Below are 56,328 nucleotides of genomic sequence, written 5' to 3' on the forward strand. Positions count from 1 at the left end.
ATCAACGACGGCACCCGCGTTATTTCCACCGTATCGACGGCAATCGTCGGCATGGTCTGCACGGCGGAGGATGCCGACGCGTCGGTTTTCCCGCTCGATACCCCGGTACTTATCACCGACGTGCTGGCCGCTTCCGGCAAGGCCGGTAAAAAAGGCACGCTGGCGGCGTCGCTGCGGGCGATCGCCGAACAGGCGAAGCCAGTCACGGTGGTTGTTCGCGTTGCCACCGGCAAAGACGCGGCGGAAACCACCTCCAACATTATCGGCGGCGCGAATGCGGAAGGCCGCTATACCGGCATGAAAGCGCTGTTATCTGCACAGGCTGAGCTGGGCGTTAAGCCGCGCATCCTCGGCGTGCCGGGGCTGGATAATCAGGAGGTCGCGACGGCGCTCGCCGGTATTTGCCAGCAGTTGCGCGCGTTCGGCTATATCAGCGCCCACGGCTGTAAAACCGTGCAGGAGGCTACCAAGTACCGCGACAATTTCAGCCAGCGCGAGCTGATGCTGATCTGGCCGGATTTTGTCAGCTGGAACACTACCGCCAACCAGAGCGACATCGCCTACGCCACCGCCCGCGCGCTGGGCCTGCGTGCCAAAATCGACACGGAAACCGGCTGGCATAAGACGCTTTCAAACGTCGGTGTTAACGGTGTGACCGGCATCACCGCCAGCGTGTTCTGGGATTTGCAGGCGCCCGGCACCGATGCCGACCTGTTAAACCAAGCGTGCGTCACCACCCTTATTCGCAAAGACGGCTTTAAATTCTGGGGTTCCCGCACCTGTTCCGATGATCCGTTGTTCCTGTTCGAGAACTACACCCGCACCGCGCAGGTGCTGGCCGATACCATGGCCGAGGCGCACCTATGGGCCGTTGACCGCCCGGTAACGCCTACGCTGGTGCGCGACATGATTGACGGCATCAACGCGAAATTCCGCGAGCTGAAATCCGCCGGGCTGATTATTGACGGTAATTGCTGGTACGACGAAAGCGCCAACACCAAGGAAACCCTGAAGGCGGGCAAGCTGTTTATCGATTACGACTACACGCCGGTGCCGCCGCTGGAAGATTTAACCCTGCGCCAGCGTATCACCGATCGCTATCTGGCGACGTTTGCGGCATCCGTGAACCGCTAAAGGAGACGTTAGAACATGGCACTGCCGAAAAAACTGAAATACCTGAACCTGTTTAACGACGGCTACAGCTATATGGGCGTGGTGTCCTCGCTGACGCTGCCGAAGCTCACCCGCAAGCTGGAGAAATACCGGGGCGGCGGCATGAACGGCGCGGCCTCCATCGATATGGGGCTGGACGATGACGCGCTGGCCGTTGAGTGGTCGATGGGCGGCATTGATGAGCTGGTGCTGAAGCAGTGGGGCGCCGTCGATGCCGTGCCGCTGCGCTTTGCCGGTTCCTTCCAGCGTGACGACACCGGCGAGGTGTCCGCTGTGGAAGTGGTGATGCGTGGCCGCCACAAAGAAATTGACTTTGGCGAGTACAAGCAGGGCGAGGATACCGAAACCAAGGTTTCCACCGAGTGTACTTACTTCAAGCTGACCGTGGACGGCAAAGAGCTGATCGAAGTCGATACCGTGAACATGGTCGAAAAGGTCAACGGCGTTGACCGGCTGGCCGAGCATCGCAAGGCGATCGGCCTGTAATTTTTGCGCCAGCCTGCCGGGCTGGCCCTTTTCCCCCTGATTTGAGAGAACACCATGAAAGACGCAAAAGAAAATACCGTTACCCTCGACACCCCGATCCAGCGTGGTGAAACCACCATCACCGATGTGCAGGTGATTAAACCGAACGCGGGCGCGCTGCGCGGCGTCGGGCTGGCGGCAATCGCCAACGCCGACGTTGACGCGCTGCTGGTTGTGCTGCCGCGTGTGACCGTGCCGAACCTGACCAAAGAAGAATGCGCGCGCCTTGAGCTGCCGGATTTGGTGGCGCTGGCCGGGAAAGTGGTCGGTTTTTTGTCGCCGAACTCGGCGGCGTAATCCCTGACGCCCGGCTGGGCGTTGATGACCTGATGGCGGACATCGCGGTGATCTTCCACTGGCCGCCGTCTGAAATGGCCGGAATGACGCTCACGGAGCTGTTGAACTGGCGCCATATGGCACTGCAACGCAGCGGAGTTAATCACGATGAGTAAAAGCCTGCAGCTACAGGTGCTGCTGAAGGCCGTAGACCAAGCCACCCGCCCGCTAAAGAGTATCCAACAGGCCAGTAAATCACTGGCCGCTGACATCAAAACCACGCAGCAAACCCTCAAGGCTCTGGACGCGCAAAGCGCCCGGATTGACGGGTTTCGCAAGGCGCAGGGGCAGCTTGCCGTTACCGGCAAGGCACTGAAGAAAGCCAAGGAAGAGGCGGCCGCGCTGGCCGTCCAGTTCAAGGCGACGGAAAAACCCACGGCGCAGCAAGCGCGCTTACTGGAGGCATCAAGGCGCGCCGCCGCCGAGCTGCAGACGAAATACAACGGCCTGCGCCAGTCGGTGCAGCGCCAGCGTGACGCGCTCAACGCTGACGGCATCGCTACCCGGAACCTGAGCGCAGAACAGCGCCGGTTGAAGGCCAGCGCCAGCGAAGCCACGACAGCGCTGGGCCGCCAGCGCGGCGAGCTGGATCGCCTGAGCAAGAAACAAGATCAGGTTAACCGCGTCGGCGCGCGTTACCGTGCCGGGCAATCGGCAACCGCGGCTGTCCGTAATACCAGCGCGGCCGGGCTGGGTATCGCTACCGCCGGGCTGGTCGCTGAAGGGGCGTTTATTGCGCCGGGGGTGCAGTTCGACAGGCAGATGTCAGACACACAAGCCACGTTAGGGCTGGCGAAAAATGACCAGCAACTGGCCGCCATTCGCCAGCAGGCGCGGGATATTGGCGCCACCACTGCGTTTTCGCCGACGGACGTCGCCCGCACGCAATCGGTGCTCGCCAAGTCCGGCTTTAACGGCGATGCCATTCTGAAATCGACCGAGTCAACGGTAAATCTGGCGCTGGCCTCCGATCTGGACATCGCCGACGCGGCCGACATCATCACCAACATGCAATCGGCGTTTAACATGCCGATAGACGAGATCCAGCGCGTCGCGGACGTGATGACCAAAGGTTTCACCAGCTCGAACAGCAACCTGATGGATTTTGGCGAGGCGATGAAGTACGTCGCGCCGATCGCCGAGGCGGCCGGGGCCAGTATCGAGGACACCACCGCCTTGCTGGGTGTGTTGGCCGATAACGGCATCAAGGGGTCTATGGCCGGTACGGCGGCCAGTGCGATGTTTACGCGGTTACAGGCGCCCGTCGGGCAGGCGGCTGATGCGTTGTCAGAATTGGGCGTAAAAACAAAGGACGGCAAAGGGAACATGCTGCCGATCGCGAACATCCTCAAGAAAATTAACGGCTCGTTTAAAACCAACAAGCTCGGCACCGCGCAGCAGGCCGAATACCTGAAAGTCATTTTCGGCGAAGAGGCGATGAAAGGCGCTATCAAGCTGATTGATGCCGCCGGTAACGGCAAGCTGAGCGAAAAACACAGCACCGTCACCCAGTCAAAAGGGGCTACGGCCCAGATTGCCCGAGTGAAGGTGGACAACCTCGACGGCGACCTGAAAAACCTGTTTTCTGCGTGGGAAGATGTTCGCATTGAGGTGTTCGACGGCCAGAATTCAGCGCTGCGCAAACTCACGGTTTCCGCCACCGAATGGCTCACCAAGGCCGGGGCATGGGTGAAGGCTAATCCTGAGCTGGTCGGCACGCTGGTGAAAGTCACGGCGGGCGTTACGGCCCTGATCGGTGGCCTCGCTGCGCTGGGCCTTATTGCATGGCCGGTGATGGCCGGGGTCAATATGTTGATCGCCGGGGCCGGGCTGCTGGGAACGGTCTTTACCACCGTCGGCGCCGGGATTGCGGCCGCATTCAGTGTGATCACCTTGCCGGTGGTTGCGGCGGCGGCGGTGATTGCCGGTGTGGCGTTGACTATCCGTAAATACTGGGAGCCTATCAGCGCCTTTTTGACGGGCATCGGCGAAGGCTTCAGCGCCGCTTTCGCGCCGATGCGCGCCGCGCTTGTCCCGCTGGCAGGCGCATTTACGCCGCTGCTTAGCATGGTGCGCAACGTGTGGCAGTGGTTCTGCAAGCTGATCGAGCCGGTGAAATCCTCACAGGCCGAACTCCAGACCGCCGCGCGCTATGGCCGCATGTTTGGTGAGTGGATCGCGGCCGGATTGAGCCTGCCGCTGCAGCTGTTGGGCGGATTGCCCGGCCTGCTGACCGGCATCTGGGGCGTTGCGAGCGGTATCGCGGAGCGTGCCGCCGCCGTCTGGGACACCATCGGCGAGCGTGTTAACGCGGCATGGCTGGCGCTGAGCGCCGCCACGGTTCAGGCATGGGATCGGCTGACTGGCTGGCTTAATGGCAAATGGGAGGGGCTGGTAAACGGGGCTAAAGCGCTGCCGGGGCAGTTCAAAGAAGCCGGGATGAACATGATTAACGGGGTCATTGACGGCATTAGCGAGCGCTGGCAGGCGCTGAAAGACAAGTTTTCCAGCCTCACGGATATGCTGCCGGACTGGATGAAATTTGGCGACGATGAGGCGGAGGTTAACCCGGCGATTTCATACAATCGCCCGGCGCCTGAGCTGATGCCGGGGCCGGGCTATGCGGGGGCATTCGACAAGGGCGGCATCATCCCGCGCGGCCAGTTCGGCATCGTCGGCGAGCGTGGCCCGGAGATTGTCAACGGCCCGGCCAACGTCACCGGGCGCCGGAAAACGGCGGCGCTGTCGGCGGCGATGTTATCGCTGTCAACGCCGGTGATGGCGTCGGCCCCGGCTGCCGCATCCGCTACGGCGCCAGCCCCGATCACGATTCAGGTGTACGGCGCCCCCGGTCAAGACGCGGCATCTATTGCGCGCGAAGTCTCGCGCCAGCTTGAGGCCGAACGACGCAAACACGCGGCTGCCGCGCGCAGCCGCATGAACTACGAAGGGTAAAACCATGATGTTAACGCTGGGCCTGTTTGTTTTTATGCTGCAGACGCTGCCGTATCAGTCCATGAGCCGCAACGCGGAATATCGCTGGCCGAGCAACGCCCGCGTTGGCCTGCGCCCGGCGGCGCAATTTCTGGGGATGGATGAGGAAAAAATCACGCTGTCCGGGGTGCTGCTGCCGGAGATCACCGGCGGCCGCTGGTCACTGCTGACGCTGCAACTGATGGCCGAGCAGGGCCGGGCGTGGCCGCTGATTGAAGGCACCGGCACGATTTACGGCATGTTTGTGATCGAGTCGATTTCTGAAACGCATTCCGAGTTTTTCGCCGACGGCAGCCCGCGCCGCACAGAGTTCACGCTCAACCTGAAGCGGGTCGATGAGTCCCTGTCTGCGATGTTTGGCGATCTGCGCCAGCAGGCCGGGGAACTGTACGATAAAGCCGGAGAGATGGCCGGGAAGGCCGCCGGTGCTATGGGAGGATTGTTTTCATGATCACCGGCGTAAGCCTGCCAGCGGGGGCGCGAGTTGCCCCGGATTTCTCGCTGTTGCTGCAGGATAGCGACATCACGCAGAACATCCGCAAGCGGCTGATTTCTCTGTCGCTGACGGATAACCGGGGCTTTGAAGCCGACCAGCTCGACATCGAGCTGGACGACAGCGACGGACTGATGGCGATGCCTCAGCGCAATGCGGTGCTGTCGCTGTCGCTCGGCTGGCAAGGCTCGCCATTGACGCCAAAAGGTCAGTTTACTGTCGATGAGGTCGAACACCGGGGCGCGCCGAACACGTTGACTATTCGCGCGCGTAGTGCGGATTTTCGCGGCTCGCTGAACACCCGGCGCGACGAGTCCTACCACGATACTACCCTGGGTGGCATTGTGCAGAAGGTGGCTGCACGCAATAAGCTGAAAGCCTCGCTGGCCGCCGGTCTGGGCACCATCAAAATCAGCCATATTGACCAGACACAGGAGACGGACGCGGCATTTATTACCCGACTTGCAACGCTCAACGGCGCGGTGGCGGCGGTGAAAAATGGCGCTCTGCTGTTGTTGCGACCGGGGAACGGCGCCACGGTAGGCGGGAAGGCGTTGCCGGTGTATACAATCACCCGGCAGGATGGCGATCAGCACAGTTTCAGCATTGCCGATCGGGATGCCTACACAGGCGTAACGGCGAGCTGGCTCAATACAAAACAGCCGAAGCCGAAGAAAGTGAAGCTGCAGCGCAAGCCAAAAGAGCAGCATTTGCGCGCGCTGCAACACCCGAAGGCGAAGCCGGGCAGCAGTAAAAAACCGGGGAAACCGGCGGAGGTAGCGAAAGGCGATTATCTGGTGGGGGCTGACGATAACGTGTTTGCGATCACCAAAATTTACGCCACCAAGGCCGCCGCGATGCGGGCAGCACAGGCGAAGTGGGAAAAGCTTCAGCGCGGTGTGGCTGAGTTCTCACTGTCGCTGGCGATGGGCCGGGCCAACATCACCCCGGAAACGCCGGTACGCGTCAGCGGGTTTAAAGCGGCGATCGATGCGCAAGACTGGATAGTGAGCAAAGTTACGCACAATTTGAGTAACGGCGGTTTTACGACGGCGCTGGAGTTTGAGGTTTTGCTGTCGAATGTGATTTATGAAGTCTCGTAATGTGAATTGATGTTTTGTAAATTCACTTAAAGGTAGTTTTGTTCTCGATCGGGCGGAGTATTATCGCGACAAATGAGAGATTGAGAAGGGAATATCAACATGATGCATTGCCCGCTTTGCCGAACTGCCGCCCATGCCCGCACAAGCCGCTATCTAAGTGAGAACACTAAAGAGCGTTATCATCAATGCCAAAACATAAATTGCAGTTGTACTTTTGTGACGTTGGAATCTATTCAGCGGCAGATCGTATCACCGGGCAAAGTTGATATCGCTCCGCCACACCCAACCCGCAGCAATCAGGGAACACTTTGGATTTAACAAGAAGCCTGCGAAAGCAGGTTTTTTTATGTCCGTAAAATGGCTGTCGCCACTTTGTCGCCACAGGGTAGTTATGTGTTTTGCGACGCATTGTTTTATAAGGATATTTTTTCAAGGCAACAAAAAACCCGATAATCTTGAACCTAAAAGGCGGGATTATCGGGCTCCACAAAATGGGGACATCAAAGAAAAGCAGTGGCACTAATTCAGACTGCGGCCCCCAACGAAAGTTCTGGCCAGCGACAAAAAAATCAAAATATTTTTATCGCCGATCCATCTCTCTTGCTAATCGATCAGCCGAGTATGCCCGGCCATAGCACCACGATGAGTGAACCCGCCAGCGTTAACAGCACGTTAGCGATGGCGTAGGTGCCGGCGTAACCCAGCGCCGGGATGTTGCTACGCGCGGTATCGCTGATGATCTCCATCGCCGGTGCGCAGGTGCGGGCGCCCATAATCGCGCCGAACAGCAGGGCGCGGTTCATGCGCAGTACGTAGGCGCCGAACAGGAAGCAGATAATCACCGGCACCAGGCTGACGATCAGCCCGGCGATCAGCATCTGGCCGCCGACCGCGCCCAGGCTGTGGCCGATGCCGGCGCCGGCGCTCAGGCCTACGCCCGCCATAAACACCATCAAGCCGAACTCTTTCACCATGTTCAGCGCGCCCTGAGGAATGTAGCCGAAGGTCGGGTGGTTGGCGCGCAGGAAGCCGAGCATAATGCCGGACATCAGCAGGCCGGCGGCGTTGCCGATGCCGAACGAGAAGTTGCTGAACTGTATGGTGATCTGGCCGATCAAAAGGCCGATGATGAAGAAGGCGCAGAACGCCAGCAGATCGGTCACCTGGCTGTGAATCGAGATAAAGCCAATTTTCTCCGCCACGCTCTTCACCCGGCGCGCGTCGCCGCTCACCTGCAGCACGTCGCCTTTGTTGAGCACGATGCTGTCGTCGATCGGCATTTCGATCTGGCTGCGGATCACGCGGTTGAGGAAGCAGCCGTGGTCGGTCAGCTTCAGCTGGCTCAGGCGTTTGTTCACCGCGTTGCTGTTCTTCACCACGATCTCTTCGGTCACGATGCGCATGTCGAGCAGATCGCGGTCAAACACTTCCTTACCGTTGCGGAAGCTCGGATCCAGCCGCGCGTGGGCGTCCGGGTAGCCGACCAGCGAAATCTCATCGCCCACCTGCAGCACCGCGTCACCGTCCGGGTTGGCCAGAATGCCGTTGCGGCGGATGCGTTCGATGTAGCAGCCGGTCTGGCGGTAGATGCCCAGCTCGCGCAGGTTCTTGCCGTCAGCCCAGGCCACCAGCTCGGGGCCGACGCGGTAGGCGCGGATCACCGGCAGGTAGACCTTGCGCTGGCTGTCGGTGTCCAGGCCGCGTTCACGAGCGATTTGCTGGGCGGAGGTGGACAGATCCTGGTGCTGCAGCTTCGGCAGGTAGCGCGCGCCAAAAATCAGGCTGACCAGACCGATCAGGTAGGTGAGGGCATAGCCGAGGCTCAGATGATCCTGCGCCGCCAGCAGCGCCGGGCCGTTGACGATGGTGTTGCGCAGCGTATCGCCGGCCCCCACCAGCACCGGCGTGGAGGTCATCGAGCCGGCCAGCATGCCGGCGGTCAGGCCGATGTCCCAGTGGAACAGCTTGCCGAGACCGATGGCGATCACCATCGCCGAACCGACCATCACCAGCGCCAGCATCAGGTAATTTTTGCCGTCGCGGAAGAAAATCGAGAAAAAGTTAGGCCCGGCTTCCACCCCGACGCAGAAAATAAACAGCATGAAGCCGAGATTCAGCGCCTCGGTGTTAATGGCGAAGTGTTGCTGGCCGAGCAACAAGGAAACCACTAAAACGCCAATGGAATTACCGAGTTGGACGGAGCCCAGACGGAGTTTACCGAGGCACAGCCCCAGCGCGAGTACCACGAACAGTAACAGAATGTAGTTACCGTTTAACAAACTAGCGACGTTTATGTTCACGGAGGATAACTTATTGTTTACCAGTAAGTGCTTGATATAGATAACTATAAGAGATAAATTCAGCCTTAAAACGACGTCATAAATCACCACCAGCAGAAAGCGAAGCGAACCATCGTTCGGCGGCGTTCATTCTAGACGCTATGACCGATGACAGCCAGCACAGAAAGCTGATTTCCTGCGCCGCCGTGCGCATTTAACTCTCTTTTGGCCAAGGAAAAAATTCGGTTCAGCGTCACCTCACGGGTGGCTGGGCTGATTTCTATTGATGCGGTAATTGGGCGGGGGAGAATTCGCATGACGAGTTATCGATATTGGCTGGGCATTCTCAGCTGTTTTCTGTTGTTCAACCTGGTGTTTCTCGGCCAGCAAACCGGCCTGTTCGGCAGCACGGATCATGAGCACCACGGGGAAACCGGCCTGCTGCTGTTTGTGATCCCCGGCGCGATCGCCAGCTATCTGTCGAGCCGCAAGCGGCTGCTGTGTCCGCTGCTGGGGGCGCTTTATGCCTTGCCGCTCTGCCTGCTGATCCGTCACTTCTGGCTGACGCCGTCCTATTCGTTCTGGCAGGAGCTGGCTTACGCCACCAGCGCGGTGTTCTGGTGCGTGTTCGGCGCGATGCTGATGCTGTTCGCCCTCGGTCTGTTGCACACGCTCCAGCAGCTGCATCGGCGGCAGCGGCAATAAAAAAAGGCGCGTTAAGCGCCTTTTATGTCGTTCAAAAACTTACTGGAACAGGTTCAGGTGTTCTTTAGCGTAAGCTTCGAAATCGGTGCAACCGCCGATGTGCTTCTCGTCCAGGAAAATCTGCGGAACGGTTTCAACCGGTTTACCGACGGTTTTTTCCAGATCGGCCTTGGTGATGCCTTCCGCGTGGATGTCAACGTAACGGAAGTTGAAATCGTCGCGTTCTTCAGTCAGTTTTTCCGCCAGTTCTTTAGCGCGGACACAATAAGGACAGCCAGGACGCCCGAAGATTACTGCAAACATGCAACGCTCCTTAATTGGATTTTCAAAAAATTGTTCGCTACCGCAACGACATCCCGTCACCGAAAAAGTCATTACCTGCGTCAGATGGCGCCTACTATGCCCGTTGAGGCGGTGAAAAAAAAGCAGGAATTACCTGTTAATCTGATTCATGTAACCAATTAGTCTGCCGGGGCTGTCGTCGTCGACGGGAATTCACTACACTGGGGGCAGACCTTCTGGAGAAGAAAAATATGCGTTCATTCGGTGACTTACCGCGCCCAGTGCTGGTGTTGGAAGGGCTGGGCATCGTGATGCTGGTATTGGCCTACCTCAGCATTCACGGGCACCTGCAGCTGCCGGGCTGGCTGGCGTCGCAGCAGGCGGCGGTCGGCATGATTTTCCTCGGCGTGGCGCTGATGGTGCCGGCGGCGGCGTTTCTGGTATGGCGCGTGGTGCAGGGGTTCGGGCCGCTGATGCGCGGCGGCCTGCCGCCGGAAAACGATCGCCGCAAGCCGCAAGATACGGACGTATCGAAAAATCATCAGGACAGCGATCCGCGCGCCTGAGCGCCGCGGCCGCTAACCCGCCTGCGGGGCAGGCGTTGGCCTTTTTGGGGTGACGAGTGAAAATTGCCATTCTTTCTCGCGACGGATCGCTCTATTCGTGCAAGCGGCTGCGTGAAGCGGCGGAAGATCGCGGGCACAGCATCGATATCATCGATCCGCTTTCCTGTTATATGAACATCAACCCGGCGGCGCCGACCATTCACTATCGCGGCCGTCAGTTGGAGCGTTATGACGCGGTGATCCCGCGCATCGGTTCCGCCATCACCTTTTACGGCACCGCGGTGCTGCGCCAATTCGAGCTGCTTGGCAGCTACCCGCTCAACGAATCCGTGGCCATTACCCGCGCCCGCGACAAGCTGCGTTCGCTGCAACTGTTGGCCCGGCAGGGTATCGATCTGCCGATCACCGGTTTCGCCCATTCACCGGACGATACCGGCGATCTGATCGAACTGGTCGGCGGCGCGCCGCTGGTGGTCAAGCTGGTGGAAGGCACGCAGGGCATCGGGGTGGTGCTGGCGGAAACTCGCCAGGCGGCGGAAAGCGTGATCGACGCCTTTCGCGGCCTGAACGCCCATATTCTGGTGCAGGAGTACGTGCGCGAAGCGCAGGGCCGCGACGTGCGCTGCCTGGTGGTGGGCGGCCGGGTGGTGGCCGCCATCGAGCGGCAGGCGAAGCCCGGCGAGTTTCGTTCCAACCTGCACCGTGGCGGCAGCGCCCGCAAAGTGACCATCACCGCCAGGGAGCGGGCGATTGCGGTCAAAGCGGCGAACACGCTGGGGCTGGACGTCGCCGGGGTGGATATCCTGCGCGCCGAGCGCGGCCCGCTGGTGATGGAGGTCAACGCCTCACCGGGGCTGGAAGGGGTGGAAACCACTACCGGGCTGGACATTGCCGGCATGATGATCGAATACATCGAGCAGCGCGGCCGGCCGGGGTTCCGCCTGAAATCGGGCGGCTGACGGTACGCGCGTTGCGCTTTTCCCGCCGAGCAATATCTTAATTAGTGAATTAAGCCGCATTGATCGTGGCGTATCGGGTGAATATTCCGTAAGCTATGCGCCTTTTCGCGTTTTGAATATTGTGAGGCTGGTTATTATGGATTCACTCATTGTCCCCGATTTGGCGCTGTTGCGGCGCTGGCTGGATCAGTCGGGCATTTCTTTCTTTGAGTGCGATTCCTGCCAGGCGCTGCACCTGCCGCACATGCAGAACTTCGACGGCGTGTTCGACGCCAAGATAGATCTGGTGGACAACGTCATTCTGTTCTCCGCGCTGGCCGAGGTGAAGCCGACCGCGCTGATCCCGCTGGTGGCGGATCTGAGCCAGATCAACGCCAGCTCGCTGACCATCAAGGCCTTTGTCGACATTCAGGACGACAACCTGCCGAAGCTGATCGTCTGCCAGTCGCTGAGCGTGGCGGTCGGCATCACCTACGAGCAGTTCACCCACTTCATGCAGCAGGGCGAAGAGCAGGTCTCGATGGTGATCCTCGAGGCGCGGGCGAACGATCTGCTGTTTATGGGGGATGAAGAAGAGATCCCCGCTGGCGCCGTGCGTCAGCCGATGCTGCACTGATCCTCGCTGTACCTTAAGCATGCCGTCGCTCCGGCGGCATGCTGCCGTGACTCCCCTCCGCAATTAAATATTCTGCACTTTGGCCTCTGCCGCCCGATCTTTCTCGGCTTTTACGCCGTTAATGCCGTATCACATAGAGAAAAATTGCATAAAAAATCGATAAATGGCGTTTTTTACCCTGGGGGCTGGCGGGTTGCGATGGCAGCGGCTATGCTGCTGATTCTGCAAAGGGCTTGCGATTTCCCTTGTAACCACGCGAGCAGGGCAGTGCAAAAAGGCGCATGCAATCATATGCATAGCCATTCATTTCGCGGTTGCAACGATTGCGCTCAATCAGGAAAGGTTTTGTATCGCTGCAGATACAAGTTCAATTCTATGATTTACCCTGTTTTGGAGGAAGTTACGGATGGTCACCCAACGTAAAAAGTGGTTATCGGGTGTGGTTGCCGGTCTGTTGATGGCCACGTCCGTCACGGCGTCAGCCGAAGAGAAAACGCTGCACGTGTATAACTGGTCCGACTATATCGCGCCGGATACCCTGGCCAAATTCCAGAAAGAAACCGGTATCAAAGTGGTGTACGACGTCTTTGACTCCAACGAAGTGTTGGAAGGCAAACTGATGGCGGGCAGCACCGGTTACGATTTGGTGGTCCCTTCATCCAACTTCCTCGAGCGTCAGTCGCAGGCCGGCATTTTCGAGCCGCTCGACAAGAGCAAGATCCCCAACTACAAAAATCTCGATCCCGAGATGCTGAAGCTGGTGGCGCATAACGACAAAGACAACAAATACGGCATCCCTTACATGATGGTGACCACCGGCATCGGCTATAACGTCGACAAGGTGAAGGCGGTGCTGGGCAAAGACGCGCCGGTCAACAGCTGGGATCTGATCTTCAAGCCGGAAAACCTGGAGAAGCTCAAGAGCTGCGGCGTCTCCTTCCTCGATGCGCCGAGCGAGGTCTACGCCACCGTGCTGCATTATCTGGGCAAAGATCCCAACAGCACCAACGCGGCGGACTACACCGGCGCGGCCAACGATCTGCTGCTGAAGCTGCGACCGAACATCCGCTATTTCCACTCTTCTCAGTACATCAACGATCTGGCGAACGGTGACATCTGCGTGGCGATCGGCTGGTCCGGCGACGTGATGCAGGCGGCCAACCGCGCCAAAGAGGCGAAGAACGGCGTGAATGTGGCCTATGCGATCCCGAAAGAGGGGGCGCTGACCTACTTTGACATGTTCGCCATGCCGGCGGACGCCAAAAGCAAGGACGCTGCCTACCAGTTCCTGAACTTCCTGCTGAAGCCGGACGTGATGGCGGACATCAGTAACCACATTTACTACGCCAATGCGGTGAAAGACTCCACGCCGCTGGTGAACGCCGAAGTGCGCGATAACCCGAACGTCTATCCGCCGGCCGATTTGCGCGCCAAGCTGTTCACGCTCAACGTGCAGTCGCCGAAGCTGGACCGTGTCATTACCCGCGCATGGACTAAAGTTAAAAGCGGGAAGTGATGATGGGGGAGCCCCCCATCGTCGGTAAACCGGCAGGCGGGTGTTCCCTGCCTGCATTGCCGTTTTGGGCCACGGCGCTCGCCGTGGTTTTGTGCCGCTTTACGCCGGAGAGCACCCCGATTGAACGACGCTATTCCTCGTCCTCAAGCCAAGTCGCAGAAGGTTTTCACCCCTCTGCTGGAAATCCGTAACCTCACCAAAACCTTCGACGGGCAGAATGCGGTCGAAGACGTCAGCCTCACCATCTATAAGGGTGAGATCTTTGCGCTGCTTGGCCCGTCCGGCTGCGGCAAGTCCACCTTGCTGCGCATGCTGGCCGGTTTTGAACAGCCGACGGAAGGGCAGATCGTGCTCGACGGGCAGGATATGTCGCATGTACCGCCGTACCAGCGGCCGATCAATATGATGTTTCAGTCGTACGCGCTGTTCCCGCACATGACCGTGGAGCAGAATATCGCGTTTGGCCTTAAACAGGACAAAATGCCGCGGGCGGAGATCGCCGAGCGGGTGGCCGAAATGCTGGCGCTGGTGCACATGCAGGAGTACGCCAAGCGCAAACCGCACCAGCTTTCCGGCGGCCAACGGCAGCGGGTGGCGCTGGCGCGCAGCCTGGCCAAGCGGCCGAAGCTGCTGCTGCTGGATGAGCCCATGGGCGCGCTGGACAAGAAGTTGCGCGACCGCATGCAGCTGGAAGTGACCGACATTCTCGAGCGCGTCGGCGTGACCTGCGTTATGGTGACGCACGATCAGGAAGAAGCGATGACCATGGCGGGGCGCATCGCCATCATGAACCGCGGCAAGTTCGTGCAGATCGGCGAGCCGGAAGAGATCTACGAGCATCCGAACAGCCGCTTCAGCGCCGAATTTATCGGTTCGGTCAACGTCTTCGACTGCGTGCTGCAAGAGCGCCACGACGATGCGCTGATCCTGCAAAGCCCGGGGTTGCGCCATGCGATCAAAGTGGATCCGGACGCCTCGGTGGTGGACGGCGTGCCGATCCAGGTCGCGCTGCGGCCGGAAAAGATCCTGCTGTGCGAACAAGTGCCGGAAGACGGCTGCAACTTCGCGGTGGGGGAAGTGACGCACATTTCCTATCTGGGCGATCTGTCCATCTACCACGTGAAGCTGCACAGCGGGCAGATCATCAGCGCCCAGCTGCAAAACGGCCATCGTTTCCGCAAGGGGATGCCCACCTGGGGCGATGAAGTGCGTCTATGTTGGGAAACCGACAGCTGCGTCGTGTTGACGGTGTAGTGGATCCGGTGAGGAGTAACCCGTATGACCCTGCTTTCTGAACGCGCGCCGGAACCGCCGGCCAAAGCGCCTGGTGCCCTCAGGGCGCTGTTCCATCGCCTGCTGATGGCCCATGGCCGCAAGCTGGTGATCGCGCTGCCGTATTTATGGCTGACGCTGCTGTTTATGCTGCCTTTCCTGATCGTGTTCAAGATCAGCCTGGCAGAGTTGGCGATGGCGGTGCCGCCTTACACCGAGCTGATGAGCTGGGTGGACGGCAAACTGAACATCGCGCTCAACTTCGCCAACTACCTGCAGCTGACCGACGATCCGCTGTATATCGACGCCTATCTGCAGTCGCTGCGCGTGGCGGCGGTTTCGACGTTGTGTTGCCTGATCATCGGCTATCCGCTGGCCTGGGCGGTGGCCCACAGCAAGGCGTCGACCCGCAACATCCTGCTGTTGCTGGTGATCCTGCCTTCCTGGACCTCGTTCCTGATCCGCGTCTATGCCTGGATGGGCATTCTGAAAAACAACGGCACGCTGAACAACTTTCTGATGTGGTTAGGGGTGATCGACCAGCCGCTGGTGATCCTGCACACCAACCTGGCGGTGTATATCGGCATCGTCTATTCCTACCTGCCGTTTATGGTGTTGCCGATCTACACGGCGCTGATCCGGTTGGATTACTCGCTGGTGGAGGCGTCGCTGGATCTGGGCGCCCGGCCGCTGAAAACCTTTTTCAGCGTGATCGTGCCGCTGACGCGCGGCGGCATCATCGCCGGCTCGATGCTGGTGTTCATTCCGGCGGTGGGGGAGTTCGTGATCCCGGAGCTGCTCGGCGGGCCGGACAGCATCATGATCGGCCGCGTGCTGTGGCAGGAGTTTTTCAATAACCGCGACTGGCCGGTGGCCTCGGCGGTCGCCACCATCATGCTGCTGTTGCTGATCGTGCCAATATTGTGGTTCCACAAGCACCAGAACAAGGAAATGGGAGGCCAGGCATGAACAACTTGCCGGTAGTGCGTTCACCGTGGCGCATCGCCATCCTGACTGTCGGCTTTACCTTCCTGTATGCGCCGATGCTGATGCTGGTGATTTACTCCTTCAACAGCTCCAAGCTGGTGACGGTGTGGGCCGGCTGGTCCACGCGCTGGTATAGCGAACTGTTCCACGATTCGGCGATGATTAGCGCGGTGGGGCTCAGCCTGACCATCGCCGCCGCCGCCGCCACTGCCGCGGTGGTGCTGGGCGCCATCGCCGCGGTGGTGATGGTGCGTTTCGGCCGTTTTCGCGGCTCGACCGGCTTCGCGTTTATGCTGACCGCGCCGCTGGTGATGCCGGACGTGATCACCGGCCTGTCGTTGCTGCTGCTGTTCGTGGCGATGGGGCACGCCTTCGGTTGGCCGTCGGAGCGCGGCATGTTCACCATTTGGCTGGCGCATGTCACCTTCTGTACCGCTTATGTGTCGGTGGTGATCAGTTCGCGCCTGCGCGAGGTGGATCGCTCAATTGAAGAGGCGGCGATGGACCTGGGGGCGCCGCCGCTGAAGGTGTTTTTCGTCATCACCTTGCCGATGATTGCGCCGGCGCTGATCTCCGGCTGGATGCTGGCGTTTACCCTGTCGCTGGACGATCTGGTGATCGCCAGTTTCGTCTCCGGCCCGGGCGCCACCACGTTGCCGATGCTGGTGTTCTCCAGCGTGCGCATGGGGGTAAATCCGGAAATTAACGCGCTGGCCAGCCTGATCCTGCTGGTGGTGGGCATTCTCGGCCTGATCGCCTGGTGGTTTATGGCGCGCTCGGAAAAACAACGATCGCGTGAATTGCAGCGGGCGGCCCGTAGCTGAATCGTAACAAACCTGCTATTTTTGCAATCAATAAGTATTGCAACTAACTACCTGACTTTACATGCGCCATTTGAATGGCTCCAATGAATTTCACACTGCCGCCAACAACGCGGCAATGTGAAAGGCGTAGGGGCAGTGGCGCGTCGTAGCGGAACACGGATATGTCAGACATGCTGAAAAGCGGGCAGGGAATAAGATCGACTTCGGATGCGCCGGTGCCGGTGATGGTGGCGGGCACCGCCATGGTGGCGATCAAATGTATCAGCGTGGTGCTGCTGCTGGGCGAGCTGGGCGTCGACGGCGCGAAGGAGTTTGTCAGCACCAGCGCGCAGGCGTGGGATTCCACCTTTATCTTTCTGGCCGGGCTGATGCTGCTGTGCCTGCAAATCAGCTGCGGTTTTGCGGTGATGCGCGGCCGCAACTGGGGGCGCTGGGGCTACGTGGCCTGTCAGTGCATCGTGGTGCTTTACCTGCTGCTGGCCACCATCGGCAGCGTCTTCCCCGAGGTGTTCACCGTGGAAGGGGAAACCAGCGGCCAAATCCTGCACGTTCTGATACTGCAAAAGATCCCCGACGCGGTGATCCTGGCGCTGCTGTTCGTCCCCACCGCCAGCCGCCGCTTCTTCACCGCGCGCAAGTGAGATTTTAGGCGCGCGGAGTGGTAAACTCTGCGCCCTTAATTCGTCATCCTGGACTTCACGGTATCTTCATGCATTGCGCTTTGTATACGGCGGGCACCTGCCGTTCCTGTCAGTGGCTGGAAAAGCCCTATCCGCAGCAGCTGGCCGACAAACAGCATCACCTGCAATCGCTGCTGGCCGGGCGCGATGTCGCACAGTGGCTGCAGCCGGTGGCGGGGGAGCTGAGCGCATTTCGCAATAAAGCCAAGATGGTGGTCAGCGGCAGCGTGGAGCGCCCGCTGCTCGGCATGCTGCACCGCGACGGCACGCCGGTCGATCTGAGCGACTGCCCGCTGTATCCCGCCGGTTTTGCGCCGATGTTTGCGGTGCTGAAAAGCTTCATCGCCCGCGCCGGCCTGACGCCGTATAACGTGGCGCGCAAACGTGGCGAGCTGAAATACCTGCTGCTGACCGAAAGCACGCTCGACGGCGGCGTGATGCTGCGCTTCGTGCTGCGCTCGGAAACCAAGCTGGCGCAGCTGCGCGCCGCGCTGCCGTGGCTGCAGCAGCAGCTGCCGCAGCTCAAGGTGATCTCCGCCAATATTCAGTCGGTGCATATGGCGATCATGGAAGGGGAGCGCGAGATAGCGCTGACCGAACAGCAGGCGCTGGAGGAACAGTTCAATCAGGTGCCGCTGTTCATCCGCCCGCAAAGCTTCTTCCAAACCAACCCGCAGGTGGCCGCCGATCTGTATGCCACCGCCCGCGACTGGGTGCGCGCGCTGGGTATCGACAGCATGTGGGATCTGTTTTGCGGCGTCGGCGGTTTCGGTCTGCACTGCGCGCAGCCGCAAACTCGCCTGACCGGCATCGAAATCAGCGCGGAAGCGATCGCCTGCGCGCGCCAGTCGGCGCAGCGATTGGGGTTGCTGCAGGTCGATTTTCAGGCGCTCGATTCCACCCGCTTCGCCACCGCCGAAGGGCAGGTGCCGCAGCTGGTATTGGTCAACCCGCCGCGCCGCGGCATCGGCCAGGCGCTGTGCGATTATTTGAGCCGGATGGCGCCGGATTACATTCTGTATTCCAGCTGCAACGCCGAGAGCATGGCGAAAGATATCGAGATGTTGCCGGGATACCGCATCGAACGGGTGCAGCTGTTCGACATGTTCCCGCATACCGCGCACTACGAAGTGTTGACGCTGTTGGTGCGGCGTTAAAGGCGCTTTTTGGCAGCGGTGTAAGCCGCTGAACGTTCGCGTTTGCCCACAGACAGGACCAGAACCACGATCTCCGTTTCCATGACGCGATATACCAAACGAAAGCCTGAGGCTCTGAGTTTGATTTTGTAGCAATCGGGCAAACCGGCGAGTTTGTTGGCGGGGACGTGGGGATTAACCAGCACCGATGCCAGCTTTTTTTTGAACTGTTCCCGGATCACCGGGGACAGTTTTTTAAATTCCTTCAGCGCATGTTCTTCGAATTCAAGCTTATAAGTCATCCAAATTGACCTTAATGCGTTTGCCGTTCATCCGTGAACGAACGATTTCAGCGAGTTCGATATCTTCCAGGTATTCCGCGATCGCCTCCCAGGTTTCCGGAGAGACGTAATATCCCGAAATCTTACCGTTGGTCAGGACGGCGACCGGTTGCCCTTGTGCCTCTTTAAGGGCGGCGTTGGGCGATTTCTTAAAATCGCTGATGCTGACAGCCGAGTCGGCAAGAATGGGTTGAACCGTCATGATGTTATCCTTGATGCTAAATTCAGTATCAAATTTAGCACTAACCGAATGGGGTGGCAATCGGATGGAGCCGCCGAAGGATGGCGACTCCACATGCGGACTTACTGCGGGAACCATTTGTCGTTGATGGCCTTGTAGGTGCCGTCGGCCTTGATGGCGTCCAGCGCGGCGTTCAGCTTGGCCAGCAGCGCCTGATTGTCCGGGCGCACCGCGATGCCGAGGCCGGTGCCGAAGTATTGCGCATCGGTGATATGTTCGCCGACCGGCGCCAGCTGCGGGTTGGTTTTGAGCCACTCGTTCACTACGGCGGTATCGCCGAAGACGCCGTCGATACGGCCGTTTTTCAGTTCCAGAATAGCGTTCTGGTAGCTGTCGTAAGAGACGGTGTTAATCTCCGGGTGCTTGTCCTGCATGTATTTCTGGTGGGTGGTGCCGTTTTCCATGCCGAGCTTTTTGCCTTTCAGATCAGCCAGCGAGCTGAACTTGCCTTTTTGCGCGATCACAATCGCCGAGTTGGCATAGTAAGGTTGGGTGAAGGCGACCTGTTTGCTGCGCTCCGGCGTGATATCCATACCGGAAATCACCGCATCGTATTTTTTGAATTTCAGCGCGGCGATCAGGCTGTCGAACGCCTGGTTGGTGAAAGTGCACTGCGCCTGCATCTGTTTGCACAACGCGTTGGCCAAGTCGATATCGAAGCCGACGATCTGGTTGTTGGCGTCCAGCGATTCGAACGGCGGATAGGTGGCGGAGGCGGCGAAGCGGATAGTCTCGGCTGCGGTGGCGTTAAAGGTCATTCCGGCCAACATCGTCGCGGCAAGCAGCAGTTTTTTCATGCGTAGAGCTCCTGTCTGGATCCTGAAAGTGATTATTTCGCTATCGTTTGTTTTTACTGGTAATCGCCAGAGGTTTTTGCGAGGACACCTGCTGACAACCCTGCCACTGAGTGAATTAAAATGCAATATAAATGATTAAATATTGCAATGGGGATAAAAAAAGCCCCGCGCAATGGCGGGGCTGGAGAGGGGATGGCTTCAGTTGCGGCGCTCAAACGCCAACGCGCGGCGCTCCACCAGCCGCATCAGCAGCGTCAGCAGGCCGTTGACGCACAGATACACCAGACCTGCGGCGCCGAACACCATCACGTCGTAGGTGCGGCCGTACATCAGCTGGCTATAGCCCATCACTTCCATCAGCGTGATGGTGTAGGCCAGCGACGTGCTTTTGAACACCAGCACCACTTCGTTGGAGTAAGACGACAGCGCGCGCTTGAAGGCGAACGGCAGCAGAATGCGCAGCGTCTGCCGGCGCGACATGCCAAGCGCTTCGCACGACTGCCATTGTCCGGCGGGGATGGCGCGCACCGCGCCGTAGAACAGCTGCGTGGTATACGCCGCGCTGTTCAGCGCCAGCGCAATCATCGCGCACAGCCAGGGCTGCGACAGCAGGTTCCACAGCCACGGGTAGTCGCGGATCGCCGGAAACTGACCTGGGCCGTAGTAGATCAGGAAGATCTGCACCAGCAGCGGCGTGCCGGTGAACAGCGTCACATAGGCCTTGACCAGCGGCGTCAGAACCGGCGTTTTCAGCGTCAGGATCACCGTCAGCAGCAGCGACAGCAGCAGCGCGACCAGCAGCGCGGCGACGGTTAGCGTCAGGCTGGTATGCAGCCCTTTGAGGATTTCCGGTAAATATTCAATCATCAGACCGGCCCCCGCTCAAACCGCGTGGCGCGCAGTTCAATGCGCTTGATGACGTATTGGCTGAACAGCGTCACCAGCAGATAGATGGCCGCCGCGATCACGTACCAGGTAAAGGGTTCCTGAGTGCGGGTGGCGATGCTTTTGGTTTGCAACATCAGATCGTTCACGCTGATCAGCGACACCAGCGCGGTGTCTTTCAGCAGCACCAGCCACTGATTGCCGAGGCCGGGCAGGGCATGGCGCCACATCTGCGGCATGATCAGGCGAAAGAAGATCGCCGCTTTGCCGAGACCCAGCGCCTGGCCGGATTCCCACTGCCCCTGCGGCACCGCTTTGAGCGCGCCGCGCAGCGTCTGCGAGGCGTAGGCGGAATAGAGCAAGGCCAGGGCGATCACCCCGCACAGGAACGGGCTGACTTCGAAATTGTCGATCGCCAGCTGAATCGGCAACTGAAACAGACCGAGGTTAAGGGTAAAGCCGTCGGAGAGCATCAGCAGCAGCTGCGACGAGCCGAAATAGATAAACAGCACCACCAGGATTTCCGGCAGGCCGCGCAACACGGTCACCCAGGCGGTGCCGAGCCAGCTGATGGCTTTCCAGCGGGACGATTCCCATACGGCGAACAGCATCGCCAGAATCAGACCGAGGATCAGGGCGCAAACGGCAAGGCCGACGGTCATGCCGGCGGCGCTTGCTAAAGGTTGTAATTCATTCATCGGGGCGTATTACTGCTGGAACCATTTCTTGTAGATGGTTTCATAGGTCCCATCCTGCTTGATCTTGTCCAGAGCGGCGTTGAACTTGCCCTGCAGATCGGTGTTCTTCTGGCGCACCGCGATGCCGAGGCCGGTGCCGAAGTAGTCTTTGTCGGTCACTTTGGCGCCCACTGCCGCCAGCGCGTCATTCTGCTTCAGCCACTCGTTGACCACCGCGGTATCGCCGAACACCGCATCAACGCGGCCGTTCTTCAGATCCAAAATGGCGTTCTGATAGCTGTCGTAAGGCACGGTGGTGATTTCCGGGTGCTTGTCGGTCAGGTATTTCTGGTGGGTGGTGCCGTTTTGCACGCCGACTTTCTTGCCTTTCAGCGCCGCCACGTCGGCGATTTTGCCTTTCTGCGCGATGAACAGCGCCGAGTTATCGTAGTAAGGCTTGGTGAACAGCACCTGCTTCTCACGCTCCGGCGTAATGTCCATACCGGCCATCACCGCATCGAAGCGCTTGAACTTCAGGCTCGGGATCAGGCTGTCGAACGCCTGGTTGGTGAAGGTGCACTCGGCCTGCATCTCTTTGCACAGCGCGTTGGCCAGATCGACATCAAAACCCTGAATCTTGTTGCCGGCGTCAATAAATTCAAACGGAGGATAGGAGGCTTCGGTAGCGAAACGGATGGTTTCGGCTGCGGAGGCGGAAACGCTGATGCCGGCCAGAACGGCGGCGATTATTAGTTTTTTCATCGCAAACTCCCCAAATTACAGCAAGTTAATTTTTAGTGTGATAAGTAGTTGGCAAACTCGGTGGTCCGCGGCTGCGTGAAGTGGCTGCTGTCGCCTTGCTCCACCACATGGCCGTTTTCCATGTACACCACGCGGCTGGCGGTCTTGCGCGCCACTTCCACTTCATGGGTGACGATCACCTGAGTGATGCCGGTGCCGGCCAGTTCGCGAATGATGCTGACGATCTGGGCGGTGATTTCCGGATCCAGCGCTGCGGTCGGTTCATCGAACAGCAGCACCTGCGGCTCCATCATCAGGGCGCGAGCGATCGCTACGCGCTGCTGCTGGCCGCCGGAAAGGTGCAGCGGAAAGCGATCGGCGAAGTCGGTCAGGCGCAGACGCTTGAGCAGCTTGTCGGCGCGCTCCATTGCCTGAGCCTTGGTCAGACCCAGCACGCGGCAAGGCGCTTCGATCAGGTTCTGGACCACGGTGAGGTGAGGCCACAGGTTGTATTGCTGGAAGACCATGCCGACATTTTGCCGCAGTTCGCGAATGGCTTTTTCGCCCGGCGCCTGCTTGAAATCGAATTGGTTGCCGGCGATCTTTAGCTGACCCGAACGCGGCATTTCCAGCAGGTTCAGCACCCGCAGCAATGAACTTTTCCCGGCGCCGCTTGGGCCAAGCAGCACCAGGGTTTCCCCGGCTGGACATTCCAGCGTGATGTCAAACAGCGCCTGGTGAGCGCCGTAATAGCAATTGATACCGTTAAGTTGAATACTCATGCGCCAGAATTGAATAGACATTGATGCCGCAAATGTTAACTTCCACAGAATACTTATGCAATCTTTGTGCGTTAAAATTTATGAGTGTGCGGCGGGACAGTAAAAGATTAGCACAAGATACCGCGACTCAGGCCGAGGGAGGGGATTTGTGGCGCAGGCTGTGAGATCGGTAGCGAAATTTTTTCTATCGGACGAAATCTGAGCGGCGCAAGGGGAGACGGGAACGACCGACGCGGCGGGCCCGCGTCGGCCGGGGAGTGCGGGTTATCGGTTTTCCAGCACCTGACGCACGCTGCCGTTGGTGGCGTGTGCTGGAACATTCAGGTAGCGAATATCATCAACCACCCAGCAGGTGCCTTCGCGCACCATCAGCACTTCGTCTTGCCAGTTCACGGTACTGTTGGCGTCTTTCTGGTAGCTCAAGTCAACGCGCAGCGGGATGTTCTTCGCATCGGTGTTGGGAATGGTCGAGGCGCTGGCGACGGACGCGCTGCTTGGCCCTTGCGCGTTGCCGGAGAACAGATCGCCGGTTATCTGATGCTTGCCCGGATTTTGAGCGGCGCTGACCAGATCCTGATACAGCACTTTGCTCAGATAAGGCTGCAGCTGCGCCAGGCGGTTGCTGTCCGGCAGGCTGGAACCTTGCTGGATGCGCAGGTCATAGAACTTTTGCGCGACCGTATCCGGGCCGCCTTCCACACAGCTGCCGCTGCGGGTGCCGATATCCTTGTATGCCGGTTCCACCGTGGTACAGGCACTCAGCAACAGCGCTAAGGGTAAAACAGCCGCAATCGTTTTTGTTTTCATCTTATTACCTTATGTGAAAGTCTCTACCATGAAGACCGATAGCTTACAGTATAAATGCGTTTTTTGGCCTTGCATTCGTACTGCGTGCCATTGATTAAGCGAACATAATGCCAATCTTCTGGTCATAGATACGTTGAATTAATCAAACAAGGAGTTCTGATGCAGCTTTCAACTACCCCGACCCTGGAAGGGTTTACCATCACCGAATACTGCGGCGTCGTCACCGGCGAAGCGATCCTCGGCGCCAACATTTTTCGTGATTTCTTCGCCGGCGTGCGCGATATCGTCGGCGGCCGCTCGGGCGCTTATGAGAAAGAGCTGCGCAAGGCGCGCCTGATCGCATTCGAAGAGCTGGAAGACCAGGCGAAAGAGCTGGGCGCCAACGCGGTGGTCGGCATTGATATCGATTATGAAACCGTTGGCAAAGACGGCAGCATGCTGATGGTGACCGTCAGCGGCACCGCGGTGAAAGTGAGCCGCTAACGCCATGCTTTCTTTTCGCCCCGGCCATTCCGCCGGGGCGACATCCTCTTGATTTATCCCACCTTGTGCTGCTCGACGATTGGGCGGTGTTCCTGCGGCTTCGTGGGCACCGGCTCCTGGCGATGCGGCATCGGCTGAACGGACGTCTGATGGCGCTGCGGCGTCGGGGCCGCATGCGGCATGATGCGCTGTTGCGGCGCCGGCATCGGGCTTATCGCCGCCGGATGCTGCGGCGCTGCCGGTTCGCGGATCACCGGCTGAGCGATGTGTGGGGCCTGCAGAACCTGCGGGCGCGCGACGGCTGGATGCACCGGCGCAGCGGCCGGTATTGGATGCGTTTGTAGCGGCGCTGAATGTACGGCTGTCGGCTGCTGCGGGTGAGGTGCCGTCGGAACGGCATGCGTGAACGTCGGCGTGCTCATCGGCTGCTGTGCATGAGGCGCGATGACCGGCTGTCGCACGTGCGGGACGGCCGCTACCGGCTGGTGTATGGCTATCGGCTGCTGTACATGAGGCGCCACCGGCTGGGTATGCGCAAAGTTCGGCAACGTCATCGGCGCGTGGGCCGCAGGCGCGACGTGCGGCTGTTGCGGCGCGCCGATGGGCGTCGGTTGAGTGACGCGGGGCGCCGGCGCGGCGGCGGTATTGTAGTTGTTCACCGTGCTGGTGCTGCTGCGATTCACAGTGTTCACGTTGTTATATTGGTTGATGTTGGTGACGCGATTCACCACGGTGGTGGAGTGTGAGACATAGGGCGCATTGCGGTAGACCACCGGCTGGCGGCGATCGTCCCAGCGCATATCCCAGCTGTGCCAGCCGCTGTCGTGCTGGTTAAGCAAGGTAGCCACCGCGATGCCGACGCCGAAGCTGATCACGCCGGCCGCCAGCATGTCGCCGCCGCTGTAGCCCGAGGGCTGATACTGATAGCTCGGATAGGCCGGGACCGGCGTGCCGTAGGCTTGCCAGGGATCGTAATGCGGGACGTAAACCGTATCCGGCTGGCTGGGTTCGATAACGATGGTCTCGCCCGGCGCCGCCACCACGCGCTGGCGATAGGGCTGCTGTTCGACATAATGCGTCGTCGGCGCCACGACGATGCGCTGCTGCGGGGTGTTTTTCAGCGTGCCTTGGTTGGCCGCCCGTTGACGCATCACCTGAATGGCGTTCATCACGTCGGTGGGATCGTTCAGGTAGGCGCTGCCCAGGGCGGTGGTCCAGGGGATGTTTTTCGCCATTTGATCGAGCACGTCGGGGAATTGCACCAGGCCGCGCACGCTGGGATCCCAGGGCTGAGCGTCGGCCGCTGAGCTGAGCGCCGCCGGTTGCAATCCGCGGTTTTGCGCCAGCCAGGCATCCGCGGCGCTGATTTGGTCAGGATAGCCCGCGCCGGCCAACACCTGCGCCAGCAGCTTGTCGGGGAACAGCGCCACCGGGCTGACCAACTGGTACAGTTGATCGGCGCTCAGTGGCGTATAGGCCGGCGCGCTGGCACTCGTGACGGGCGCGGCCGAGGGCGGGGCGCTCCCGCCCATCGCGTCGGCGACTTTTTGCCGATCGCAGCCGCTGAGCGGCAGCATGGCGGCACAGAGCAACCAGGACAGATAGCGTGGCGTGAACATGTTCGACTCCGCTCTTTCAGCGCAGATGATACTTTGAGACTATCATGGGCGGGAAAGGCCGCCAGCCGGGAGCAACACTCGCTTGCACATCGGCGCTATCTGTCATTATTTCTCGATGAGCGTGATGATTGGATACAGGTCAATCGCGTCGCGTTACATCTTTCACGGACGTCAATCAGGAGGATAAGTGAAAATTTGGCCAGGGATCATCGCCGCCGCGCTGTTGGCGGGATGCCAAAATCCGCAGCAGGACACGCTCGTCGATCGTGGTGCTTACCAGCTCGAAACCTTGCATCAGGCGCAGGGCGCCGATCAGCGCATTCGGTTTCTGGTGATGCACTATACGGCGGAAGACTTTCATTCATCACTGAAAACGCTGACCGATGAACACGTCAGCGCACACTACCTGTTGCCGGCGCACCCGCAGCGCGAACACGGCAAACCGACGGTGTACCGGTTGGTGCCGGAGGCGATGCGCGCCTGGCATGCCGGCGCCAGCGGCTGGCGCGGGCGCAGCAATCTCAACGACACCTCGATCGGCATTGAAATCGTCAACAAGGGTTTCACCCGCAGCATGCTGTTCACCCGCTGGCAGCCCTACACGGCGGAACAGATCGCCGTGTTGATTCCGCTGAGCCGCGACATTATCCAACGCTATGGCATTCAGCCGCAGGACGTGGTGGGGCACAGCGACATCGCGCCGCAGCGCAAACAGGATCCCGGCCCGCTGTTCCCCTGGCGGCAACTGGCGCAGGCCGGCATCGGCGCATGGCCGGACGAGGCAGATGTGCAGCGGCTGCTGGCGGGGCGAGACAGACAGGCGCCGGTGCCGCTGGCTCCGCTGCTCGAAAAGCTGGCGCGTTACGGCTACGCGATCGACCCGTCGTGGGATGCGCGGCAGCAGCGCAATGTGCTGGCGGCGTTTCAGATGCATTTCCGGCCCGACGATGTTCGCGGCGAGCCGGATGCAGAGAGTGAGGCGATTATCGATGCGCTGCTGTTGAAGTACGGCGCGTGGCGTTGATTACAGGCCGTGCAGTTTGCCGTGATCTTTCAGCCAGCGGGCGGTGCGCGCGATGCCTTCTTCCAGCGAGACGATCGGCTGATAGCCCAGCTCTTGCTGCGCGCGGGTGGTATCGAGCGTGAGATCGAAGTTGAGTTTGGCGACGCCGTAATGGGTCAGCACCGGCTCCTTTTCGCTTTTGCTGCCCAGGCGCTCCATGCCGCGCGCCATCATGTCGAGCATCGGATAGGGGACGGAGCGGATGCGGCACTTCATGCCCAAATCGTCGATCAGCTGCTGCACCACGGTGCGAAGCGGGCGCGGCTGCTGGTTGGTGATGTTGTAGGCGCGGCCGGACGGCGTGTCTTCTTTTAGCGTCGCCAGCCACATGGCGTGCACCGCATTCTCCAGATAGGTCATGTCCACCATCGCCGCGCCGCCGCGCGGCAGCAGCAGGTTGCCGTAGCGTTTGATCATCTGCAGCAACCGCGGCAGCATCACCTTGTCGTGCGGCCCGAACAGGCCCTGCGGGCGCAAAATGGTGAAATGGGTCTGCGGATTGGACAGCGCCAATTGCTGGATCACCTGCTCGCCGGCGGCCTTGCTGCGCGCGAACTCGTTGGCGTAACGCTGCGGGCGAAAGTCTTCGGTTACGTTGCGGTGATGGTGGTAGTCGAAATAGATCGCCGGGGAAGAGATGTGAATGAACTGCGCCACGCCATAGGCCGCTGCCCATTCGCCGAGGCGGCGGGTGGCGCGGACGTTGGCCAGTTCGAAGGCTTCTTCGGTGCCCCAGGGCGAGGTAAAGCTGGAGCAGTGCCACAGCACATCGACGTCCGCCAGCATCGCTTTGGCCTGCGAAGAGATCAGGTTGGTGAGATCGGCATGAATGAACTCCGCGCCCATTTTTTCCAGCAGTCCGCCCATCGCCTGGTTACGACCGGTGGCGCGCACTTTGATGCCCTGGCGGCGCAGATATTCAACGGCGTTACGGCCTAACCCACTGGTTGCACCGGTGACCAATACCTTCATAACGGACTCTATTCTCACCCAAAATCGGAATACCGGCGGGCGCTTGCGGCGCTCCCAGCAAATAAGATGCCATTCTTCCGTGATTTCGTGCGCTATGCAATCGGAAAGCCCCGAAGCACAGCGGCAAACTGTGCGGTTGATCGACAAATGAACGGCATTCAGCGCTGTTGGCGGTCCAGGTTCTCGGCCAGCGTCGCGATGCGCTTCGCCATGCCGCGAAAAATGAACAGATGCGCGGGCATCATGGCGAACCAATACAGCAGCCCGCTGAAGCCGGCCGGATGCCACCAGGCGCGCACGTCCAGCGTGCGGCGATCGCCGCGATCGGTAATGGTGAAGCTCAGCCGCCCTAGCCCCGGCGCCTTCATGCCGAACAGCAGCGCCAGCTGCCGCAGCGGCTTCAGCGTGATGACTTTCCAGCCGTCGATCTCGTCGCCCAGCGCCAGGGACGCGCGCGCCGGGCGGCCATAGACCACGCCGTTGCCGATCATGTCGTCCATGCGGGCGCGGATCCGCCACAGGATATTGGCGTAGAAATAGCCTTCCTCGCCCCCCAACTGCTGCACCGTTTGCCACAGCGCCTGGCTGGAGGCGGCGGTGTCGAGCGAACACCCCGCCTGTTTCGGGTAATAGCCGTAGCCGGGGCGCCAGCGGGCCCGCGCCGCCGGATCGTAGCCCCAGTCGGCGGAATCGACCACCTCCAGTTCGCGCTGCAGCGTGGCGGTGACCGCCTGATCGAAGGTGTGCAGACGTTGCGGGATCAGGGCCTGCAACGGTTTGCCGTCGGCGGGCAGATCGTGCTTCAGGCCCTGGATCAGCGCGCGCGCGATCGGCGTCGGCACCGAGGTGATCAGGCTGATGAACCACACTGAAATCAGCCGCGTCGGCAAGGGGATCGGGATCAGCCAGCGCCGCTTGCCGCTGATGGCGATAAAGCGTTGGAACATGTCCTGATAGCTGAGGTATTCCGGCCCGGCGACGTCGAAGATGCGGTGTTCCTCCGCCGGGTGCGCCAGCAGATCGGCCAGGTAAACCAGCAGGTTCTCCAGCGCCACCGGCGAGGACTTCGAGCGCACCCAGCGCGGCGGCGTCAGCACCGGCAGGTTATAGACCATGTCGCGCATCACTTCGAACGCCGCCGAGCCGGGGCCGACGATGATGCCGGCGCGCAGCTCGGTCACCGGCACGCCGCTCTGGCGCAGGATCTCGCCGGTCAGGCGGCGCGCCGCCAGGTGCGGCGAACTGTCGTCGTTCGGCTGCAGCGCGCCGAGAAAGATCACCTGCTTGACGCCGGCATTGCGCAGCGCATCGCGCAGATTTTCCGCCGCCTGGCGTTCCTTCTCGATAAAGTCGTCGCCGTCGCCCATCGCGTGCACCAGATAGTAAAGCGTATCTATCTCCCACAGCGCCGCGCTCAGGGTTTCCGGGCGGTACAGATCGACATACAGGCAGTTGACCTGCGGCCAGTTCTGCTCCTGCAGCCACTCGATGCGCCGCGCGGCGGCGGTAATCTGGTGCCCCTGTTCGATCAGGTGCGGGATCAGGTTCTGGCCTATATAGCCGCTGGCTCCAAGAACCAGTACGCGTTGGGGTGTCATCGGGCCGCCTTGTGCGGTAGAGGATTGGCAGAACGACAGGATGCCAAATTCAGGGTTTAAATGCACTTTTTGTATGGGTATAAGCCGGTTGCATCCGCCGCGGCGCGAGTTCACACTACGCGCCCCTTATCGCACGAAAAACCGAATGCCATGAAACTCAATGTGATTTGTTACGCCCTGCTGGGCCTGGCGCTGATCGCCAGCCTGTTCTCGCCGCATCCGGTGTGGATGTGGCTGCTGTCGGCCAACTTGCTGACGTTTCTGATCTACGGCGGCGATAAGCTGGCGGCGCGCAAGGGATGGCGACGGGTGCCGGAGACGACGCTGTTGCTGTTCGGCGCGTTGGGCGGCTGGTTGGGCGCGCTGCTGGCGCAGCAGCTGTTTCGCCACAAGACCCAGAAGCAGCCGTTTAAAACCTGGTTCATCCTCAGCGTGGCGCTCAATCTGGCGGCGGTGCTGGGGCTGTGGTACTGGGTTTACGGCCGCTGGATCTTCTGAGTGCGGGGCGCGGTCTGCGCCCCGAGCGATCAGGCGTGCTGCTGAAGAAACTCCCGCCACAGTTCGACCACCCGCTGCAGATCCTGACGGCTGGCGTCGAGGTGGGTCAGAATGCGCGTCAGCGGGCCGCTGCTGATCAGCACGCCGCGTTCGCGCATCCACGGGCCGAGTTTGGCCGCCAGCGCCGGCGTTTGGCGCAGGTACAGCACGTTGGTCTGCGCACCGGGATCGGCGATCTCCACGCCGATCTGCCGCAGCTGTTGCTCCAGCCAGACCGCGTTGTCATGGTCTTCGCGCAGCCGCGCGACGTTATGCTCCAGCGCGTAGAGGCCGGCCGCCGCCAAAATGCCGGCCTGGCGCAGCCCGCCGCCGGTCATCTTGCGCCAGCGCAGCGCGCGTTGGATGAAAGCCTCGCTGCCGCACAGCAGCGAGCCGACCGGCGCGCCCAACCCTTTCGACAGGCAAATGGTGAAGGTGTCGCAGTACTGCACGATCTCTTTCAGCGGCAGGTTCAGCGCCACGGCGGCGTTGAAGATGCGCGCGCCGTCGATATGCAGCGCCAACTGCCGCTCGCGGGTAAACTGCCACGCCTGCTGCAGGTAGGCCTGCGGCAAGACTCTGCCGCTGATGGTGTTTTCCAGGCTCAACAGCCGGGTGCGGGCGAAGTGGATATCGTCGGGTTTGATGGCGGCGGCGAGCTTGTCCAGCGGCAGCGTGCCGTCGGCGTCGGCCTCGATCGGCTGCGGCTGGATGCTGCCCAGCACCGCTGCGCCGCCGGCTTCGTATTTGTAGTTGTGCGCCTGCTGGCCGACCAGATATTCATCGCCGCGCTGGCAGTGGCTCAGCAGCGCCACCAGGTTGGCCTGGGTGCCGCTGGGCAGAAACAGCGCCGCTTCTTTGCCCGACAGACGCACCGCCTCCGCCTCCAGCGCGTTGACCGTCGGATCATCGCCGTAGACGTCGTCGCCGACTTCTGCCTGAGCCATCGCCTGGCGCATGGCGGCGCTGGGGCGGGTGACGGTGTCGCTGCGTAGATCGATAAGCATAGGGTTCCTGAAATGTAAGGGAGAGGAGAAGGGTACATGGCATCATATACCCTTTATTTTACCGGGGCAGCTTGCTTAACGCAGCCAGTTGGTTTTCGCCAGCTCGACCACTTCGTCGCCGCGGCCGTTGATGATGGCGCGCAGCATGTACAGGCTGAAGCCTTTCGCCTGTTCGAACTTGATCTGCGGCGGCATCGCCAGTTCTTGCTTGGCGGTGACCACGTCCAGCAGCGCCGGGCCGGGGTGCGCCAACATCTCCTGCAGCGCGCCGTCCAGATCGGAGGCTTTTTCCACGCGGATGCCCTTGATGCCGGCGGCGTTGGCGATCGCCGCGAAGTCCGGATTATGCAGATCGGTACCGTCGGTCAGGTAGCCGCCGGCCTTCATCTCCATCGCCACGAATCCCAGCACGCTGTTGTTGAACACCACGATTTTCACCGGCAGCTTGAGCTGCGCCAGCGACAGGAAATCGCCCATCAGCATGGTGAAGCCGCCGTCGCCGCACATGGCGATCACCTGTTTATCCGGCGCGGTGGCCTGAGCGCCGATCGCCTGCGGCATGGCGTTGGCCATCGAACCGTGGTTGAACGAACCGAGCAGGCGGCGCTTGCCGTTCATTTTCACGTAGCGGGCGGCCCACACCGTCGGCGTGCCGACGTCGCAGGTGAAGATGGCGTCGTCGCTGGCATAGTGGCTGAGCTGCTGCGCCAGATACTGCGGGTGGATCGGTTGGTCGTCGCCGGCGGTCGCCAGCCCGTCGAGATCCTTGCGCGCGTTGCGGTAATGCTCCAGCGCCTTGTCGAGGAACGCCCGATCGCGCTTCGGCTCCAGCTGCGGCAACAGGGCGGTGAGGGTGGTGTGGATATCGCCCACCAGCGCCATATTGACCGGGCAGTGCGCGCCGATGCTGCCGGGGTTGATGTCGATCTGAATGATGTTGGCGTTGGTGGGGTAGAACGCCCGATAGGGGAACTGGGTGCCGAGCAGCACCAGCGTGTCGGCGTTCATCATCGCGTGATAACCGGAGGAGAAACCGATCAGCCCGGTCATGCCGACGCTGTACGGGTTATCCCATTCAATATGTTCTTTGCCGCGCAGCGCGTGCACCACCGGCGCCTGCAGCAGTTCGGCCAGCTTGACCACTTCATCGTGCGCGCCGGCGCAGCCGCTGCCGCACATCAGGGTGATGTTCTTCGCCTTGTTCAGCGTTTCCGCCAGTTTGTTCAGCTCGCTCATCGGCGGCTGCACCAGCGGCAGCGCCGGGGTATGCCAGGTCACGGCCGCGTCTTCCGGCGCCATGCGCAGCGCCACGTCGCCCGGCAAGACGACCACCGACACGCCGCGATTGAGGATCGCCTTGCGCATGGCGATCTCCAGCACGCGCGGCAGCTGTTCCGGGTTGGAAACCAGTTCGCAATAGTGGCTGCATTCGCGGAACAGCTCCTGCGGATGGGTTTCCTGGAAGTAGCCGCTGCCGATTTCGCTGGAAGGGATGTGCGCGGCGATCGCCAGCACCGGCACATGGTTGCGGTGGCAGTCGAACAGGCCGTTGATCAGATGCAGGTTGCCGGGGCCGCAGGAACCGGCGCACACCGCCAACTGGCCGGTGAGCTGGGCTTCGGCGCCGGCGGCGAAGGCGGCCACCTCTTCATGGCGGGTGCCCAGCCATTCGATGGTGCCCATGCGGTGCAGGCTGTCGCTGAGGCCGTTGAGCGAATCGCCGGTCACGCCCCAAATGCGTTTTACGCCGGCTTGATCCAGCGTTTTGGCGATCAGTGTGGCTACGGTTTGCTTCATGGTTCCCCCAAACATGGTTTGAAAAACGATGTGGACTCGATCCGGTGAGTGGCAGCAGAACAACTGCAAGCATAGCTTACCGGCTGTGGACGAGATGCGGTCAGGAAGGGTAAAGAGCGTAGGACGGGGAAAAGTGTAACCGGGCTGGCCACGGGGAACTTGCCGATAAATGCCCCATCGCGGCGATGGGGCCAGGGATCACGCCAGGGTGACATCGCCCTGCAGCTGGCAACTGCAGGCCAGCACGTAGCCCTGCGCTACCTCTTCCTCGCTCAACGTCATGGTGCTGGTGGTGGTGTAGTCGCCCTCGAGGATGCGGGTTTTGCACGAACCGCATACTCCGGCGCGGCAGGCGGCGTTGACCGGCAGGGCATTGGCCTCCATCGCTGCCAGCAGGGTGCTGCCGACCGGCACGCGGAATTCGCGCAGCGGGCGGGCGGCGCGCAGCGTCAGCCCTTCGGTGGCGTCAGCCTGCGCCGTCGGCGTGTGGAACTGCTCCTTATGGAAACGCTCGGCCGGCACGCCGAGCCGGCGACAAAGTTGCTCCACCTGAGCCATGTAGGGCGCGGGGCCGCAGGTCATCACCGTGCGTTCGGCGATATCCGGCGCCGCCTGCCGCAGCGTCTGTTCATCGATGCGGCCGCTGAGGTAGCCGGGTTGCAGATCCTGCTCGGCCATCAGCGTCAGGCGCAGCTGCGGATGGGCGGCGCACAGCGCGCGCCATTGATCGGCGAAAATCGTGCCGGCGGGGGTGCGTACGTTAACGATCGCGGCGATATCGCAGGCCGGACGGTTAGCGGTCAGCCAGCGGCACATCGAGACGATCGGCGTCACGCCGCAGCCGGCCGCCAGCATCAGATAACGATCGGCCGGGTGGCGCTCGCAGCTGAATTCGCCCTGCGCGTCGGACAGCCACAGCGTGTTGCCGGGCTTGACCTCTTGCGTCAGCCAGCGCGACCCGATGCCGTCCGGCAGGCAGCGCACGCTGATGCTGAGAAAGCGGCTCTGGCCGGGCGAGGAGGAGAGCGTATAGGCGCGCAACGTCTCCTCGCTGTTGCGAATGCTGACCAGCGCGAACTGGCCAGCCTGGTAAGGGTAGAAAACGTCGCAGATCAGGTTCAGCGTCCAGACGTCGGCGGTTTCACGCTGGATGGAATGCACCTGCATGCGGTTCGGGCAAAGCGGAGTGGGTTGAGTCATCGGGCACCTCAAAAAGCAAAGGGGCCGGCGCAGGCGGCCCCATAACGTAACGGCATCAGGCGAGCAGCGCTGCGATATCCTGCTCGACGGTGGTGATCGGACGCAGGCCGAATTTCTCGTTGAGGATCGCCATCAGGTTGTCGGTCAGGAAGCCCGGTGCGGTCGGGCCGGTGACGATGTTTTTCACCCCCAGCGACAGCAGCGTCAGCAGAATGACGATTGCCTTCTGTTCAAACCACGACAGCACCAGGCTGAGCGGCAGCTCGTTGACGCTGCAGCCGAGCGTATCCGCCAGCTTGACCGCCAGCATGATGGCGGAGTAAGCGTCGTTGCACTGGCCGACGTCCAGCAGGCGCGGCAGCCCTTCCAGCGTGCCGAAATCCAGTTTGTTGAAACGGTATTTGCCGCAGGCCAGCGTCATGATCAGGCAGTCTTGCGGCACGCTGCGGGCGAAGTCGGTGAAATAGCTGCGTTCGTCACGGCTGCCGTCGCAGCCGCCCACCAGGAAGACGTGGCGCAGTTTTTTCTGCGACACCAGGTCGATGACCGTGTCGGCGGCGTTCAGCAGCGTCTGGCGGCCGAAGCCGACGGTGATCAGGTGCTCGATCTCGGTGTAAGGGAAGCCGTTCATGCCCTGCGCCTGGCGGATCACGGCGCCGAAGTCGTCGCCTTCCAGATGGTTGACGCCCGGCCAGCCGACGATACTGCGGGTCCAGATGCGATCGCCGTAGTTGCCGACGTTAGGATCGATGATGCAGTTGGAGGTCATCACGATCGGGCCGGGGAATTTGGCGAATTCCGTCTGCTGGTTTTGCCAGCCGCTGCCGTAGTTGCCCACCAGGTGCTTGAATTTTTTCAGTTCCGGATAGCCGTGCGCCGGCAGCATTTCACCGTGGGTGTAGACGTTGACGTTTTGCCCTTCGGTTTGCTCGAGCAGCATGCGCAGATCTTTGAGATCGTGGCCGGAAATCAGAATGGCTTTCCCGGCTACAGGGCGCACGTTGACCGCGCTGGGCTGCGGATCGCCGTAGGCCTGGGTCTCACCGCGATCGAGGATCGCCATCACGTTGAAGTTCATCTTGCCGATGCCCATGGCGTTGTTCAGCAGGGTATCGACGTCGCGCGGCCGGGTGCCGAGCCAGGCCATGAAAGCGTGGTAGTCGGCATAGAGCTGTTCGTCGAACTGGCCGAGCACGTGCGCGTGTTCCATATAGGCCGCCGCGCCTTTCAGGCCATACAGACACAGCAGGCGCAAACCGTGTACGTCGTCGCCGACCTCGGCCTTGTCGCTGTCGAGGGCAAACTGCGCCGCCTGCTGCAGCAGCGCAGGCATATCGTCGCCGGCCAGCTGCAGCGCCGCCATCGGGTGATCGACGCGCACGCCGCCATCCAGCAGCCGGCAACGGGCGGCCAGCGAGTCGCGCAGCAGCAGGGTTTCCCGCGCGTAACCGATGATGCGCTGGGAGTCGAAGTTAACGTTGGTCAGGGTGGAGAAGAAGGCGCGCGGGGCGAAGCTGTCGATTTCGTGGTCGACGATGCCCAGCGAACGCGCCTGCAGCGCCCAGGCGGAGAGGCCCTGCAGCGCCGCCACCAGCAGATCCTGCAGATCGGAGGTTTCCGCCGTTTTGCCGCACATGCCCTGAGCATACGCGCAGCCGTTGCCTGCCGGGGTTCGAATGGTTTGTTCACATTGCACACAGAACATAGTCGCTTCCTTTTATTTTTAAAGTTGCATTTATAATGCTTGTTTAAAAGCATAGATCGGCGATCGGGGTTGCAAAAGGCTTTTGTGCGACTACTGCGGGCAAGTTTGATTTAGCGCAATTTTGCCGTGCGGATGGGAATGATTACGCTTTGGGGGCCGGGTGGCCCCCAAGGGGAAAGGATCAGGAGAACAGGGCGATCAGCACCGGCGCCAGCAGGCTCAGCAGGAAGCCGTGCACGATGGCGGGCGGCACCATGTCCAGTCCGCCGCTGCGCTGCAGCACCGGCAGGGTGAAGTCCATCGAGGTGGCGCCGCACAGGCCGAGGGCGGTGGAGCGGCTGCGGCGCACCAGCGTCGGGATCAGCATGATCGCCACCAGCTCGCGCGCCAGATCGTTGAAGAACGCGGCGCTGCCCATCACCGGGCCGTAGGCGTCGGTGATCAGAATGCCGGACAGCGAGTACCAGCCGAAGCCGGAGGCCATCGCCAGCCCGGCCTTGACCGGCAGCCCCAGCAGCTGCGCCGCCAGCGCGCCGCCGGCCAGAGACGCGACGACCACCGCCAGCGCCACCAGCGTGCCGCGGCGGTTGAGCACGATCTGGCGCAGCGTCATGCCGCTGTTGCGCAGCTGAATGCCGACCAGCAACAGCAGGAAGATCAGCGCATATTCGCTGCCTTTATGGGCGAACTGCAGCCATTGCCACTGCGTCAGGCCGAGCAGGAAGCCGCCGAGCACCACGCCGCACAGCTTGAGCGACTCCAGCGCCATATGCACGCGCGAAGGCAGCTTTTCCTGTTTATGGCTGCTGCGCCACGGCATGCGCCGCTCCAGCAGCGCCAGCAACAGCAGATTGGCGCAGAGAATGCAGAAGAAGAACGCCGCGCTGTACTGGAAGATCAGCATCAGATTGCTGCTGAGATTCTCCATAAACGCCAGGCTGATGCCCATGAAAAACAGGATCACATACACCATCCAGCTCAGCAGGCGGTTGATCAGCACCAGCAGCGGGCGATGGCGTAAGGGAATGAGGTAACCGACAATCAGCGGTAACAGAATAATCAACAGTCCTGAGTACATGGTGCAACGAGTGTCCTTGAGTTTTGATGCGCGACGAACGGCGGCGAGGAGCACACGCTAACCAAAAGCCCGGCCGGAGTAAAGCGGCAGATTTGACGCTGGCCGCTTGACCTGCAAGGGGTTTTTTGACCATGCTCTGTGAAAGTCGCCTCATTGAAGAGGCGACGGCGCGCACGGGAGGCGGCGGATGTTCTTGGAGCGTATCGAAATTGTAGGTTTTCGCGGTATTAATCGGCTGTCCCTGATGCTGGACGACAATACGCTGTTGCTCGGCGAAAACGCCTGGGGTAAATCCAGCCTGCTGGATGCGCTGACGCTGCTGCTGGCGCCGGAGCAGAAACTGTATCGATTTGAAGCGCACGACTTCCATTTTCCCCCCGGTGAGGAGGCGGCCAAAGAGCGCCACCTGCAGGTGGTATTCACCTTCTGCGAGAAAGACATCGGCCACGCGCACCTGCCGCGCTACCGCCATCTGACGCCGTTGTGGGTCAAGGGGGAAGACGGCCTGAGCCGCATTCATTACCGCTGCGAGGGCGAGCTGGCCGATGACGGCACGGTGTGCACCTGGCGCGGTTTTCTCGACGCCGACGGCAACGCCTTTCAACTGCACCATATCGAACAACTGGCCCACGCCATCATCCGCATCCACCCGGTTTTGCGCCTGCGCGACGCGCGCTTTATTCGCCGCCTGCGCCCCAGCAGCCTCGGCGATGAACGCAAACCCGATACGCAGGCGTTGGCGCAGCAGCTGGATCAGCTGACGCGCGAGCTGGTGCGCAATCCGCAGAAGCTGACCAACGGCGAGCTGCGTCAGGGGCTGGCGGCGATGCAGCAGTTGCTCGAGCACTACTTTGCCGAGCAGAGCTCGCAGGTGGCGCGGCCGCGCCGCCGCGGCGGTGAACCGGAGCAGGACGCCTGGCGCGCGCTGGACGGCATCAACCGCATGGTTGCCGAGCCGAACAGCCGCAGCATGCGTCTGATCCTGCTGGGCATGTTTTCCACCCTGCTGCAGGCCAAGGGCGACGTCAAGCTGGATCCGCACGCCCGGCCGCTGCTGCTGGTGGAAGACCCGGAAACTCGCCTGCATCCGATCATGCTGTCGGTGGCCTGGGGGCTGCTCAATCAGCTGCCGCTGCAGCGCATCACCACCACCAACTCCAGCGAATTGGTGTCGCTGGTGCCGGTGGAGCACGTGTGCCGGCTGGTGCGCGAGTCGGGCCGCGTCGCGACCTATCGTCTCGGGCCGCGCGGGTTGAGCGCCGAAGACGGGCGGCGCATCGCGTTTCACATCCGTTTCAACCGGCCGTCGTCGCTGTTCGCCCGCTGCTGGCTGCTGGTGGAGGGCGAGACCGAAGTGTGGCTGCTGAACGAACTGGCGCGCCAGTGCGGCTATCATTTCGAGGCGGAAGGGGTAAGGGTCATCGAATTCGCTCAGTGCGGCCTGAAGCCGCTGCTGCGCTTCGCCCGCCGCATGGGCATCGAGTGGCATGCGCTGGTGGACGGCGATGAGGCGGGCAAAAAGTACGCCAACACCGTGCGCAGCCTGCTGGACAATCATGAAGACAACGAACGCGATCGGCTGACCGCGCTGCCGGCGCCGGACATGGAACACTTCATGTTCCGCGAAGGGTTCGCCCCGGTCTATCACCGAATGGCGTCGGTGCCGATCAACGCGCAGATGCCGGTGCGCAAGGTGATCCTGAAAGCGGTCCACCACTCTTCGAAGCCGGATCTGGCGATCGAGGTCGCGATGCAGGCCGGCGAATGGGGCACGGACTCGGTGCCGCCGCTGCTGAAGAAAATGTTCTCACGGGTGATTTGGCTGGCGCGCGGCCGGGCGGACTGACGGCCCGCCGGGCGTTATCGGGCGCAGAAGTGCGCCGCCAATCCCTGTTCCAGCTCGTCCAGCAGTTGATAGCGGCGGCGATACTCGGCGCGCTTCTTGCTGGCGATCTCTTCGATCGGCTTGCGGACGATGCGTTCGGGCAGCAGGAAATAGCCGCTGTCGAGCGGTTTGGCGCCCATCGACAGCCAGAACTGATCGTAATCGGCGTGCAGCTTGTCCTTCTTCTTACTCTGGTAGCGCCAGTTTTGATAGATATGGGTGGCGTTGCCGACCGCCACGATCCGGCGGATGCCGAGGTGCCGCGCCAGCGTGCAGATGCCTTCCAGCACCAGCCGTTTAGGGAACAGGCCGTGACACTCTTTGGTAGTGTGCTGGATCTCGGCGTGCGGCACGTCATGGTTCGCGCCCTGCAGGCCGCCGATGAACAACGTCGGCTGCTGCTGATAATGCATCAGCGCAAAGGTGATCTCCGCCAGCATCACGCCGTTGGCGTTGCGCAGCAGCAGCGTGGCTTCCCCTTCCTTATTCAGTTTGTCGATCGCCGCCAGCTCCAGCGTGATCGGCGCTTCGTTCTTGCCCATCGCGCTGGCCAGCACGAAGGCATGCGGGCCGAGGTGGCCGAGGCGCATCTTCAGCGGCATGCGCTGTACGATGAGATCGTAATGATCGCGCAGGGCGAACAGGCATTCGATCTTGCTCATGTTGGCCGCCAGGTAGGGACGATGCAGTTTGCACGGCAGGTTCGGCTGCGCGCTCAGGATCTCCTCCAGCAGCGGATTGCTGGCCAGGGTGCTGAGCAGGCCGCTGGTGGTGCGCCAGTTGAGCAGCGAACGGCCGAGAAACTTCAGGCGAAACGAGGTTTTTTTCCAGGCGTTGCTCGGTGCCTTTTCGCCATTGATCAGCGCCGTCATCAGTTGCCAGCCGTTAAGCGGCCGGGCGGAGGCGAGTGGGTAGCTGAGCTGTGACATGATGAAATCCTTGGCTGTGTTGAATGGCGCTATTTCATCAAGGCTTCACTAAACGGGAGTTCAATGCCGAACTGTAACCAAGCGTGTCTCCACATTGTGTTGAGCTAAGGTTTAGTTATTCCCTACGGTGCGTGCTAATTTAGCTCCGCCGCCGCAATGGGCGGTTGATATTCACAAGCACAGGCAGGTCAATTTTGACAGGGTTTAAAGGACATAAACGCCGCTGGATACTCGCACTGGCGGTGATTGCGGCGATTGCCGCGGCGGCCGTTTGGCACTTCCGCCATCCGGCGCCGACCGATTTCAAAACGGTAAAGGTCACCAAGCGCGATCTGCAGCAGAACGTGTTGGCGACCGGCCAGCTGGACGCAGTGCGCAAGGTTGACGTCGGCGCGCAGGTCAGCGGGCAGTTGGAAAAGCTGTATGTCGAGATCGGCGACAAGGTGAAAAAAGGTCAGTTGCTGGGGGTTATCGATCCGCAACAGGCGCAGAACAGCATCCGTGAAGGCGAGGCGACGCTGCGCGAGCTGCATGCGCAACTGCTGCAGGCGCAAGCGGAACAGCAGCTGGCGGCGGTTACGCTGCAGCGCAACCAGGCGCTGGCCAAACTGCAGGCGGTATCGCGTCAGGATCTGGATCAGGCGGCGACGCAGCTGGCGGTGAAGAAGGCGCAGGTAGGCACCATCAATGCGCAGATCGCCCGCAACCAGGCCAGCCTGGATACCGCCAAGATCAATCTGGCCTATACCCGCATCGAAGCGCCGATGGATGGCGACGTGGTGCAGATCACCACGCTGCAGGGCCAGACGGTGATCGCGGCGCAACAGGCGCCGAACATTCTGACGCTGGCGGATCTCGGCACCATGCTGGTGAAGGCGCAGGTCTCGGAGGCCGACGTCATTAACCTCAAGCCGGGTCAGAAGGCCTGGTTCACGGTGCTGGGCGATCCGACCCGGCGCTTCGACGGCGTGCTGAAAGACATTCAGCCGACGCCGGAAAAAGTCAACAACGCCATCTTCTATTACGCGCGTTTCGAAGTGCCCAACCCGGAAAGGCTGCTGCGCTTGCAAATGACGGCGCAGGTGCACATTCAGCTGGCCGGCGTCCAGCAGGCGCTGGTGATCCCGCTGGCGGCGCTGGGCGATCAGATCGCCGACAATCGCTACCACGTTTCGGTGCTGAAACAGGGCAAGGAAGAGAAGCGTGAGGTGGCCATCGGCCTGCGCAACAATATCGATGTGCAGATCCTCAGCGGGCTCGAGGCGGGCGATGAGGTGATCGTCAGCCGCGGCGGCGTGGAGGCCGGCTGATGGCGGCGCTGTTGCAGCTGAACGGCATTCGCCGCAGCTACCGTTCCGGCGAGCAGACGGTGGAGGTGCTGAAGGGGATCAGTCTGAGCATCGACGCCGGTGAAATGGTGGCGATCATGGGGGCTTCCGGCTCCGGCAAATCGACGCTGATGAACATTCTCGGCTGCCTGGACAAGCCGAGCGCCGGCGTCTATCGGGTGGCCGGCCAGGACGTGGCGACGCTGAGCGACGATGCGCTGGCGCAGCTGCGGCGCGAGCATTTCGGCTTTATCTTTCAGCGTTATCATCTGCTGCCGCACCTGAGCGCGGCGCATAACGTCGAGGTGCCGGCGGTGTACGCCGGGCTGGGCAAAGCGGCGCGGCGCGAACGGGCGGAGGCGCTGTTGCGCCGTCTGGGGCTGGGGGAGCGCGTCAACTATCGGCCGAGCCAGCTTTCCGGCGGCCAGCAGCAGCGCGTCAGTATCGCCCGCGCGCTGATGAACGGCGGGCAGGTGATCCTGGCGGATGAGCCGACCGGCGCGCTCGACAGCCATTCCGGCGAAGAGGTGATGGCGATCCTCAAACAGTTGTGCGCCCAGGGCCACACGGTGATCCTGGTGACTCACGATCCGGCGGTGGCGCGCCAGGCTGAACGGATCATCGAGATCCGCGACGGCGAAATCATCGCCGATTCCCGTCCGGCGCCGTCGGAGGATGCCCAGGCCAAGCCGCTGACGCTGGCCGCCGCGGCGCCTTCCTGGCGGCAGATGGGCGGCCGCTTTCGCGAAGCGCTGGTCATGGCCTGGCGCGCGATGGCGGCCAACAAGATGCGCACCGCGCTGACCATGCTCGGCATCATTATCGGCATCGCCTCGGTGGTATCGATCCTGGTGATCGGCGACGCCGCCAAGCAGATGGTGCTGGCGGACATCAAATCGATCGGCACCAACACCGTCGATATCTACCCCGGCAAGGACTTCGGCGACGACGATCCGACCTACCGGCAATCGTTGAAATACGGCGATCTCGACGCGCTGCGCGAACAGCCGTACATCAGCGCGCTGTCGCCGAGCATCAGCAGCAGCATGCGGCTGCGGCTGGGCAACGTCGACGCGGCGGCCAACGTCAACGGCGTCAGCGAGCAGTTCTTCCGCGTGTACGGCATGAGCTTTACCCAGGGCGTTGGCATCGACCCGATGCAGGTGCAGTCACAGGCGCAGACGGTGGTGATCGACGCCAATACCCAACGGCGGCTGTTCCCGCACCAAAAAAACGTGGTGGGCGAGGTGATCCTGGTGGGCAACATGCCGGCGACGGTGGTCGGCGTGGCTAAAGAGAAGCAGTCGATGTTCGGCAGCAGCAAGACGCTGAACGTGTGGGTGCCGTACAGCACCATGGCCAACCGGCTGATGGGCAACAGCTATTTCGATTCGATCACCGTGCGCATCCGCGACGGCTACGACAGCAAGGAAGCGGAACAACAGCTGTCGCGTCTGCTGACGTTGCGCCACGGCAAGAAGGATTTCTTCACCTATAACATGGACAGCCTGGTGCAAACCGCGGAGAAAACCACTCGCACGCTGCAGCTGTTCCTGACGCTGGTGGCGGTGATTTCGCTGGTGGTGGGCGGCATCGGCGTGATGAACATCATGCTGGTGTCGGTGACCGAGCGCACGCGCGAGATCGGCATCCGCATGGCGGTGGGCGCGCGTTCCGGCGATGTGTTGCAGCAGTTTCTGATCGAGGCGGTATTGGTTTGCCTGGTGGGGGGCGCGCTGGGGATTACGCTGTCGTTCGCTATCGGTTTGGCGGTGCAGCTGGTGTTGCCGGGTTGGCAGATCAGTTTCCCGCCGGCGGCGTTGCTGAGCGCGTTCCTCTGTTCCACCGGCATCGGCGTGGTGTTCGGCTATCTGCCGGCGCGCAATGCCGCGCGGCTGAATCCGATCGATGCGCTGGCGCGCGAGTAAGTCACAGGCATAAAAAATGCCAGTCACACGGCGGCTGGCATTTTTATCGCAGTCAGAGTCAGTGCAGCGCGACGCTGCCGGAAGCGTTTAGGACAGCGCCTCGCTTTCCACTGGCACAATAAGACTGGCATGGTTGCCTTTGGGCCCTTGATGCACGTCAAAGCTGACCTGCTGGCCCGCCTTCAACGTTCTGTAACCATCCATCTTGATTGTGGAATAATGCGCGAAAATATCTTCGCCGCCGCCGGCTGGGCAGATGAAGCCAAAACCTTTGGCGTTGTTAAACCATTTAACAGTACCCGTCTCCATGCTTTTACATCCCTCGCAACGCTATTTTAAGTGAGATGAATAACTGATTTCGCACTCGCCGTGGGCGAGTAGCAGGGTGGACAAGGGGTGGTTAAAAGACCACCAGCCACGAATTTACACTCTAGAGCAAATGATCGGGGCGTCAAGGGATCGGCTTTTGTCGGCGGGGAGCAGTTCACCAAAGTTTGAAGCAGGTAACGCTATTGCCACGATTCAGTCACAATTGGCCCGTTTTTTTGCGCACGTTACAGTGCGGCGGGACGATGCCGAAGATGATAAAATAGTAACTATCCCCACTTTGAATAACCGAAACCTGTCCCCATATCAGAGGGCAGAGCAGAGAAGATGAGCAGCGATGGGCAATAACAACGATTGGCTAAACTTTGAACACTTGGCCGAAGAAAAACAAATCGATGCGGTAAAACCGCCGTCTATGTATAAAGTTATACTTAACAACGACGATTACACACCGATGGAATTTGTGATTGACGTTCTGCAAAAGTTCTTTTCTTATGATATTGAACGCGCAACGCAACTGATGCTCACGGTCCACTATCAAGGCAAGGCGATCTGTGGTGTTTTTACCGCCGAGGTGGCGGAAACCAAAGTCGTCCATGTGAACCGGTACGCAAGGGAGAACGAGCATCCGTTGCTTTGTACGCTGGAAAAAGCCTGAATAAGGCAATCTATTGGGGAGGTGCTTATGCTCAATCAAGAACTGGAACTCAGTCTCAACATGGCTTTCGCCAGGGCGCGTGAGCACAGACACGAGTTTATGACCGTGGAGCACCTGTTGCTGGCGTTGCTGAGCAACCCTGCCGCGCGAGAAGCGCTCGAGGCATGTACGGTGGATCTGGCCGCGTTGCGCCAGGAGCTGGAAGCCTTCATCGAACAAACCACACCGACGCTGCCCGCCGGCGAAGAAGAGCGTGACACTCAGCCGACGCTCAGCTTCCAGCGCGTGCTGCAGCGCGCGGTCTTCCATGTGCAATCCTCCGGCCGCAGCGAAGTGTCCGGCGCCAACGTGTTGGTGGCTATTTTCAGCGAGCAGGAATCGCAGGCGGCCTATCTGCTGCGCAAGCACGACGTCAGCCGTCTCGACGTGGTGAACTTCATTTCACATGGCACGCGTAAAGACGAGCCGGGCCAAGCGCCGAATGCGGAAAACCCGGTGAACGAAGAGCAGTCCGGAGGGGAAGACCGTATGGAAAACTTCACCACCAACCTCAATCAGTTGGCCCGTGTGGGCGGCATCGATCCGCTGATCGGCCGCGATCGTGAGCTGGAGCGCGCGATTCAGGTGCTGTGCCGTCGTCGTAAAAACAACCCGCTGCTGGTCGGCGAATCCGGCGTGGGCAAGACCGCCATCGCCGAAGGCCTGGCCTGGCGTATCGTGCAGGGCGACGTGCCGGAAGTGATGGCGGACTGCACGCTGTATTCGCTGGATATCGGTTCACTGCTGGCCGGCACCAAATACCGCGGCGACTTCGAGAAACGCTTCAAGGCGCTGCTCAAGCAGCTGGAACAGGATCAGAACAGCATCCTGTTCATCGATGAAATTCACACCATCATCGGCGCCGGTGCGGCTTCCGGTGGGCAAGTGGATGCCGCCAACCTGATCAAACCGCTGCTGTCGAGCGGCAAGATCCGGGTGATCGGCTCGACCACCTACCAGGAGTTCAGCAACATCTTCGAAAAGGATCGCGCTCTGGCGCGCCGTTTCCAGAAGATCGATATCACCGAACCGACGGCGGAAGAGACCGTTCAGATCATTAACGGCCTGAAGGCCAAGTATGAAGCGCACCACGACGTGCGTTATACCGCCAAGGCGATCCGCGCCGCGGTGGAGCTGTCGGTGAAATACATCAACGATCGCCATCTGCCGGACAAGGCGATCGACGTGATCGACGAGGCGGGCGCCCGCAGCCGGTTGATGCCGGCCAGCAAGCGCAAGAAAACCGTCAACGTGGCCGATATCGAATCCGTGGTGGCGCGTATCGCTCGCATCCCGGAGAAAACCGTGTCGGCCAGCGATCGCGACGTGCTGAGAAACCTGGGCGATCGCTTGAAGATGCTGGTATTCGGTCAGGATCAGGCGATCGAAGCGTTGACGGAAGCGATCAAGATGAGCCGCGCCGGTCTGGGCCACGAGCGCAAGCCGGTCGGTTCCTTCCTGTTCGCCGGGCCGACCGGGGTCGGGAAAACCGAGGTCACCGTACAGCTGGCCAAGGCGATGGATATCGAGCTGCTGCGTTTCGACATGTCCGAGTACATGGAGCGGCATACCGTCAGCCGTCTGATCGGCGCGCCTCCGGGCTACGTCGGTTACGATCAGGGCGGGCTGCTGACCGATGCGGTGATCAAGCATCCGCATGCGGTGGTGCTGCTCGATGAGATCGAGAAGGCGCACCCGGACGTGTTCAACCTGCTGCTGCAGGTGATGGACAACGGCACGCTGACCGACAACAACGGCCGCAAGGCGGACTTCCGCAATGTGATCCTGGTGATGACCACCAACGCCGGTGTGCGGGAAACCGAACGCAAGTCGATCGGCCTGGTGCAGCAGGACAACAGCACCGACGCGATGGAAGAGATCAAGAAGGTGTTTACGCCGGAATTCCGCAACCGTCTGGACAACATCATCTGGTTCAACCATCTGTCTACCGAGGTGATCCAGCAGGTGGTCGACAAGTTTATCGTCGAACTGCAGGCGCAGCTGGATGCGAAGGGCGTCTCGCTGGAAGTGAGCGACGAAGCGCGCGACTGGCTGTCGGTGAAGGGCTACGACCGTGCGATGGGCGCTCGTCCGATGGCGCGCGTCATGCAGGAAAACCTGAAGAAACCGTTGGCCAACGAATTGCTGTTCGGTTCGCTGGTGGACGGCGGTTCCGTGAAGGTCGAGCTGGACAAGGACAAGAAACAGCTGACTTACCACTTCCTCAGCGCCGCCAAGCGCAAGGCGGACGAGGGCGCGGTGCACTAAGGCTGCCTGCAGGCAAAGAAAAAGCGATGCTTCGGCATCGCTTTTTTTTATGGGTGAGATTCACCGTACAACAGAAACGAGTGAGCCCTCTCAGTTTACCTGCGCACCTGCAACCCGTTGTTTAAAGTCGCTGCGGGGGTAAACGGAAAGGGCTCCCGAGGGATTACATCCTCGATGCCGCCAGCGTGTGGCGCGCGATGAGCCGATTAACGGCTACGGAAGACAATGCGGCCTTTGCTCAGGTCGTACGGGGTCAGCTCTACAGTGACTTTGTCGCCCGTCAGGATGCGGATATAGTTTTTACGCATTTTACCGGAGATGTGTGCGGTTACCACGTGCCCGTTTTCCAATTCAACGCGGAACATGGTGTTGGGCAGCGTATCAAGAACGGTGCCCTGCATTTCAATATTGTCTTCTTTGGCCATCGAATCCTCTAGGTCTAACTACCTTAGTTTTTAACCGGCAAGATAATGCCGAAAAACCCCCATTATGTAAAGATGTGTCGGTGAACATTGCACCGTTTCCATCAATTAGTTTACTGGATAGGGCGGTTCAACCGGCTGTGGGGATATGACTTGCGGCGCCCAGCACGCCGGCGCCAAAGGCCGCCGTTGAAGGGTGCTGAGCTGCTGCAAAAATTGACGGCGCGGAATTTCACGCGCGCCAAGGCGGGCAGTGTGAGCGTTCAGCACCTGGCAGTCAATCAATTCCCCGCCATAAGCGGCAAAATGGCGGCAAAAGGCCATCAATGCGCATTTTGAGGCGTTGGTGACGCGGCTGAACATCGATTCGCCGCAGAACAACGCGCCCTGCGCCACGCCGTACATGCCGCCAACCAGTTGATCATCCTGCCAGACCTCCACCGAGTGCGCGTAGCCGAGGCGATGCAGGTGCTGATAGGCGCGCTGCACCTCCGGGCCGATCCAGGTGCCTTCATCCGGCCGGTGGGCGCAGGCGGCGATCACCGCGGCGAAGTCGTGATTGAGCGTGATGCGAAACGGATCGTGGCGCAGAAAGCGTTTCAGGCTGCGGTTAAGATGAAACTCGGCCGGGAACAGCACCGCACGCGGGTCGGGCGACCACCACAGGATGGCCTCTCCCGGCGAATACCAGGGGAAGATGCCGCGCTCATAGGCCGCCAGCAGCCGCGGCGCCGTGAGGTCGCCGCCGATCGCCAGTAGGCCGTTGGGGTCGCGCAGGGCGCCCTCAGGCGAGGGAAACGCCAGCGACTGCGGGGAGAGCTTAACGATGCGCATACAGGGTCTCTGCGTCCTCTACGGGCCGATTAAGGCGCCAGGTTGCTGATACGGTTGCGAAAGCGGGCATAGCGGCCCTGCTGGCGCATCAGGGCCGCGTGATTGCCCTGTTCGACAATCCGGCCGTCGTCCATCACGCAAATGCGGTCGAGATGTTCCAGGCCGTACAGGCGGTGCGTCACCAGAATCAGCGTTTTGCCCTGACAATGCCGGCGCAGCAGCGCCAGGATCTGCTGCTCGGTTTCGGCGTCCAGCCCTTCGGTCGGTTCGTCAAGCAGCAGCAGCGGGGCCGGATGCAGCAGCGCGCGGGCGATACCCAGTCGGCGTTGTTCGCCGCCGGACAGCTGCCGGCCGCCTTCGCCGAGCCAGGCGTTCAGCCCGCCGTCGCCGGCCAGCAATTTGCCGAGCCCCACCTGCTGCAGGACGTCACTCAAACGAGCGTCGTCGGCATCCGGTGCGGCCAGCCGCAGGTTTTCCCGCAGCGTATCGCTGAAGATATGCACTCGCTGGCTGACGACCGTGGTCATTCGGCGCAGCGTGGTTTCATCATAATCCTCCAGCGGTTCGCCGTTGAGCAGAATTTTGCCGCCGTCGGTGCGCCAGGCGCGGGTCAGCAGCTGCAGCAGGGTGGACTTGCCGCAGCCGGTGCGGCCGAGCAAGGCGATGTGTTCGCCGGCCGCCACCTCAAGCGTGACGTCGCGCAGCACCGGCTGCGGCTGATCGGGGTAGGTGAAACTCAGCTGCTGCAGGCTGAGCTGCGCCCGGTCGGCAGCGGCCGGGCCGGCGGCAGGGAAGGTGACTTCCGGTTGGCGATCGATGATCTGTTTGACCCGCGTGGCGGAGGCGATCACCTGACCGAGATGCTGGAAGGCGCCGGCCACCGGCATCAGCGCTTCGAACGACGCCAGCGCGGCGAAGACAAACAGCGCGATCAACGCGCCGGGTTGGGTATCGCCGCCGATGCCCGCGGCGGTCAGCCACAGCAGCAGCGTCACCGTCAGCCCGCTGGCGAGGATCATCAGCGCCTGCGCCTTGCCGCTCAGCGAGGCCTGCTGCCACTGGCGGCGTTGCCACCGCTGTTCGGTGGCGTTCAGCGTCTGGCGGAAGTCGTTGACGGCACCGAACACCACCAGTTCCGCCTGCCCCTGCAGCCAGGCGGTCAGGTCGGTGCGGTATTGACCGCGCAGCGCGGTGAGTTGGCCGCCGATCGGTTTGCCGGCGCGATAGAACACCGGCGGCACCAGCAGCAGCAACAGCAGCAGAATGCCGCCCAGCGTCAGGGCGAGCGCAGGATCCAGCCAGCTCAGGCCGTAAGTGACGACCAGGATCACCACCGCCGCACTGATCAGCGGCGAGATCACCCGCAGATAAAGATGATCCAGCGTGTCCACGTCCGCCACCAGGCGGTTGAGCAGGTCGGCCTGGCGGAAACGGGCGATGCCGCCCGGCGTCAGCGGCAGGATCTTGCTGAAGGTGAACACCCGCAGGTGCGACAGCACGCGGAAGGTAGCGTCGTGGCTGACCACGCGCTCGGCGTAGCGCCCGGCGGTGCGGAAGATCGCCGCGCCGCGTACGCCGGCGGCGGGCAGCATGTAGTTGAAGGTTAGCAGGCCCGCCAATCCGGCCAGCGAAGAGGCGGCCAGGAACCAGCCGGAGAGCGCCAGCAGGCCGATGCTGGCCAGCAGGGTGACGATCGCCAAAATGATGCCCAGGCTAATCAGCAGGCTATGGCGGCGATACAACGCCAAAAACGGCAGCAACACGCGCATGATTAAAGCTCCCCGCGGCGGTGGGCGATCAGAGTGGCGAACAGGCCCGGTTGGGCGCTGAGGGTGGCGTAATCGCCCTGTTGCACGATACGCCCGTTATCCATCACCCAAATCTGATCGTAGTCTTCGGTATCTTCCAGCTGATGCGTCACCAGCAGGGTGGTTTGTTGATGCGAAGCGGCATTCAACGCCTGCATCACCCGTTGTTCGCTATGGGCATCGAGGCTGGCGGCCGGTTCATCGAGCAGCAGCAAGCGGCGCGGGCCGATCAGCGCCCGGGCGACCGCCACGCGCTGCGCCTGGCCGACCGACAGACGGGCGGCGTTATCGCCCACTTCGGTGTCGAGCCCCTGTGGCAGATACGGCAACAGCTCGCTGACGTAGGCGTGTTCCACCGCCTGCTGCAGCTGCGTTTCGTCGGCCTGCGGGCAGCCCAGCAGGATATTGGCGCGCAAGGTTTGCGCCGGCAGGTGCGGGTTTTGCCCGACCCAGCTCAGCTGCTGCCGCCAGTTCTCTGCGGACAGGTCACGCAGTTCGATGCCGTTGACGGTCAACGATCCACGGTAGGGCAGGAAGCCGAGCAGCAGATTGAGCAGCGAACTTTTGCCGGCGCCGCTCAGCCCGACCAGCGCCACGCGCTGCTGCGGTTGCAGGGTGAAACTCAGCGGCCCGGCCAGCAACACGCCGTTCGGCGACAGAATTTCCAATTCGTTCGCCTGTAGCGTCAGCGGTTGCTCGGCGGGCAACTTCCGCGTGCCGTTGCCCATCTGCTCGCCTTCGGCGCGGAGGAAGGTTTCCAGCGCTTCCGCCGCGCCGACCGCCTGCGCCTTGGCATGGTAGAAGGTGCCGAGATCGCGCAGCGGTTGGAAGAACTCAGGCGCCAGAATCAGCACCAGAAAACCGGAAAACAGCGTTACGCCGAGGCCATAGCTGCCGAAGTTGAGTTCGCCGAGGTAAGAAAAGCCGAAATACACCGCCACTACGGCGATGGAGATCGACGCGAAGAACTCCAGCACGCCGGAGGAGAGGAAGGCCATGCGCAGCACTTCCATGGTGCGGCTGCGGAAGTCTTCGGAGGATTTGGCGATCTGCGCGGTTTCGGCCTGCGCGCGGTCGAATAGCCGCAGGGTGTCCAGGCCGCGCAGGCGGTCGAGGAAGTTACCGCTCAATCGCGCCAGCGCCACAAAGTTGCGGCGGTTGGCGTCGGCGGCCCCCATGCCCACCAGCGCCATAAACAGCGGGATCAGCGGCGCGGTCGCCAACAGAATCAAACCGGCGGCCCAGTTGATCGGGAAGACGGCGACCAAGATCAGCAGCGGGATAAACACCGCCAGATACATCTGCGGCAGATAGCGCGAGTAATAGTCCTGCATATCCTCGATCTGCTCGACGATGATGCTGGCCCAGCTGCCCGCCGGTTTGCCCTGGATCCAGGCCGGCCCGAGCTGCTGCAGCTTATCCAGCACCTGCCGGCGCATACGCTGGCGGATCACCTGCCCACACAGAAAACCGACCCGTTCCCGCAGCCAGCTCAGCAGCGCCCGCAGCGCGAACGCGACGGCCAGCCAGATAAACGAAGGGATCAGTTGCTCACGCGGGGTATGTTCGATGATCAGGGCGTGCAGCAGGCTGGCCAGCAGCCACGCCTGCGCCACGATCAGCAGGCCGCTGAACAGCCCCAACAGCATGGAAAGGCGCAGCCAACGCTGCGCTAACGAACTCTGGGTTTTAAGCCAACGGGTTAACTGTTGCTGTCTGGTTTTTTTCATCAGATATGCGTCTGCGTCGCCGGCGCCCGTTTGTTACGGGCTGGGTTAACGTATTGTTAAATAATAGTGTTTGGCGCAATCGGCGACAAACAAGCGAGGCCTCATGTTACCTCGTGACCCGGCAGACTGAAAAGAATAAAGCGGGCAAATATGGCTATAACAGATGGGAGGGAGAGATTGCTGAACCCAGAAACAAAAAAAGCGGCTCGAGAGCCGCTTTTTGCCGATGATGAAAACGTCTTAGCAGACTTCTGCGCCGGCGATGCCGTCCAGATAACGCTCTGCGTCCAGCGCCGCCATGCAGCCGGTGCCGGCGGAGGTGATCGCCTGACGGTAGATGTGATCCATCACGTCGCCCGCGGCGAAGACGCCGGGGATAGTGGTTTGGGTCGCATTGCCGTGAATGCCGGACTGCACCTTGATGTAGCCGTTTTCCAGCTCCAGCTGACCGCCGAAGATGCCGGTGTTCGGGCTGTGGCCGATGGCGATGAACACGCCGGCCAGTTCCAGCTCACGGGTTTCGTTTTCCGCTTTGGTGCTGCGGATACGCACGCCGGTCACGCCCATTTCATCGCCCAGCACTTCGTCCAGCGTATGGTCGGTGTGCAGCACGATGTTGCCGCTCTTCACTTTTTCCATCAGCCGGTCGATCAGGATTTTCTCCGAACGGAAGCTGTCGCGACGGTGGATCAGGTGAACCTCGGCGGCGATGTTTGACAGGTACAGCGCTTCTTCAACGGCGGTATTGCCGCCGCCGACCACCGCGACTTTCTGGTTGCGGTAGAAGAAACCGTCGCAGGTTGCGCAGGCGGAAACGCCTTTGCCCTTGAACGCGTCTTCGGAAGGCAGGCCAAGATAGCGGGCGGAGGCGCCGGTCGCGATGATCAGCGCGTCGCAGCTGTATTCACCGCTGTCGCCGAACAGGCGGAACGGACGCTGCTGCAGATCGACGCTGTTGATGTGGTCGAAGACGATTTCAGTCTGGAACTTCTCCGCGTGCTCGCGCATGCGCTCCATCAACGCCGGGCCGGTCAGGCCTTCGGCGTCGCCCGGCCAGTTTTCCACTTCGGTGGTGGTGGTCAGCTGGCCGCCTTGTTCCAGACCGGTGATCAGCACCGGGTTCAGGTTGGCGCGCGCCGCGTAGACGGCGGCGGTGTAACCGGCCGGGCCGGAACCCAGAATCAGTAATTTGCTATGTTTAGCCGTGCCCATGAATAACCTCTTTATTCCACAATGGCGGACAATGAAGCCGATTGTAGGGAAAATGGCGCAGTAAAAAAAGCGCCGGGCGACGTTGTTAACGATTTGTATGATAGTTGTCGCCTATTAATGCATCCGTTGTCGGTAAATCGGTCGTCGAACGCAGAAATTTAACTTATCAAAGCCGCATTCGGCCAGCGAATCGCCAACCGTGCAAAAACGGCGCACTCTGCGGCTTCCGCCGCTCCCGACCGGGGTTTATCAGCCAGCGATTCATAATCAAAAATGGGATGCAGACTTTTCATGACGGTACGTTGTTCTGATTTTGCTTCTTTTACTTTGACAATCCGCTGCGCATTTGCGAAAACATCATAGGAAGAAGAAATTATCCCCGTAACACCAGCAAATCGTACGTATTTGCGCCGCAAGGCAACGATACGCAGCGGGAGTGCGGAGCAGGGCGCGCAAGCGTTTGCTGATTTTTTCTCGACCGAAACATCGTTGCCGGCGCTGCGCGGAGTTGGACAGACAGGCTGCGCGGCGTGGAATGATGGTAGTGAAGAAGCACATGACAGGCATCGGGTCTTCGCTTGGAACGAACCCTTACACATTGACGTTGGCTAGGGTGTGGCAAGTGCACGGAAGAAAATAAGAGAGACAATAATAATGGCAGACAACAAGAAACGCCCGGGTAAAGATCTTGACCGTATCGACCGCAACATCCTGAATGAGCTGCAGAAGGATGGGCGTATTTCGAACGTCGAGCTTTCGAAGCGCGTGGGGTTATCCCCGACACCATGTTTGGAACGCGTGCGCCGCCTCGAGCGCCAGGGTTTCATTCATGGCTATACCGCATTGCTGAACCCGCATTATCTGGATGCGTCCCTGCTGGTTTTCGTGGAGATCACGTTGAACCGCGGCGCGCCGGATGTGTTTGAGCAATTCAACTCGGCAGTGCAGAAGCTTGAAGAGATTCAGGAGTGTCATCTGGTTTCCGGCGATTTCGACTACCTGTTGAAAACCCGCGTACCGGACATGTCGGCTTACCGCAAATTGCTGGGCGAAACCTTGCTGCGTTTGCCGGGGGTTAACGACACCCGTACCTACGTAGTGATGGAAGAAGTGAAACAGAGTAACCGTCTGGTTATCAAAACACGGTAAGGTGCAGGTGCAAAACCTGATTAAATTGGTTACACTCCTGTTTATTCATACAGTTTCGGCGCCGGGGCAGTTTCTCGGCGCTGTTGCTATGTCAGCTAACAGGAACCTGGAGAGCCTTTCTTGAGCCAGGAATATACAGAAGATAAAGAAGTTACCCTGAAAAGACTCAGCAGTGGCCGGCGTTTGCTGGAAGCTGTGCTTATCGTGGTAGCGATTTTTGCCGTTTACCTCATGGCTGCGTTGGTCAGTTTCAACCCGTCTGACCCAAGCTGGTCGCAGACCGCGTGGCATGAGCCGATTCACAATCTGGGCGGCGGTGTCGGGGCCTGGTTGGCCGATACGCTGTTCTTCACCTTCGGGGTGCTCGCCTACGCGATACCGCCGATCATGCTGGTCCTGTGCTGGGCGGCTTATCGCCAACGCAGCAACAGAGACTACATCGACTATTTCGCGCTTTCCCTGCGCCTGATCGGCACCCTGGCGTTAGTGCTCACCTCCTGTGGGTTGGCGGCGCTGAACGTTGACGATCTCTATTACTTCGCCTCCGGCGGCGTGATCGGCAGCCTGCTGAGCAACGCCATGTTGCCGTGGTTCAACGGCATCGGCGCTACGCTGGCGCTGCTGTGCGTATGGGCGGCGGGGTTGACGCTGTTTACCGGCTGGTCCTGGCTGGTGATCGCCGAGAAGATCGGCGGGGCGGTGTTGGGCGTTGCGACGGTGATGACCAATCGCTCACGCCGCGAAGAGCGCTATTTCGAAGATGACGAGCGTTACGTTGACGACGAGCCTGAGCAGGCAGGGAAGGGTGCCGCCGCAGCGGTTGCCGCGACCGCCGCCGGAGCCGCGGCCGCCGATGACGACGTGCTGTTCTCCGCGCCTTCGGTTACCGAAAGCGCCAAAGCGGCGGCGGAAGACGCCGCCGATCCGTTGCTCAGCGGCCTGCGCGCCGACGATGGTGAGCTTGAAGCAGAAGCCGCACCCAGCGCGCCGGTGGCTTCGCCTGCACCGGCGGTGAAGGCAGAGATCCACGAGCCCGTTGCTGCGCCGATCGCCGCTCAGGCGCCGTCGGTAACGGTGGCGCCGGCCGCGCCGGCCTCGGTCAATCAGCACCCGGTAAGTGCGCCGGCGCAAGACGCTACGCCGCCGCTGTATTCCTTCGAGATCCCGGAAGAAACGCCTGCGCCTAAGGCGACGCGTCCTGTCGATCCTTATCAGGATGACGATGAGCCGCGCCTTGGCAACTGGCAAGAGCCGGCCGCGCCGCAGCCGCCGGCGCGTTCTCCCTTTGATTTTACCGCCGCACAGCGTGACAGCGTTGACATCGGCAGTTCGAGCGGTTTCAGCGCCACCGGCGCTAAACCGCAGCCGGATACGGCGGCAGCCGCTGCTGCGGGCGTTGCGGCGGCGACCTTTATGCCGGCCTTCACGGCGACCAGCGACGGCAATCCGCAGGTTAAGCAGGGCATCGGTCCTGAGCTGCCGCGGCCGAACCCGGTGCGCATCCCGACCCGTCGCGAGCTGGCTTCCTACGGTATCAAGCTGCCTTCGCAGCGTGCGGCCGAACAGGAACAGCGCCAGACAGAGGCGGAGCCTCAACAGCTGACGGCGGCGAACCCGCAGGAAGAAGAGGCGCTGCAAGAAGCCGCGCTGCGCCAGGCGTTCGCCGAGCAGCAAAGCCAGCGCTACGGCGAAAGCTACGCGCCGGAGCAGGATGATGAACAGGCTCAGCAGGAGGCTGAGCTGAGCAAAGCGTTCGCCGAGCAACAGAGCCAGCGTTACGGCGAAGACCAGCAGGACGACGAAGCGGCGCGGCAAGAGGCTGCGCTGCGTCAGGCATTCGCCGAGCAGCAGCAGGCGCGTTATGGCCAGCAAGAGCCTGCTCCGCAGGCGCCGGCCGCCAGCCCGGTCGATACCCGCAATGCTTTCAGCTTCTCGCCAATGGCGGATCTGGTGGACGATGGCCCGAGCGAGCCGATGTTCACGCTGTCGCCGCAGCTTGAAGAGCGCATTGAACTGGAAAGCGAGCAAGAGGACGACGTGCCGTTCGGCCAGTTTGAGCCTGCGGCGCCGGCTGCTCAACCTCAGCAATCGCACCCGCAGCCTCAACAATACCAGCAGCCGCAGCAGCAACCGTATCAGCAGCCGCAACAACAGCCGCAGGTGCAGCAGCCTCAGCAACCTCAGGCCGAGCAGCATCCGGCGATGGACAGCTTGATTCACCCGTTCCTGATGCGCAACGATCAGCCGCTGCAGAAACCGACCACGCCTCTGCCGACGCTGGATCTGCTGACCGAAGCGCCGAAAGAAGTGGAGCCGGTCGATTCCTTCGCGCTGGAACAGAAAGCACGCCTGGTGGAGGCCAGCCTGGCCGATTATCGCGTGAAAGCCGATGTGGTGGACATCCTGCCGGGGCCGGTCATCACCCGCTTCGAGCTGGATCTGGCGCCGGGCGTTAAAGCGGCGCGCATTTCCAACCTGTCGCGCGATCTGGCGCGCTCTCTGTCGACTTCGGCGGTGCGCGTGGTGGAAGTGATCCCCGGTAAGCCTTATGTCGGTCTGGAGCTGCCGAACGCCAAGCGGCAAACGGTATATCTGCGCGAGGTGCTGGATTGCCCGGCCTTCCGAGACAACCCGTCGCCGCTGTCCATCGTATTGGGTAAAGACATCTCCGGCGAGCCGGTGGTGGCCGATCTGGGCAAAATGCCGCACTTGCTGGTCGCCGGTACCACCGGCTCCGGTAAATCGGTCGGGGTCAACGCCATGATCCTGAGCATCCTGTATAAGGCCACGCCGAAAGAAGTGCGCTTTATCATGATTGACCCGAAAATGCTGGAACTGTCGGTTTACGAAGGCATTCCGCACCTGTTGACCGATGTGGTCACCGACATGAAAGACGCCGCCAATGCGCTGCGCTGGTGCGTGGGTGAAATGGAACGCCGCTATAAGCTGATGTCAGCTCTGGGCGTGCGTAACCTGGCCGGCTACAACGAACGTGTCGATCAGGCCGAAGCGATGGGGCGTCCGATCCCGGATCC

The 56,328-nt window shown here is 61.0% G+C and carries 54 protein-coding genes (1 of these 54 only partly in view); 28 read left to right on the forward strand and 26 right to left on the reverse strand.

Annotation, left to right across the window (positions count from 1 at the left end):
• The 8 genes from ACJ8IP_RS00005 to ACJ8IP_RS00040 all read left to right on the forward strand — a co-directional run.
• The coding region (locus ACJ8IP_RS00005) for a phage tail sheath protein (RefSeq protein ID WP_442524266.1) at positions 1-1,134 on the forward strand (1,134 nt) is incomplete at its 5' end.
• Positions 1,135-1,149: 15 nt separating this feature from the next.
• Positions 1,150-1,659 (forward strand): phage major tail tube protein, encoded by a 510-nt coding sequence (locus tag ACJ8IP_RS00010; RefSeq protein ID WP_023447563.1) that lies wholly within the window; start codon positions 1,150-1,152, stop codon positions 1,657-1,659.
• Positions 1,660-1,713: 54 nt separating this feature from the next.
• Positions 1,714-1,995: a phage tail assembly protein gene (locus ACJ8IP_RS00015; RefSeq protein ID WP_015379104.1), complete on the forward strand. Its 282-nt coding sequence runs from the start codon at positions 1,714-1,716 to the stop codon at positions 1,993-1,995.
• Between the two features lie 32 nt (positions 1,996-2,027).
• On the forward strand, positions 2,028-2,150 hold the full coding sequence (locus ACJ8IP_RS00020) for a GpE family phage tail protein (RefSeq protein ID WP_102984926.1): 123 nt from the start codon (positions 2,028-2,030) through the stop codon (positions 2,148-2,150).
• Positions 2,143-4,989: a phage tail tape measure protein gene (locus ACJ8IP_RS00025; RefSeq protein ID WP_163964855.1), complete on the forward strand. Its 2,847-nt coding sequence runs from the start codon at positions 2,143-2,145 to the stop codon at positions 4,987-4,989. The genes ACJ8IP_RS00020 and ACJ8IP_RS00025 overlap by 8 nt, the downstream gene beginning before the upstream one ends.
• Before the next feature lie 4 nt (positions 4,990-4,993).
• Positions 4,994-5,479: a phage tail protein gene (locus ACJ8IP_RS00030; protein ID WP_128868874.1), complete on the forward strand. Its 486-nt coding sequence runs from the start codon at positions 4,994-4,996 to the stop codon at positions 5,477-5,479.
• Positions 5,476-6,624: a phage late control D family protein gene (locus ACJ8IP_RS00035; protein WP_128868875.1), complete on the forward strand. Its 1,149-nt coding sequence runs from the start codon at positions 5,476-5,478 to the stop codon at positions 6,622-6,624. Before ACJ8IP_RS00030 ends, ACJ8IP_RS00035 begins: the two co-directional genes overlap by 4 nt.
• A gap of 99 nt (positions 6,625-6,723) precedes the next feature.
• The gene (locus ACJ8IP_RS00040) at positions 6,724-6,942 is read left to right on the forward strand and encodes a DNA-binding transcriptional regulator (protein WP_072265518.1); all 219 of its coding nucleotides are present in this window, start codon (positions 6,724-6,726) and stop codon (positions 6,940-6,942) included.
• 293 nt (positions 6,943-7,235) lie between these two features.
• On the opposite strand, the gene ACJ8IP_RS00045 is transcribed toward ACJ8IP_RS00040, so the two are convergent.
• Positions 7,236-8,924 carry an aspartate:alanine antiporter gene (locus tag ACJ8IP_RS00045; RefSeq protein WP_004938680.1) on the reverse strand — a complete coding sequence of 563 codons (1,689 nt, stop codon included), beginning with the start codon at positions 8,922-8,924 and terminating at the stop codon, positions 7,236-7,238.
• 294 nt (positions 8,925-9,218) lie between these two features.
• Between ACJ8IP_RS00045 and ACJ8IP_RS00050 the strand changes: the two genes are divergently transcribed.
• Complete coding sequence (locus tag ACJ8IP_RS00050) at positions 9,219-9,608, forward strand: inner membrane protein YbjM (protein ID WP_033642521.1); 390 nt, start codon at positions 9,219-9,221, stop codon at positions 9,606-9,608.
• Between the two features lie 39 nt (positions 9,609-9,647).
• Here ACJ8IP_RS00050 and ACJ8IP_RS00055 read toward each other — a convergent pair whose 3' ends face one another.
• Positions 9,648-9,911, reverse strand: coding sequence for a GrxA family glutaredoxin (locus ACJ8IP_RS00055; RefSeq protein WP_004938676.1), 264 nt, complete (start codon positions 9,909-9,911; stop codon positions 9,648-9,650).
• Between the two features lie 230 nt (positions 9,912-10,141).
• On the opposite strand from ACJ8IP_RS00055, the gene ACJ8IP_RS00060 reads away from it, so the two are divergent.
• The 9 genes from ACJ8IP_RS00060 to rlmC all read left to right on the forward strand — a co-directional run bounded on the left by ACJ8IP_RS00060 (position 10,142) and on the right by rlmC (position 18,467).
• Positions 10,142-10,456: a YbjC family protein gene (locus ACJ8IP_RS00060; RefSeq protein ID WP_042784084.1), complete on the forward strand. Its 315-nt coding sequence runs from the start codon at positions 10,142-10,144 to the stop codon at positions 10,454-10,456.
• 56 nt (positions 10,457-10,512) lie between these two features.
• Complete coding sequence (gene rimK / locus ACJ8IP_RS00065; protein WP_033642523.1) at positions 10,513-11,415, forward strand: 30S ribosomal protein S6--L-glutamate ligase; 903 nt, start codon at positions 10,513-10,515, stop codon at positions 11,413-11,415.
• Between the two features lie 136 nt (positions 11,416-11,551).
• Entirely contained in the window at positions 11,552-12,031 is a 480-nt protein-coding gene (locus ACJ8IP_RS00070; RefSeq protein ID WP_004938666.1) for a YbjN domain-containing protein, read from the forward strand.
• A gap of 406 nt (positions 12,032-12,437) precedes the next feature.
• Positions 12,438-13,547, forward strand: a complete 1,110-nt coding sequence (gene potF / locus ACJ8IP_RS00075) for a spermidine/putrescine ABC transporter substrate-binding protein PotF (protein ID WP_164106160.1) — start codon at positions 12,438-12,440, stop codon at positions 13,545-13,547.
• Between the two features lie 120 nt (positions 13,548-13,667).
• Positions 13,668-14,801: a putrescine ABC transporter ATP-binding subunit PotG gene (potG, locus tag ACJ8IP_RS00080; RefSeq protein ID WP_089191441.1), complete on the forward strand. Its 1,134-nt coding sequence runs from the start codon at positions 13,668-13,670 to the stop codon at positions 14,799-14,801.
• Positions 14,802-14,825: 24 nt separating this feature from the next.
• A complete protein-coding gene (potH, locus tag ACJ8IP_RS00085; RefSeq protein WP_042784087.1) occupies positions 14,826-15,788 on the forward strand; it encodes a putrescine ABC transporter permease PotH in 963 nt (320 codons plus the stop codon).
• Positions 15,785-16,630, forward strand: a complete 846-nt coding sequence (potI, locus tag ACJ8IP_RS00090) for a putrescine ABC transporter permease PotI (protein WP_147880284.1) — start codon at positions 15,785-15,787, stop codon at positions 16,628-16,630. Before potH ends, potI begins: the two co-directional genes overlap by 4 nt.
• 161 nt (positions 16,631-16,791) lie before the next feature.
• Positions 16,792-17,271 carry a YbjO family protein gene (locus tag ACJ8IP_RS00095; protein WP_047024958.1) on the forward strand — a complete coding sequence of 160 codons (480 nt, stop codon included), beginning with the start codon at positions 16,792-16,794 and terminating at the stop codon, positions 17,269-17,271.
• 68 nt (positions 17,272-17,339) lie between these two features.
• Entirely contained in the window at positions 17,340-18,467 is a 1,128-nt protein-coding gene (rlmC, locus tag ACJ8IP_RS00100) for a 23S rRNA (uracil(747)-C(5))-methyltransferase RlmC (protein ID WP_262825329.1), read from the forward strand.
• On the opposite strand, the gene ACJ8IP_RS00105 is transcribed toward rlmC, so the two are convergent.
• From ACJ8IP_RS00105 to ACJ8IP_RS00140, 8 genes are all read right to left on the reverse strand, one after another.
• The gene (locus ACJ8IP_RS00105; RefSeq protein WP_033633469.1) at positions 18,464-18,748 is read right to left on the reverse strand and encodes a type II toxin-antitoxin system RelE family toxin; all 285 of its coding nucleotides are present in this window, start codon (positions 18,746-18,748) and stop codon (positions 18,464-18,466) included. The two genes, rlmC and ACJ8IP_RS00105, sit on opposite strands and share 4 nt — an antisense overlap.
• Positions 18,738-18,989, reverse strand: a complete 252-nt coding sequence (locus ACJ8IP_RS00110) for a type II toxin-antitoxin system Phd/YefM family antitoxin (protein ID WP_004928423.1) — start codon at positions 18,987-18,989, stop codon at positions 18,738-18,740. The genes ACJ8IP_RS00105 and ACJ8IP_RS00110 overlap by 11 nt, the downstream gene beginning before the upstream one ends.
• Positions 18,990-19,090: 101 nt before the next feature.
• A complete protein-coding gene (artJ, locus tag ACJ8IP_RS00115; protein WP_015377297.1) occupies positions 19,091-19,825 on the reverse strand; it encodes an arginine ABC transporter substrate-binding protein in 735 nt (244 codons plus the stop codon).
• A gap of 198 nt (positions 19,826-20,023) precedes the next feature.
• A complete protein-coding gene (gene artM, locus ACJ8IP_RS00120; RefSeq protein ID WP_033650651.1) occupies positions 20,024-20,692 on the reverse strand; it encodes an arginine ABC transporter permease ArtM in 669 nt (222 codons plus the stop codon).
• Entirely contained in the window at positions 20,692-21,408 is a 717-nt protein-coding gene (artQ, locus tag ACJ8IP_RS00125; protein WP_072627968.1) for an arginine ABC transporter permease ArtQ, read from the reverse strand. The genes artM and artQ overlap by 1 nt, the downstream gene beginning before the upstream one ends.
• A 9-nt stretch (positions 21,409-21,417) precedes the next feature.
• A complete protein-coding gene (artJ, locus tag ACJ8IP_RS00130) occupies positions 21,418-22,149 on the reverse strand; it encodes an arginine ABC transporter substrate-binding protein (RefSeq protein ID WP_004928409.1) in 732 nt (243 codons plus the stop codon).
• Between the two features lie 32 nt (positions 22,150-22,181).
• Positions 22,182-22,910, reverse strand: a complete 729-nt coding sequence (gene artP / locus ACJ8IP_RS00135) for an arginine ABC transporter ATP-binding protein ArtP (protein ID WP_089192582.1) — start codon at positions 22,908-22,910, stop codon at positions 22,182-22,184.
• A 264-nt stretch (positions 22,911-23,174) separates the two neighbouring features.
• Positions 23,175-23,717 carry a lipoprotein gene (locus ACJ8IP_RS00140; RefSeq protein ID WP_033642535.1) on the reverse strand — a complete coding sequence of 181 codons (543 nt, stop codon included), beginning with the start codon at positions 23,715-23,717 and terminating at the stop codon, positions 23,175-23,177.
• Positions 23,718-23,876: 159 nt separating this feature from the next.
• Between ACJ8IP_RS00140 and ACJ8IP_RS00145 the strand changes: the two genes are divergently transcribed.
• A complete protein-coding gene (locus ACJ8IP_RS00145) occupies positions 23,877-24,200 on the forward strand; it encodes a heavy metal-binding domain-containing protein (protein ID WP_004928400.1) in 324 nt (107 codons plus the stop codon).
• Positions 24,201-24,253: 53 nt separating this feature from the next.
• On the opposite strand, the gene ACJ8IP_RS00150 is transcribed toward ACJ8IP_RS00145, so the two are convergent.
• Entirely contained in the window at positions 24,254-25,819 is a 1,566-nt protein-coding gene (locus ACJ8IP_RS00150; protein WP_342204891.1) for a DUF3300 domain-containing protein, read from the reverse strand.
• A gap of 187 nt (positions 25,820-26,006) precedes the next feature.
• Here ACJ8IP_RS00150 and ACJ8IP_RS00155 point away from each other — a divergent pair, with 187 nt between their 5' ends.
• On the forward strand, positions 26,007-26,843 hold the full coding sequence (locus ACJ8IP_RS00155; protein WP_047024954.1) for an N-acetylmuramoyl-L-alanine amidase: 837 nt from the start codon (positions 26,007-26,009) through the stop codon (positions 26,841-26,843).
• Here ACJ8IP_RS00155 and ACJ8IP_RS00160 read toward each other — a convergent pair whose 3' ends face one another.
• Both ACJ8IP_RS00160 and ACJ8IP_RS00165 read right to left on the reverse strand, forming a co-directional pair.
• Entirely contained in the window at positions 26,844-27,854 is a 1,011-nt protein-coding gene (locus tag ACJ8IP_RS00160; protein WP_004928393.1) for an NAD-dependent epimerase/dehydratase family protein, read from the reverse strand.
• A 158-nt stretch (positions 27,855-28,012) separates the two neighbouring features.
• A complete protein-coding gene (locus ACJ8IP_RS00165) occupies positions 28,013-29,452 on the reverse strand; it encodes a DUF2867 domain-containing protein (protein WP_147837842.1) in 1,440 nt (479 codons plus the stop codon).
• Between the two features lie 150 nt (positions 29,453-29,602).
• Between ACJ8IP_RS00165 and ACJ8IP_RS00170 the strand changes: the two genes are divergently transcribed.
• Positions 29,603-29,950: a DUF1294 domain-containing protein gene (locus ACJ8IP_RS00170; protein WP_033642539.1), complete on the forward strand. Its 348-nt coding sequence runs from the start codon at positions 29,603-29,605 to the stop codon at positions 29,948-29,950.
• 29 nt (positions 29,951-29,979) lie between these two features.
• Here ACJ8IP_RS00170 and ltaE read toward each other — a convergent pair whose 3' ends face one another.
• The 5 genes from ltaE to ACJ8IP_RS00195 form a co-directional block, all read right to left on the reverse strand.
• Positions 29,980-30,996, reverse strand: a complete 1,017-nt coding sequence (gene ltaE, locus ACJ8IP_RS00175) for a low-specificity L-threonine aldolase (protein ID WP_197756020.1) — start codon at positions 30,994-30,996, stop codon at positions 29,980-29,982.
• Between the two features lie 75 nt (positions 30,997-31,071).
• Positions 31,072-32,793, reverse strand: coding sequence for a ubiquinone-dependent pyruvate dehydrogenase (poxB, locus tag ACJ8IP_RS00180; protein WP_042784096.1), 1,722 nt, complete (start codon positions 32,791-32,793; stop codon positions 31,072-31,074).
• Positions 32,794-32,991: 198 nt separating this feature from the next.
• Positions 32,992-33,993: an NADH oxidoreductase gene (gene hcr, locus ACJ8IP_RS00185; RefSeq protein ID WP_442524267.1), complete on the reverse strand. Its 1,002-nt coding sequence runs from the start codon at positions 33,991-33,993 to the stop codon at positions 32,992-32,994.
• Between the two features lie 55 nt (positions 33,994-34,048).
• Positions 34,049-35,698: a hydroxylamine reductase gene (hcp, locus tag ACJ8IP_RS00190; RefSeq protein ID WP_060659715.1), complete on the reverse strand. Its 1,650-nt coding sequence runs from the start codon at positions 35,696-35,698 to the stop codon at positions 34,049-34,051.
• Positions 35,699-35,879: 181 nt separating this feature from the next.
• Positions 35,880-36,776 (reverse strand): lysine exporter LysO family protein, encoded by an 897-nt coding sequence (locus tag ACJ8IP_RS00195; RefSeq protein ID WP_033642544.1) that lies wholly within the window; start codon positions 36,774-36,776, stop codon positions 35,880-35,882.
• A 187-nt stretch (positions 36,777-36,963) separates the two neighbouring features.
• Between ACJ8IP_RS00195 and ACJ8IP_RS00200 the strand changes: the two genes are divergently transcribed.
• Complete coding sequence (locus tag ACJ8IP_RS00200; protein WP_033650660.1) at positions 36,964-38,622, forward strand: ATP-dependent endonuclease; 1,659 nt, start codon at positions 36,964-36,966, stop codon at positions 38,620-38,622.
• A 14-nt stretch (positions 38,623-38,636) separates the two neighbouring features.
• Here the strand turns inward: ACJ8IP_RS00200 and ACJ8IP_RS00205 are convergent, their stop codons facing one another.
• On the reverse strand, positions 38,637-39,590 hold the full coding sequence (locus ACJ8IP_RS00205; protein ID WP_442524268.1) for a VirK/YbjX family protein: 954 nt from the start codon (positions 39,588-39,590) through the stop codon (positions 38,637-38,639).
• Between the two features lie 194 nt (positions 39,591-39,784).
• Between ACJ8IP_RS00205 and macA the strand changes: the two genes are divergently transcribed.
• Both macA and macB read left to right on the forward strand, forming a co-directional pair.
• A complete protein-coding gene (gene macA / locus ACJ8IP_RS00210; RefSeq protein WP_033642548.1) occupies positions 39,785-40,900 on the forward strand; it encodes a macrolide transporter subunit MacA in 1,116 nt (371 codons plus the stop codon).
• Positions 40,900-42,846: a macrolide ABC transporter ATP-binding protein/permease MacB gene (gene macB / locus ACJ8IP_RS00215; protein ID WP_033642549.1), complete on the forward strand. Its 1,947-nt coding sequence runs from the start codon at positions 40,900-40,902 to the stop codon at positions 42,844-42,846. The genes macA and macB overlap by 1 nt, the downstream gene beginning before the upstream one ends.
• 87 nt (positions 42,847-42,933) lie before the next feature.
• Here macB and cspD read toward each other — a convergent pair whose 3' ends face one another.
• Positions 42,934-43,155, reverse strand: a complete 222-nt coding sequence (gene cspD, locus ACJ8IP_RS00220; protein ID WP_004928349.1) for a cold shock-like protein CspD — start codon at positions 43,153-43,155, stop codon at positions 42,934-42,936.
• 355 nt (positions 43,156-43,510) lie between these two features.
• Between cspD and clpS the strand changes: the two genes are divergently transcribed.
• Both clpS and clpA read left to right on the forward strand, forming a co-directional pair.
• Entirely contained in the window at positions 43,511-43,831 is a 321-nt protein-coding gene (gene clpS, locus ACJ8IP_RS00225) for an ATP-dependent Clp protease adapter ClpS (RefSeq protein WP_004928347.1), read from the forward strand.
• A gap of 27 nt (positions 43,832-43,858) precedes the next feature.
• Positions 43,859-46,138 (forward strand): ATP-dependent Clp protease ATP-binding subunit ClpA, encoded by a 2,280-nt coding sequence (clpA, locus tag ACJ8IP_RS00230; protein WP_004928343.1) that lies wholly within the window; start codon positions 43,859-43,861, stop codon positions 46,136-46,138.
• Positions 46,139-46,344: 206 nt separating this feature from the next.
• Here clpA and infA read toward each other — a convergent pair whose 3' ends face one another.
• The 6 genes from infA to ACJ8IP_RS00260 form a co-directional block, all read right to left on the reverse strand.
• A complete protein-coding gene (infA, locus tag ACJ8IP_RS00235) occupies positions 46,345-46,563 on the reverse strand; it encodes a translation initiation factor IF-1 (RefSeq protein ID WP_002211347.1) in 219 nt (72 codons plus the stop codon).
• A gap of 105 nt (positions 46,564-46,668) precedes the next feature.
• Positions 46,669-47,394 carry a leucyl/phenylalanyl-tRNA--protein transferase gene (gene aat, locus ACJ8IP_RS00240; protein WP_033642550.1) on the reverse strand — a complete coding sequence of 242 codons (726 nt, stop codon included), beginning with the start codon at positions 47,392-47,394 and terminating at the stop codon, positions 46,669-46,671.
• A gap of 29 nt (positions 47,395-47,423) precedes the next feature.
• Positions 47,424-49,163, reverse strand: coding sequence for a heme ABC transporter ATP-binding protein/permease CydC (gene cydC / locus ACJ8IP_RS00245; protein ID WP_047572053.1), 1,740 nt, complete (start codon positions 49,161-49,163; stop codon positions 47,424-47,426).
• Positions 49,164-49,165: 2 nt separating this feature from the next.
• The gene (gene cydD, locus ACJ8IP_RS00250; RefSeq protein ID WP_147837845.1) at positions 49,166-50,932 is read right to left on the reverse strand and encodes a heme ABC transporter permease/ATP-binding protein CydD; all 1,767 of its coding nucleotides are present in this window, start codon (positions 50,930-50,932) and stop codon (positions 49,166-49,168) included.
• Positions 50,933-51,172: 240 nt separating this feature from the next.
• Positions 51,173-52,144: a thioredoxin-disulfide reductase gene (trxB, locus tag ACJ8IP_RS00255; protein ID WP_019454557.1), complete on the reverse strand. Its 972-nt coding sequence runs from the start codon at positions 52,142-52,144 to the stop codon at positions 51,173-51,175.
• A gap of 158 nt (positions 52,145-52,302) precedes the next feature.
• Positions 52,303-52,743 carry a hypothetical protein gene (locus tag ACJ8IP_RS00260; protein ID WP_129993320.1) on the reverse strand — a complete coding sequence of 147 codons (441 nt, stop codon included), beginning with the start codon at positions 52,741-52,743 and terminating at the stop codon, positions 52,303-52,305.
• Between the two features lie 55 nt (positions 52,744-52,798).
• Here ACJ8IP_RS00260 and lrp point away from each other — a divergent pair, with 55 nt between their 5' ends.
• Together lrp and ACJ8IP_RS00270 are read left to right on the forward strand one after the other, a co-directional pair.
• Positions 52,799-53,293 carry a leucine-responsive transcriptional regulator Lrp gene (lrp, locus tag ACJ8IP_RS00265; protein ID WP_004928318.1) on the forward strand — a complete coding sequence of 165 codons (495 nt, stop codon included), beginning with the start codon at positions 52,799-52,801 and terminating at the stop codon, positions 53,291-53,293.
• A gap of 120 nt (positions 53,294-53,413) precedes the next feature.
• On the forward strand, positions 53,414-56,328 hold the 5' portion of the coding sequence (locus ACJ8IP_RS00270; protein ID WP_164106152.1) for a DNA translocase FtsK 4TM domain-containing protein. The gene runs 712 nt beyond the window's last position; 2,915 of the gene's 3,627 nt are visible here — the first part of the coding sequence; the start codon lies at positions 53,414-53,416; its stop codon lies off the right edge, out of view.

This window comes from Serratia sp. CY52157 (assembly GCF_052168495.1).
Lineage (GTDB): Bacteria > Pseudomonadota > Gammaproteobacteria > Enterobacterales > Enterobacteriaceae > Serratia > Serratia ureilytica.

Excerpts from the sequence above, each read along its gene's own strand:
- ACJ8IP_RS00055 (WP_004938676.1), bottom strand. The coding sequence starts at position 9,911 with ATGTTTGCAGTAATCTTCGGGCGTCCTGGCTGTCCTTATTGTGTCCGC.
- clpA (WP_004928343.1), top strand. The coding sequence starts at position 43,859 with ATGCTCAATCAAGAACTGGAACTCAGTCTCAACATGGCTTTCGCCAGG.
- ACJ8IP_RS00060 (WP_042784084.1), top strand. The coding sequence starts at position 10,142 with ATGCGTTCATTCGGTGACTTACCGCGCCCAGTGCTGGTGTTGGAAGGG.
- ACJ8IP_RS00110 (WP_004928423.1), bottom strand. The coding sequence starts at position 18,989 with ATGACGGTTCAACCCATTCTTGCCGACTCGGCTGTCAGCATCAGCGAT.
- potI (WP_147880284.1), top strand. The coding sequence starts at position 15,785 with ATGAACAACTTGCCGGTAGTGCGTTCACCGTGGCGCATCGCCATCCTG.
- artP (WP_089192582.1), bottom strand. The coding sequence starts at position 22,910 with ATGAGTATTCAACTTAACGGTATCAATTGCTATTACGGCGCTCACCAG.
- ACJ8IP_RS00260 (WP_129993320.1), bottom strand. The coding sequence starts at position 52,743 with ATGTGTAAGGGTTCGTTCCAAGCGAAGACCCGATGCCTGTCATGTGCT.
- artM (WP_033650651.1), bottom strand. The coding sequence starts at position 20,692 with ATGATTGAATATTTACCGGAAATCCTCAAAGGGCTGCATACCAGCCTG.
- artJ (WP_004928409.1), bottom strand. The coding sequence starts at position 22,149 with ATGAAAAAACTAATAATCGCCGCCGTTCTGGCCGGCATCAGCGTTTCC.
- cydC (WP_047572053.1), bottom strand. The coding sequence starts at position 49,163 with ATGCGCGTGTTGCTGCCGTTTTTGGCGTTGTATCGCCGCCATAGCCTG.
- aat (WP_033642550.1), bottom strand. The coding sequence starts at position 47,394 with ATGCGCATCGTTAAGCTCTCCCCGCAGTCGCTGGCGTTTCCCTCGCCT.
- cspD (WP_004928349.1), bottom strand. The coding sequence starts at position 43,155 with ATGGAGACGGGTACTGTTAAATGGTTTAACAACGCCAAAGGTTTTGGC.
- rlmC (WP_262825329.1), top strand. The coding sequence starts at position 17,340 with ATGCATTGCGCTTTGTATACGGCGGGCACCTGCCGTTCCTGTCAGTGG.
- ACJ8IP_RS00140 (WP_033642535.1), bottom strand. The coding sequence starts at position 23,717 with ATGAAAACAAAAACGATTGCGGCTGTTTTACCCTTAGCGCTGTTGCTG.
- cydD (WP_147837845.1), bottom strand. The coding sequence starts at position 50,932 with ATGAAAAAAACCAGACAGCAACAGTTAACCCGTTGGCTTAAAACCCAG.
- hcr (WP_442524267.1), bottom strand. The coding sequence starts at position 33,993 with ATGACTCAACCCACTCCGCTTTGCCCGAACCGCATGCAGGTGCATTCC.
- ltaE (WP_197756020.1), bottom strand. The coding sequence starts at position 30,996 with ATGCTTATCGATCTACGCAGCGACACCGTCACCCGCCCCAGCGCCGCC.
- ACJ8IP_RS00035 (WP_128868875.1), top strand. The coding sequence starts at position 5,476 with ATGATCACCGGCGTAAGCCTGCCAGCGGGGGCGCGAGTTGCCCCGGAT.
- ACJ8IP_RS00070 (WP_004938666.1), top strand. The coding sequence starts at position 11,552 with ATGGATTCACTCATTGTCCCCGATTTGGCGCTGTTGCGGCGCTGGCTG.
- ACJ8IP_RS00095 (WP_047024958.1), top strand. The coding sequence starts at position 16,792 with ATGTCAGACATGCTGAAAAGCGGGCAGGGAATAAGATCGACTTCGGAT.
- ACJ8IP_RS00200 (WP_033650660.1), top strand. The coding sequence starts at position 36,964 with ATGTTCTTGGAGCGTATCGAAATTGTAGGTTTTCGCGGTATTAATCGG.
- ACJ8IP_RS00105 (WP_033633469.1), bottom strand. The coding sequence starts at position 18,748 with ATGACTTATAAGCTTGAATTCGAAGAACATGCGCTGAAGGAATTTAAA.
- ACJ8IP_RS00010 (WP_023447563.1), top strand. The coding sequence starts at position 1,150 with ATGGCACTGCCGAAAAAACTGAAATACCTGAACCTGTTTAACGACGGC.
- artQ (WP_072627968.1), bottom strand. The coding sequence starts at position 21,408 with ATGAATGAATTACAACCTTTAGCAAGCGCCGCCGGCATGACCGTCGGC.
- lrp (WP_004928318.1), top strand. The coding sequence starts at position 52,799 with ATGGCAGACAACAAGAAACGCCCGGGTAAAGATCTTGACCGTATCGAC.
- potH (WP_042784087.1), top strand. The coding sequence starts at position 14,826 with ATGACCCTGCTTTCTGAACGCGCGCCGGAACCGCCGGCCAAAGCGCCT.
- ACJ8IP_RS00160 (WP_004928393.1), bottom strand. The coding sequence starts at position 27,854 with ATGAAGGTATTGGTCACCGGTGCAACCAGTGGGTTAGGCCGTAACGCC.
- macB (WP_033642549.1), top strand. The coding sequence starts at position 40,900 with ATGGCGGCGCTGTTGCAGCTGAACGGCATTCGCCGCAGCTACCGTTCC.
- ACJ8IP_RS00025 (WP_163964855.1), top strand. The coding sequence starts at position 2,143 with ATGAGTAAAAGCCTGCAGCTACAGGTGCTGCTGAAGGCCGTAGACCAA.
- infA (WP_002211347.1), bottom strand. The coding sequence starts at position 46,563 with ATGGCCAAAGAAGACAATATTGAAATGCAGGGCACCGTTCTTGATACG.
- ACJ8IP_RS00150 (WP_342204891.1), bottom strand. The coding sequence starts at position 25,819 with ATGTTCACGCCACGCTATCTGTCCTGGTTGCTCTGTGCCGCCATGCTG.
- ACJ8IP_RS00020 (WP_102984926.1), top strand. The coding sequence starts at position 2,028 with ATGGCGGACATCGCGGTGATCTTCCACTGGCCGCCGTCTGAAATGGCC.
- ACJ8IP_RS00050 (WP_033642521.1), top strand. The coding sequence starts at position 9,219 with ATGACGAGTTATCGATATTGGCTGGGCATTCTCAGCTGTTTTCTGTTG.
- ACJ8IP_RS00030 (WP_128868874.1), top strand. The coding sequence starts at position 4,994 with ATGATGTTAACGCTGGGCCTGTTTGTTTTTATGCTGCAGACGCTGCCG.
- hcp (WP_060659715.1), bottom strand. The coding sequence starts at position 35,698 with ATGTTCTGTGTGCAATGTGAACAAACCATTCGAACCCCGGCAGGCAAC.
- ACJ8IP_RS00195 (WP_033642544.1), bottom strand. The coding sequence starts at position 36,776 with ATGTACTCAGGACTGTTGATTATTCTGTTACCGCTGATTGTCGGTTAC.
- ACJ8IP_RS00040 (WP_072265518.1), top strand. The coding sequence starts at position 6,724 with ATGATGCATTGCCCGCTTTGCCGAACTGCCGCCCATGCCCGCACAAGC.
- artJ (WP_015377297.1), bottom strand. The coding sequence starts at position 19,825 with ATGAAAAAACTGCTGCTTGCCGCGACGATGTTGGCCGGAATGACCTTT.
- poxB (WP_042784096.1), bottom strand. The coding sequence starts at position 32,793 with ATGAAGCAAACCGTAGCCACACTGATCGCCAAAACGCTGGATCAAGCC.
- potF (WP_164106160.1), top strand. The coding sequence starts at position 12,438 with ATGGTCACCCAACGTAAAAAGTGGTTATCGGGTGTGGTTGCCGGTCTG.
- ACJ8IP_RS00205 (WP_442524268.1), bottom strand. The coding sequence starts at position 39,590 with ATGTCACAGCTCAGCTACCCACTCGCCTCCGCCCGGCCGCTTAACGGC.
- trxB (WP_019454557.1), bottom strand. The coding sequence starts at position 52,144 with ATGGGCACGGCTAAACATAGCAAATTACTGATTCTGGGTTCCGGCCCG.
- ACJ8IP_RS00015 (WP_015379104.1), top strand. The coding sequence starts at position 1,714 with ATGAAAGACGCAAAAGAAAATACCGTTACCCTCGACACCCCGATCCAG.
- ACJ8IP_RS00170 (WP_033642539.1), top strand. The coding sequence starts at position 29,603 with ATGAAACTCAATGTGATTTGTTACGCCCTGCTGGGCCTGGCGCTGATC.
- clpS (WP_004928347.1), top strand. The coding sequence starts at position 43,511 with ATGGGCAATAACAACGATTGGCTAAACTTTGAACACTTGGCCGAAGAA.
- ACJ8IP_RS00145 (WP_004928400.1), top strand. The coding sequence starts at position 23,877 with ATGCAGCTTTCAACTACCCCGACCCTGGAAGGGTTTACCATCACCGAA.
- ACJ8IP_RS00165 (WP_147837842.1), bottom strand. The coding sequence starts at position 29,452 with ATGACACCCCAACGCGTACTGGTTCTTGGAGCCAGCGGCTATATAGGC.